45 protein-coding genes, 8 tRNA genes and 1 other annotated feature (2 of these 54 only partly in view) are annotated in these 57,671 nt (G+C 39.2%); of the genes, 2 read left to right on the top strand and 51 right to left on the bottom strand.

The features are described from left to right. The 5 genes from PYS62_RS05095 to PYS62_RS05115 form a co-directional block, all read right to left on the bottom strand. Nucleotides 1–855, bottom strand: the 5' portion of a protein-coding gene (locus tag PYS62_RS05095; RefSeq protein ID WP_066712523.1) for an aldose epimerase family protein. Its footprint begins 60 nt before the window's first position; the window shows 855 of its 915 coding nt (coding positions 1–855); the start codon lies at nt 853–855; its stop codon lies off the left edge, out of view. 30 nt (nt 856–885) lie between these two features. After that, complete coding sequence (locus tag PYS62_RS05100) at nt 886–2,205, bottom strand: DUF1002 domain-containing protein (protein ID WP_066712525.1); 1,320 nt, start codon at nt 2,203–2,205, stop codon at nt 886–888. 147 nt (nt 2,206–2,352) lie between these two features. Beyond that, nucleotides 2,353–4,143 (bottom strand): Na/Pi cotransporter family protein, encoded by a 1,791-nt coding sequence (locus tag PYS62_RS05105; protein WP_066712527.1) that lies wholly within the window; start codon nt 4,141–4,143, stop codon nt 2,353–2,355. A gap of 227 nt (nt 4,144–4,370) precedes the next feature. Next, a complete protein-coding gene (locus PYS62_RS05110) occupies nt 4,371–4,469 on the bottom strand; it encodes an LPXTG cell wall anchor domain-containing protein (RefSeq protein ID WP_156422933.1) in 99 nt (32 codons plus the stop codon). 283 nt (nt 4,470–4,752) lie between these two features. Continuing rightward, nucleotides 4,753–4,998 carry a helix-turn-helix transcriptional regulator gene (locus PYS62_RS05115; RefSeq protein WP_066712535.1) on the bottom strand — a complete coding sequence of 82 codons (246 nt, stop codon included), beginning with the start codon at nt 4,996–4,998 and terminating at the stop codon, nt 4,753–4,755. A gap of 342 nt (nt 4,999–5,340) precedes the next feature. Between PYS62_RS05115 and PYS62_RS05120 the strand changes: the two genes are divergently transcribed. Then, a complete protein-coding gene (locus PYS62_RS05120; RefSeq protein WP_315573927.1) occupies nt 5,341–7,113 on the top strand; it encodes an aminopeptidase P family protein in 1,773 nt (590 codons plus the stop codon). A 100-nt stretch (nt 7,114–7,213) separates the two neighbouring features. On the opposite strand, the gene PYS62_RS05125 is transcribed toward PYS62_RS05120, so the two are convergent. The 41 genes from PYS62_RS05125 to PYS62_RS05325 all read right to left on the bottom strand — a co-directional run bounded on the left by PYS62_RS05125 (nt 7,214) and on the right by PYS62_RS05325 (nt 48,164). Continuing rightward, on the bottom strand, nt 7,214–8,440 hold the full coding sequence (locus PYS62_RS05125) for a hypothetical protein (RefSeq protein WP_066712540.1): 1,227 nt from the start codon (nt 8,438–8,440) through the stop codon (nt 7,214–7,216). 527 nt (nt 8,441–8,967) lie between these two features. Beyond that, nucleotides 8,968–13,527 (bottom strand): InlB B-repeat-containing protein, encoded by a 4,560-nt coding sequence (locus PYS62_RS05130; RefSeq protein WP_315574167.1) that lies wholly within the window; start codon nt 13,525–13,527, stop codon nt 8,968–8,970. A 279-nt stretch (nt 13,528–13,806) separates the two neighbouring features. Next, nucleotides 13,807–15,759 carry a phospholipase D-like domain-containing protein gene (locus PYS62_RS05135; protein WP_066712546.1) on the bottom strand — a complete coding sequence of 651 codons (1,953 nt, stop codon included), beginning with the start codon at nt 15,757–15,759 and terminating at the stop codon, nt 13,807–13,809. A gap of 9 nt (nt 15,760–15,768) precedes the next feature. Beyond that, the gene (gene murJ / locus PYS62_RS05140; RefSeq protein ID WP_066712549.1) at nt 15,769–17,352 is read right to left on the bottom strand and encodes a murein biosynthesis integral membrane protein MurJ; all 1,584 of its coding nucleotides are present in this window, start codon (nt 17,350–17,352) and stop codon (nt 15,769–15,771) included. Nucleotides 17,353–17,408: 56 nt separating this feature from the next. Next, nucleotides 17,409–17,954 (bottom strand): CinA family protein, encoded by a 546-nt coding sequence (locus PYS62_RS05145; RefSeq protein WP_156422934.1) that lies wholly within the window; start codon nt 17,952–17,954, stop codon nt 17,409–17,411. Between the two features lie 2 nt (nt 17,955–17,956). Next, on the bottom strand, nt 17,957–18,544 hold the full coding sequence (locus tag PYS62_RS05150; protein ID WP_066712555.1) for a histidine phosphatase family protein: 588 nt from the start codon (nt 18,542–18,544) through the stop codon (nt 17,957–17,959). Next, on the bottom strand, nt 18,538–19,167 hold the full coding sequence (locus tag PYS62_RS05155) for a histidine phosphatase family protein (protein WP_066712558.1): 630 nt from the start codon (nt 19,165–19,167) through the stop codon (nt 18,538–18,540). The genes PYS62_RS05150 and PYS62_RS05155 overlap by 7 nt, the downstream gene beginning before the upstream one ends. Before the next feature lie 101 nt (nt 19,168–19,268). Further along, nucleotides 19,269–19,658 (bottom strand): large conductance mechanosensitive channel protein MscL, encoded by a 390-nt coding sequence (gene mscL, locus PYS62_RS05160; protein ID WP_066712560.1) that lies wholly within the window; start codon nt 19,656–19,658, stop codon nt 19,269–19,271. A gap of 160 nt (nt 19,659–19,818) precedes the next feature. After that, entirely contained in the window at nt 19,819–20,970 is a 1,152-nt protein-coding gene (gene fucO / locus PYS62_RS05165) for a lactaldehyde reductase (RefSeq protein WP_066712562.1), read from the bottom strand. A 209-nt stretch (nt 20,971–21,179) separates the two neighbouring features. After that, nucleotides 21,180–21,737 carry a TetR/AcrR family transcriptional regulator C-terminal domain-containing protein gene (locus PYS62_RS05170; RefSeq protein WP_066712565.1) on the bottom strand — a complete coding sequence of 186 codons (558 nt, stop codon included), beginning with the start codon at nt 21,735–21,737 and terminating at the stop codon, nt 21,180–21,182. A 176-nt stretch (nt 21,738–21,913) separates the two neighbouring features. Next, a complete protein-coding gene (locus tag PYS62_RS05175; RefSeq protein WP_066712567.1) occupies nt 21,914–24,733 on the bottom strand; it encodes a cation-translocating P-type ATPase in 2,820 nt (939 codons plus the stop codon). A 9-nt stretch (nt 24,734–24,742) separates the two neighbouring features. After that, entirely contained in the window at nt 24,743–26,020 is a 1,278-nt protein-coding gene (serS, locus tag PYS62_RS05180; RefSeq protein WP_066712570.1) for a serine--tRNA ligase, read from the bottom strand. A 55-nt stretch (nt 26,021–26,075) separates the two neighbouring features. Beyond that, nucleotides 26,076–26,606 carry a tRNA (cytidine(34)-2'-O)-methyltransferase gene (locus PYS62_RS05185; protein WP_315573909.1) on the bottom strand — a complete coding sequence of 177 codons (531 nt, stop codon included), beginning with the start codon at nt 26,604–26,606 and terminating at the stop codon, nt 26,076–26,078. Continuing rightward, nucleotides 26,607–27,704, bottom strand: coding sequence for a DNA-binding protein WhiA (whiA, locus tag PYS62_RS05190; protein WP_066712572.1), 1,098 nt, complete (start codon nt 27,702–27,704; stop codon nt 26,607–26,609). Continuing rightward, entirely contained in the window at nt 27,697–28,827 is a 1,131-nt protein-coding gene (murB, locus tag PYS62_RS05195) for a UDP-N-acetylmuramate dehydrogenase (RefSeq protein WP_066712575.1), read from the bottom strand. Before murB ends, whiA begins: the two co-directional genes overlap by 8 nt. 34 nt (nt 28,828–28,861) lie before the next feature. Next, nucleotides 28,862–29,800: an HPr(Ser) kinase/phosphatase gene (hprK, locus tag PYS62_RS05200; RefSeq protein ID WP_066712579.1), complete on the bottom strand. Its 939-nt coding sequence runs from the start codon at nt 29,798–29,800 to the stop codon at nt 28,862–28,864. Between the two features lie 28 nt (nt 29,801–29,828). Beyond that, nucleotides 29,829–31,028: a hypothetical protein gene (locus PYS62_RS05205; protein ID WP_066712581.1), complete on the bottom strand. Its 1,200-nt coding sequence runs from the start codon at nt 31,026–31,028 to the stop codon at nt 29,829–29,831. Nucleotides 31,029–31,045: 17 nt separating this feature from the next. After that, nucleotides 31,046–32,794 carry a glycoside hydrolase family 13 protein gene (locus PYS62_RS05210; protein WP_066712583.1) on the bottom strand — a complete coding sequence of 583 codons (1,749 nt, stop codon included), beginning with the start codon at nt 32,792–32,794 and terminating at the stop codon, nt 31,046–31,048. A gap of 125 nt (nt 32,795–32,919) precedes the next feature. After that, nucleotides 32,920–32,991, bottom strand: a tRNA-Cys gene (locus PYS62_RS05215). 19 nt (nt 32,992–33,010) lie between these two features. Then, a tRNA-Gly gene (locus PYS62_RS05220) sits at nt 33,011–33,082 on the bottom strand. Nucleotides 33,083–33,131: 49 nt separating this feature from the next. Then, nucleotides 33,132–33,203: transfer RNA gene (locus tag PYS62_RS05225), tRNA-Glu, on the bottom strand. Between the two features lie 6 nt (nt 33,204–33,209). Then, nucleotides 33,210–33,283: transfer RNA gene (locus tag PYS62_RS05230), tRNA-Met, on the bottom strand. A gap of 129 nt (nt 33,284–33,412) precedes the next feature. Beyond that, nucleotides 33,413–33,793: a 50S ribosomal protein L7/L12 gene (gene rplL, locus PYS62_RS05235; RefSeq protein ID WP_066712591.1), complete on the bottom strand. Its 381-nt coding sequence runs from the start codon at nt 33,791–33,793 to the stop codon at nt 33,413–33,415. Between the two features lie 41 nt (nt 33,794–33,834). Further along, on the bottom strand, nt 33,835–34,365 hold the full coding sequence (rplJ, locus tag PYS62_RS05240) for a 50S ribosomal protein L10 (protein ID WP_066712594.1): 531 nt from the start codon (nt 34,363–34,365) through the stop codon (nt 33,835–33,837). Nucleotides 34,366–34,376: 11 nt separating this feature from the next. Next, nucleotides 34,377–34,503 (bottom strand) — a sequence feature (ribosomal protein L10 leader region). Nucleotides 34,504–34,566: 63 nt separating this feature from the next. After that, on the bottom strand, nt 34,567–35,262 hold the full coding sequence (rplA, locus tag PYS62_RS05245) for a 50S ribosomal protein L1 (RefSeq protein ID WP_066712597.1): 696 nt from the start codon (nt 35,260–35,262) through the stop codon (nt 34,567–34,569). 4 nt (nt 35,263–35,266) lie between these two features. After that, nucleotides 35,267–35,707, bottom strand: a complete 441-nt coding sequence (gene rplK, locus PYS62_RS05250; protein WP_066712599.1) for a 50S ribosomal protein L11 — start codon at nt 35,705–35,707, stop codon at nt 35,267–35,269. Nucleotides 35,708–35,759: 52 nt separating this feature from the next. Beyond that, entirely contained in the window at nt 35,760–36,410 is a 651-nt protein-coding gene (nusG, locus tag PYS62_RS05255) for a transcription termination/antitermination protein NusG (RefSeq protein WP_082714252.1), read from the bottom strand. Between the two features lie 11 nt (nt 36,411–36,421). After that, nucleotides 36,422–36,775, bottom strand: coding sequence for a preprotein translocase subunit SecE (gene secE, locus PYS62_RS05260; RefSeq protein ID WP_066712601.1), 354 nt, complete (start codon nt 36,773–36,775; stop codon nt 36,422–36,424). Between the two features lie 23 nt (nt 36,776–36,798). After that, nucleotides 36,799–36,963, bottom strand: coding sequence for a 50S ribosomal protein L33 (gene rpmG, locus PYS62_RS05265; RefSeq protein WP_315573896.1), 165 nt, complete (start codon nt 36,961–36,963; stop codon nt 36,799–36,801). A gap of 126 nt (nt 36,964–37,089) precedes the next feature. Further along, nucleotides 37,090–37,180: transfer RNA gene (locus PYS62_RS05270), tRNA-Ser, on the bottom strand. 76 nt (nt 37,181–37,256) lie between these two features. Then, nucleotides 37,257–37,517, bottom strand: coding sequence for a hypothetical protein (locus PYS62_RS05275; protein ID WP_066712603.1), 261 nt, complete (start codon nt 37,515–37,517; stop codon nt 37,257–37,259). Between the two features lie 167 nt (nt 37,518–37,684). Continuing rightward, complete coding sequence (locus PYS62_RS05280) at nt 37,685–37,921, bottom strand: hypothetical protein (RefSeq protein ID WP_066712606.1); 237 nt, start codon at nt 37,919–37,921, stop codon at nt 37,685–37,687. Between the two features lie 45 nt (nt 37,922–37,966). After that, a complete protein-coding gene (gene murD, locus PYS62_RS05285; protein WP_066712608.1) occupies nt 37,967–39,571 on the bottom strand; it encodes a UDP-N-acetylmuramoyl-L-alanine--D-glutamate ligase in 1,605 nt (534 codons plus the stop codon). Between the two features lies 1 nt (nt 39,572). Further along, nucleotides 39,573–41,192, bottom strand: a complete 1,620-nt coding sequence (locus PYS62_RS05290) for a hypothetical protein (protein ID WP_066712610.1) — start codon at nt 41,190–41,192, stop codon at nt 39,573–39,575. A gap of 140 nt (nt 41,193–41,332) precedes the next feature. Next, nucleotides 41,333–41,414, bottom strand: a tRNA-Tyr gene (locus tag PYS62_RS05295). Between the two features lie 20 nt (nt 41,415–41,434). Next, nucleotides 41,435–41,508: transfer RNA gene (locus PYS62_RS05300), tRNA-Ile, on the bottom strand. Between the two features lie 210 nt (nt 41,509–41,718). Next, nucleotides 41,719–42,786 carry a type I glyceraldehyde-3-phosphate dehydrogenase gene (gene gap / locus PYS62_RS05305; protein ID WP_066712613.1) on the bottom strand — a complete coding sequence of 356 codons (1,068 nt, stop codon included), beginning with the start codon at nt 42,784–42,786 and terminating at the stop codon, nt 41,719–41,721. Nucleotides 42,787–42,889: 103 nt separating this feature from the next. Continuing rightward, nucleotides 42,890–44,239, bottom strand: a complete 1,350-nt coding sequence (locus PYS62_RS05310; protein ID WP_066712616.1) for an AI-2E family transporter — start codon at nt 44,237–44,239, stop codon at nt 42,890–42,892. A gap of 72 nt (nt 44,240–44,311) precedes the next feature. Then, nucleotides 44,312–45,784: a glycogen synthase GlgA gene (glgA, locus tag PYS62_RS05315; RefSeq protein ID WP_315574081.1), complete on the bottom strand. Its 1,473-nt coding sequence runs from the start codon at nt 45,782–45,784 to the stop codon at nt 44,312–44,314. After that, nucleotides 45,784–46,890 carry a glucose-1-phosphate adenylyltransferase subunit GlgD gene (glgD, locus tag PYS62_RS05320; protein ID WP_066712618.1) on the bottom strand — a complete coding sequence of 369 codons (1,107 nt, stop codon included), beginning with the start codon at nt 46,888–46,890 and terminating at the stop codon, nt 45,784–45,786. Before glgD ends, glgA begins: the two co-directional genes overlap by 1 nt. After that, entirely contained in the window at nt 46,887–48,164 is a 1,278-nt protein-coding gene (locus PYS62_RS05325) for a glucose-1-phosphate adenylyltransferase (protein WP_082714256.1), read from the bottom strand. Before PYS62_RS05325 ends, glgD begins: the two co-directional genes overlap by 4 nt. A gap of 212 nt (nt 48,165–48,376) precedes the next feature. Between PYS62_RS05325 and PYS62_RS05330 the strand changes: the two genes are divergently transcribed. Then, nucleotides 48,377–48,449 (top strand) — tRNA-Pro (locus PYS62_RS05330). 443 nt (nt 48,450–48,892) lie between these two features. On the opposite strand, the gene PYS62_RS05335 is transcribed toward PYS62_RS05330, so the two are convergent. From PYS62_RS05335 to PYS62_RS05355, 5 genes are all read right to left on the bottom strand, one after another. Further along, nucleotides 48,893–49,828 carry a nitroreductase family protein gene (locus PYS62_RS05335; RefSeq protein WP_066712620.1) on the bottom strand — a complete coding sequence of 312 codons (936 nt, stop codon included), beginning with the start codon at nt 49,826–49,828 and terminating at the stop codon, nt 48,893–48,895. Nucleotides 49,829–49,979: 151 nt separating this feature from the next. Beyond that, nucleotides 49,980–52,595, bottom strand: a complete 2,616-nt coding sequence (adhE, locus tag PYS62_RS05340) for a bifunctional acetaldehyde-CoA/alcohol dehydrogenase (protein ID WP_066712622.1) — start codon at nt 52,593–52,595, stop codon at nt 49,980–49,982. 183 nt (nt 52,596–52,778) lie between these two features. Further along, complete coding sequence (locus PYS62_RS05345; RefSeq protein ID WP_066712625.1) at nt 52,779–54,158, bottom strand: MATE family efflux transporter; 1,380 nt, start codon at nt 54,156–54,158, stop codon at nt 52,779–52,781. A gap of 160 nt (nt 54,159–54,318) precedes the next feature. Then, nucleotides 54,319–56,940, bottom strand: coding sequence for a pyruvate, phosphate dikinase (gene ppdK / locus PYS62_RS05350; RefSeq protein WP_066712628.1), 2,622 nt, complete (start codon nt 56,938–56,940; stop codon nt 54,319–54,321). 180 nt (nt 56,941–57,120) lie between these two features. Continuing rightward, nucleotides 57,121–57,671, bottom strand: the 3' end of a protein-coding gene (locus PYS62_RS05355; protein ID WP_066712631.1) for an L-threonylcarbamoyladenylate synthase. It continues 616 nt past the right edge of the window; only the last 551 of its 1,167 coding nucleotides appear in the window; its start codon lies off the right edge, out of view; it ends in the stop codon at nt 57,121–57,123.

Genomic DNA, 57,671 nt, shown 5'->3' on the forward strand with positions numbered 1-57,671 from the left:
GCGATCTTGCCACTTCTCCAAATCACAAACTTGGCCATCTAAGCCAACGGAACTGGACCATGGCTCTAGGCAGATAAAGTCGCTACCTGTAAGTGGCTGATAAGGTTGCCAAACGCCCAAAACTGGCAAATTAGAACTTAGGTGTAAGATAGCTTTTTTAGTCTTATTATGAACGAGCTCAATTTCTGTGCCATTTGTTTGGAAAAACCAACACTGATCTTCGAAATCTTTAACCTGCCATGCCCATAAGTTATCTTTTAATGCCATATTTAAGTTAGCTAAAAGCAATTGTAAACCACTTAAATAACTAAGCTGCAAGCGTTGAACTTGCTCTTTGTGTGGAAAAGCAAGCGCAAAATCATTAAGTTGACCTAAATTTTCAGGCAATTTAAAAGCCGGATGGAAACCAGCGGCACAATAAAGCGGCGTCTCTTCCAAATTATAAATTTTTAGAGCTTGTTTAAGTTTGCTACCAGCTAGGTAAAAATAAGCTTCTAGTTTGAACCTAAACGGATAAAGCTCAAAATCTGCTTTAGTTGATGTATATGTTAAACATAGGCAAGCTTCATTGGCGTGCTTATAACTTTTGGCTGCCTCATAAGTAAATTCACGCTCTCTGACAAAGCCATGTTTGGGCATCTTATATTGCTCATGCTTGTAAATATAGCTCTGTTCGTGTAAGCCACCTACAAACGGAAAAAGCAAGGGAGCTTGCCCTTGCCATACATGATCAGATTGATGTAGCCATTCTTGTTTCTTAGCTGGCTGCCAGCTTGTAAGTTCAGCACCCAAAGCCTTGACAGCTAATTTGGCATTATCAGTTTCCAGCGTATAAACTTTAGCATTCACTTGCATCAATTAAGCTCCCTTGTTTGCATTTACAGCTCAAGCTGATTTCTTAGAAAGTTCAGTAGCTAAGTTGTTGACCGTTACCATCACTTCTTGCCAAACATCGTTGATGAATTTGACAATTCTGTCCCAGAATCCAGCTGCGACAGCATCTTTGTAGAATTGATCGAATACAACTTGTAACTTGTTACCCAAAATCTCTAATTGCTCACGCACAACTTGTGAACTCAAAGCATTAGTGTTTTGGAAGCCCTCAAATACTTGTGTTAATTGTTCAATTTGTTCTGGCTTAACGATGTTGCCAATTTTGTACTTGTTTAAGTTTTCGTTGATCAACTTAGCAATTTCTGAGCTTGCCAATTTGCCACCAACTTTAGCTGCCTTACTCTGGATAGCTAACTTCGTATCCAAAACAGCTCTATCCAAGCTAGTTGGATTGTAATTTGGATTTGCAATATGGCTTTGGTTGATTGCATTGACAGTCTTTAATTCAGCTTGTGAAGCTTGCATTTGCTTAGGATCGAAATTTTCGCCTTTCAACTTAAATGCCTTGTAAACACCTGTCAAAGCTGACTCACCAGTAACTGGACGCATAGAAGCAACCATAATCTGACAATCATGCACACCAGCTGAAATTGCAGCATTGGTGTAAATTGCATCTGTGATTTGGGTAATGTTTTGTGGTGTCACGATTTTGACACGGACGCCATAACCTTTTTCCCGCTTCTGCACAGCTACAGATGAAATCATATCGCTGTCGGCTGCTGTTGAACCTAAGTATTGGTACAAATCGCTACTGTCGACGCTTGTTTCACCAAGAGCTTGGACATTGCCAAGGCCAAACATCTCTCTTGTTCTGCTAATTTCATCAATTGACAAAGCAGCTCCATAAACTACAACTGGTGTCTTCCAGACTTTCTCATATTTGTTAGCATCTTTTTCTTGCTCTTTAGCTAAAGCAGAATTATCAGCTTGGCTCTCTGTAGCCTTAGCTGTAGTTTCAGAAACAGTCTCACTACTAGCTGTTTTTGCTTCTTTAGTCTGCTCTTTTTTATCAGAGTTGTCTGAAGCTGTTCGCTTTTGACCTAAGACAGGTTGTGGGTCTTTTTTATCGCCAACATTTGCTTGGTCAAGAGTTTTTGCTTGTTCGCCTGCTTTTTGTTCGCCTGCTTTTTGTTCGTCTGCTTTTGGGGCTTCTACAGTCTTTTCTTCATTATTTGATGTCTTGTCTTCATTTCCTACTACTTTGGCTGGTTCGTTGGACTCAGCTGCATACAAATTAGCAACTGGTGTTAAGCAAAGTAAAGCTGCTAATGTTGTAGCTGACAAATTTCGCCATAATTTTTGTTTATGCATATAAACCTCGTTTCCGCACGTTCAAACGATTTAATATATTCACTAACGTGCTTTTCCTCAAAGGCATATTATAGCCGTTTGCAAGCTGAGTACTAAACTTTAGCTACGAGCTTTATAAAAATTCTACAATTTTTTCATATTTGCTGTTTAAGCTTCTGGCAAACTATAAATATTTTTCCACTTATGATAAAGCTCTTTAAACATATCGGGATTTTCTTCTTTTAACTCCAAAGCAAAGGCATGTACACCAAATTCATTCAAATTAGCTTCCAATGTCGACATGGCAATGGCTGAGCAATGGTCGGATGTTCGCTCCAAATCGCTCGTAATATCATTCATGATAAAGCCTAATTCAATCGTGCATAAGCCAGATTGCAGGCGTTTAACATGGCGAATTTTGATTTTGCGGTCAAGATAGTCAACGACTTCCTCTAACGGTTCAACTAATTTAGCCCGCTCAGGATCTTGTGTACTAAAAACGGTGAACGTGGAATCCATAATTTTCAAAACAGCCCGTTCCAAGACGTGTAATTCTGCATCGGCTTCTTTGGAAAATTTTAACTTTTTGCTATTCATCTCAGATGCAGCCTTGGCAATATGCAAGGCTCGGTCACCAATTTGCTCAAAATACGACAAGCACTGCATGACCATCGTCAAATGATTGTTGTCGGCATCTGACATTCTGTGAGTAGACAACTTGAGTGTATATTTAACTAAGGCATCTTCAATTTTGTCGGTCAAAGCCTCTAGCTTAATAACTGTTTCATATTCAGATTCGCTATAGTTATCGATCAAATAAATTGCTTTTTCAATGGCAAATTTGGCATATTGGCCCATAGCCAGGGTCGTTGTCAATGTCTGTTGTACCGCAAAAGCTGGTGTATTCAAGAAGCGATCGTCCAAGGCCTTAAGAATCTCTTTTTCATTCATAATGTCAGAATCGTTCGCCCTTTTATCTGGCAAAATCCGCTCAACAACCTTAAGTACCAAAGGCATAAAGGCATAATGTAGACAAGCATTCAAAATATTGAAACTTGTATGGAAAATCGCAATTCCAACTGGTGTAGCTAAGTCATTTAAGGTAGATGGTGTATAGAAATATGTAAGTATATAAAAGGCGCTGCCTAAAATAGCAACGCCATCTATCTTAAAAAATAAATTTGTCAACGCTACACGTTTACCATCAGTAGAAGCACTCAAAGAAGAAATCAAAGCCGTTACGCAAGTACCGATGTTACAACCTAGAATAACTGGGATTGCCAAATTGTAATCAAGTAAGCCTGTCACGGCAAAAGCTTGCAACATACCGACGGAAGCTGAGGAGCTTTGGATAATAACCGTAATTACAATACCAAAAATGATGGCTAATAATGGGTTATTCAATCCCAACATAAATTCAGCAAAAGCTGGCGAATCTTGCAATGGTTTTACAGCTGCTTTCATCACGTCCATACCGTACATGATTAAAACAAAGCCTAACATGATAGAGCCAATATTATAACGTTTGGTATTTTTAATAAAGACGACAAAGATGACGCCAACCACTGCCAATAACGGCAAATAGCTTAAAGGGTTCAAATACGTCAATAATGAAGTACCAGCTTCTTGCCCTTTGTTCAAAGAACTCAAAGATAAAAGCCAAGCGGTAATGGTTGTTCCGATATCAGCGCCCATACTGACGTATAATGCTTGAAGTAAACCCATCAACTGAGAGTTGACCAAACCAATTATCATAACGATAGTCGCCGCACTAGATTGAATGATCATAGTGACTGCTAAGCCCAATGTCAAAGCTTTCCAACGACTTGAAGTTAATTTTTCGAGTAAAACCTGTAGTTGATTACCAGCTAAACGAGTTAGGCCGCGGCCCATAACGTGCATACCATAGAGGAAGAAAGCAACGCCCCCAAGCAAATCCAACACTCTAAAAAAATCCATCTACTCACCTTATACAATTGTTCAGCATTTGTGTATCTAAAATCATGAGCAAATCATCTGCCATATTAATCTAAAGCATAACCAGCCCTTAAACTACATTCTAACACTGTTTAAAGCTAAATTGGCAAAAATAATTTCGCTTAAAATAAAAAGTCGATCTTGCCAAAATGCCAAGACCGACTAGTTAAGCTGACTAACAAATCAGTTATGTTAAGTTTTTAGGTAAGTTAATGTTGGCGCTTCTTAGTTACATATAGGCTTGCTAAAGCTAAGATAGTTAAGCCTAATTCACTAACTGAACTTACAAGTTCACCTGTCTTTGCCACTACACCAACCTTGAGCTAAACTTTAGTCGTAGGTACATATGGAATTGGCGATATTTCTGGTGTCGGCAGTGTCGAAGCTTCGGTGGGTGTTTTTGGCATCTTCAGCCAAACAAAGTCAAGATAAACTACCAAACGAAGCCATGGCACTGACAAGCAATGCCATACATCTACGTACTAACATAGCACACCCCTTCTTAAACGTATGCTTCGAACGTAGAGCTTATTCACTACTTGATTATGTTAACGCCATTAAAAAAGAAATACAGTCCGTACAATTTCTAAATTAATTAGCTTTCTTCTTCCTGCGTGACTTAGCTGGGCAAGTATACGACTCATCACCCGTCAAATCAAAAATCTCATATATGGAGCAAGCAAAAGTCTGTGCCAATGTATTAGCAGCTAAAAGAGTTGGCGCAATCTTGCCTGTTTCCAGTTTATTAATCGTAACGCGCGACAAGCCAACTAGTTCGCCTAACTTTTGCTGGGATAAATTTAAGGGCTTCCGCATTTCTGCAATTCGGTTACGCATACCACAATTCCTCTCAAAACAATCTCATTGAAATTTTAGGAAAAAGTTAAATCAAACGTCAATCATAATCAGGAAGCGGACACTTTTATTTTATGGTGATAATTCATCAGCAAATTAAAGCTATTATTAAGTTTACACAAGCAAAATTTATTTTAATTTTCATGAAATAAGCTGGTACTTTTTAGGTTTTTACCAACTGATTTTATGTAATTAGTGACGAGAACATCATTAATCGTAGCTAAAGCTAATTGCCCAGACCTAGCGAACCTAGTGTATAATTCATAGACATAACATTGCTGTCACCTAATATTTGATAGCAAAATTTATTTTTGTGAGGTAACTATGAATAAAGCTGAGAAATTACTTGCGTTACGCAAATTGATGCAAGAGCACAATTTAACTGCTTTCATCGAATTTGCTGGCGATGATCACCAAAGCGAATATTTCGCTGACTATTATCACAGCCTCGAATGGATTTCAGGTTTCAGTGGTGAAAATTCTATTGTCGTTGTCACAGCGAACGAAGCTCTTGTCTGGGCTGATGGTCGTTATTGGATCAGTTGCGCCAAAGAAATTAGTGGTAGCGAATTTAAGATGATGAAAATGGGTTGGCCAAACGTCCCTACAGCCAAAGAATATTTACTCAGCTTACCTGTCGGAAGCCGTATAGGTTTTAACGGTGCTATTTTACCAGCTCAAACTATCTTAGCTTATCAACCAGATTTTGCTGAACACAAATTTGAATTGGTTGATGTCGATCTAATCGGTCAATTGTGGCAAGATCGTCCAGCTCTTCCAAGTGATCAAGCTTGGTTCCATGAACTTAAATATACTGGCCTTTCAGCTAGTGAAAAATTAGCTGACTTTAGAAAACGTCTTTCAGCTAAATATGCTGACCATTCTGTCATTTCTTCCCTAGACGATATTTGCTGGCTCTTTAACATCCGTGCTAACGATATTCCATCCTGCCCTGTCTTGATCAGCTTCGCTTTGATCACACCAGATGCTGCTTATCTCTACTGCGATAGTAAGAAAATTAGCGCTGAACTTGAGAAAATCTTGAACGAACAAGGTATTACCCTCAAGCCTTATGAGCAAATTTACACAGATATTAAGCACTTACCAAAGACTGCTCGTGTTTACTTCGAAAGCAAGATGGTCAACTATCGCATTTATCAAATATTGAGCAAGAACTACAAAATAATCGATGGTATCAATATCTCAACTTACCAAAAAGCGGTTAAGAATGAAACAGAAATTGCTAACTTAAAGGGTATCTTCCTCCAAGATTCAGCTGCCATCTGTAAGTTCATGCATTGGTTGGATACACATATTGGCAAAGAAGAAATCAAAGAACTTGATTGTGCTGATAAGCTCCTTGAATTTAGACAGGAACAGCCAGGTTTCATCGAACCAAGTTTCGACACTATCCCTGCCTACCAATCAAATGCTGCTATGTTACACTATCATGCTACACCTGAAAATCAGGCAACTTTAGAGAATCATGGTTTCTTCCTGCACGATTCAGGCGGTCAATATTACGGCGGTACAACTGATATTACACGTACCCAGGCTGTTGGTCCTTTGACAGAGGAAGAAATTTTCGACTATACACAGGTTGTTAAAGGCTGCGTGGACACAATGAGTGCTCACTTCTTACGTGGCACAACTGGTATTAGCTTGGACGGTATCACCCGTTATCCAATGTGGCAGACAGGCACTGACTACAAGTCAGGTACAGGCCATGGTGTTGGCTATTGCTTGAACGTGCATGAAGGCCCACAATCTATCTCCACTAGGGGTTCAGGTGTTGCTATGCAGCTTGGTATGTTGACAACTGTTGAGCCGGGCGTATACAAGGCAGACAAGCACGGTATTCGTATTGAAAATGATGTCTTAACCGTTAAAGACAAGCAGAATGAGCATGGTGAATTCTATAAGTTTGAAATTGTTTCATTCGTGCCTTTTGAGTTAAGAGCTATTGACAAGCAATATTTGACCGAAGCTGAGATTAACTGGTTGAATAATTACCATCAAGCTTGCTACGAGAAAATCTCCCCATTCTTAAATGAAGAAGAGAAAAAATGGTTGCGTAACGCTACACGTGCAATCTAGTTATTGTCCAACTTATAACTTAACACAAGACAGCCACCTTTTTAGGTGGCTGTTTTTTTACAAATTCATACAAATGGTTGAGTGAAGTTGGCTCCTAATGCTAATGGCCTATCTTAAAAGTATAAAAGCTTAAACTTGCAGCTTTTTTTGTTTTATCTGCTCTCTCACAGTTATTTGTATAACGCACGCAGAAAGTATCATCACTTCTTTGTAATTCATGCAAAGATACGCCCTCTAAATCTGCATCTAAGATAAGTTGACATGTTTGCGTTGTTAAATCATAAAGATAAATACTATTAGTCTGTATTGCTAACAGCTTATTGCCAACAAGCTCATAGTCGCTAAAATAATTACGCTTTTTGCTTTCATTAGCATCTATACTTGCAGCTTTAATATTAAGCAATTTGCCATTCACATAATCTAGAGCGTATAGATGATCTTTGAAATCTCGACTCTCTGCATATACAAGATACTGCTCATTAAAAACTGGATTTATTATCGGACTTGGTAGAAGCACTTTAAGCTGCTTCGTTTTTTTAGTTTGCACATTTAGCTCACTTGCTTCAACAATTAAACCACTATTATTTGCAACTTTTAGCTTCGTTTGCGGCTTTGTTTGCCAAGTGAATTTTAATCCATCACTTGAAATTTGCTGAATATCTTTAGCTTCTTTTACTTCCTTAAATTTTGTATTGACAACATCATAGACAAAGGAGTGCTTATCTTTGCCAGAAAAATCCTCCACGCTAAGAATCAACTTCGCATTTCTCGCTTCTACTGAAAAACTATATTGGCTAAATTTCTGAAGTTCTTTTTCTAAAATTCGTTTTACTTCGTGCGTGCGTAAATCAAGCAAATTAAACTGCCAATTAGCTAATCTCCCATCATGGTTGAGATAATTATCTTTGTAGTCGACAAAGAACAAATAATCGCCCACTACCTGTAAATCGCTAATTTCTTTATAATCTGCATTACTAAAGCGAAAAATCTCTTTTTCTTCTTCGGTGCTTAAATTATAAGCTCGGATACTTGTCTGATATTCTTTGATAAATTTAGGCACTTTGCCACTATTTGTCTGGTCAATAAACAAATGCGCATAATCCAAAACGTAAAAAACACTATCTTTAGATAAAGCAAATCCAGCTACATTCGCCTTTTTAGGCATTTTTAGCTGCTTATTTTGCATTACAATATCTTGTTTAAGTTGCTTTGAGCTTGCAAACTCAGCACTTGTTAGATAATCAGCTTTGAGAAAGTCCAGTTTTGAACTAGCATTACAAGCTGTTAATAAACTCAAAATACAGATGATAGATAAGAGGCGCTTCATGCTTAATACCCCGTCTTTTATAAAGGACACTATAGCCCTTTAGATTGTTATATAGTGTCCCAGTATACTTCTACTTATATATTTTAATGTTATCTAGCCATAAATAAGGTATCGACCAAATCTTGCGCTTATTAGATCTGTATGCTTCATCAATACTAACAGTTCATAAATTCCTACAATAAATTTATTCAGAGTTTCCTCTATTGATTACGATAATACTACATTTTTCTATTTTGTCAACAAATATTAAGCTATTAGTGCTATTTTTTATAGCAGTTTAACGATAGCAAATACAATTATCCTAAAAAATGCTTAAATTACAAAACTCCTTACGAATTCTATTTCAATACTTCGTTGCACTTGACTTGACAATTCAAGGCTGAAAGGGTCATCTTATCTTTCCTTTTTTACACCAACTTTAGATTACACTATCCTTGTGTATGCCCCGTCAAAATTAAAAAAAGTGGCTCTAACTTAATAGAACCACCTTAAACTAAATTGCTATTTACTAATATAGCTATTAAAGCTTAGTTATTATCATCTTGCTTCAATTGTTTCTTCTTACAAAGCGCCGCTAAACCTGCAATCACTAAAACTAACAAGGCCGCAGTGTTAGTATTTGCTTTTGACTCACCTGTTTTAACGACCTGTCCACGCTTAGGCTGCAATGGAGCTGGCTCTGTACTAGGTTCATATGTTGGCTTAGGCTCTGGCTTTTGTTTTGGCTCTGGGATAACTACAGATGAACCAACAGCAACTGTGTATTGAATGGTCTTGTCATCACCCTTAGCCTGCGCAAAGTCTTTGCCAGCTTCTATTTGCTCGGCAACCCAACGATAATTAAATGTTTGCGTCTTGTTTCCAGCTGTAGCTGTACCAGTAAAAGTACCTACAACTTCGCCTTTTACCGTAAGATTACCTGTAGCTGTCAGACCCACTTTGATATTAGGTACTTTTAAGTCCAAGGTAAATGGAACTGATTGAACATCAGTATACAAAGCAGAGAATGTAGTGTAGCTTTTCTTCAACGTCATTTTGACGCTGATTTTTTTGCCTTCAACCTTAACATCACCATTTTTGATTTCAAATAAATTATTGTCAGTTAATGTGGCTGTAGCTGTTTCTGGCAATGTTAAACCTTCTGGCAGCGTTAAGGTTGCTGTAAATTCGCTCTTAATACCCTTAGTTGTGATGGTATCTGACTCGTTATTGTTATTATTATCAAACTCATCTTTCAAGGCTTTGATTTGATTCTTAATACTACTTACATCAAGTCGGCCAGTATATTCAAGCAATTCGCCATTTTTCACCTTATGTAACGCATCATGGCCTGTGTCTTCACCTATCAGAATATCGCCACCCAAAGTAAAGCAATTTGGCACTTGCAACGTTAACTGAATCGTCTTGTTATCATTTGCAGCTTGTTTGCAGTCTTTACCACTCTCAGTCTGCTCTGCTGTCCATTGATAATTAAAGACTTTTTCTTTAGTTCCAGCTGTAGCTGTACCAACAAAGGTACCAATAACTTCGCCTTTTACCGTGAGATTACCGGCAGCTGTATCTGCCACTTTAATATTTGGCACTTCTAAGTCTAAAGTATCGCTAACACTAGTTACATCCTTAAATAAATCAGAGAATGTAGTGTAGCTTTTCTTCAACGTCATTTTGACGCTGATTTTTTTGCCTTCAACCTTAACATCACCATTTTTGATTTCAAATAAATTATTGTCAGTTAACGTGGCTCTAGCTGTTTCTGGCAATGTTAAACCTTCTGGCAGCGTTAAGGTTGCTGTAAATTCGCTCTTAATATCCTTAGTTGTGATGGTATCTGAGCTGTTATTGTTATTCTTGTCAAACTCTTCTTTCAAGAGTTTAATTTTATCCTTAATTGAAGAAACATTTAATTTGCCTTCAAAGGTTAAATTATCACCTGCACTTACAGAATAAGGAGCAGAATGTACAGTGTCATATGCCTCGTTACCCTTCTTCACTAATAAGTCGCCACCCAAAGTAAGTTCTGTTGGCTTCGAAACAATAAAGGTGTATTGGATAGAATTATCTGTTGCAGCATCATCTTTACCATCTTTTGTTTGCTTACCTTTCCAAGTAAAGCTAAACCTCTTACGAGTATCTCCGAATTTAGCTACGGCTGAGAAATTACCAGTCACATCACCTGTTGCTGTTAATTTCTGCCCATCTTTCAACTTGTCAAAGTCTTTCAATTTCAAGCCATTAACAGTTAACGTAATGAGGCTAGGTGCAACTGTTGCTGCGCCTGTTGAGTTGACAGCAGCTTTTAGTTTTTGATAGTTTGTCATGCCAGCTTTTAATTTGAAAGTAACAATGACTTTTTGGCCCTTTACTTCTGTTTTACCAAGTTCAAAGCAATCGCCAAGGCCGTTTGCAACAACCTGCGGATTTTTAGGGATTTCAATTTCATTAGGTAAAGTCAATTTAGCTGTAAAAGTCGACTTTGCGCCAGTTAAAGTGATTTTAGCAAAGTCGTTCTCTTGTTTATTAAATATAAGTTCGATGCCAGACATTTGTTGTTTAATAGAAGCTACATTAACAGCACCTGTTAAGCTAAATTCTTTGTCTTTATAAACAGGCTGTGCCTTAGTTGTCTTAGCAGCATCAGCACCATACATGTCTGAATCGAGCGATATGTTTTCCACTGACTTGGTTTCAGTATTTGAATCAACTTTCCATGCCAAGTAATAAGTGGTGTCAGCTATAATTTTAGGATTTTTTCCTTTAAGTGTAAGACCAAAGAATGAACTTGTGTAGTCATCAAATCTTATACTGCCATGGCCTGCTTCTTCATTTTTATAGAAGTAATCTGTATTCGCTAAAACAAAGCCTGTCTTAGTTGCATTTGTATCTGGTTTTAGTTGATTGTGGTCTAATGTTCCGAGCAAATCAAACAAGTTGTCATTATACTTTGCCTTTTTATTTAATACAGCAACATCGCCATCATTAGCATCCTTCTCAAGGGTAAAAACATCTTTATTTTGTTTAAAGACAGAATCAGCACTGAATGTTCCGCCATTAGCTGAGAACTTAACTGTATATTCGCTATCTGTATATTTCGCATAAAGATCAATTTGTGTTTTGCCTTCTGCAAAGGTGACTTTGTCGCCTGCTTTATATTCAGCACCTGTTCCGTCTGGGTTGCTTGTCCAGCCTGTAAACTGTTTGCCTTCCACTTTGAAATCAGCTTGTGCTTTTACTATCTCATCAAAGGCCAAAACTTCTGCCTCTGTATCCTCTTTCTTTTTGGAAGCAATATAATTCTTACCTTGCCCGTTGTGGTAAATTACAGTTTTAGCTTCCCACTTAGCATAAGCTTCAGTATCTGTCGTCAATTTCTCGTCCCAGCTGAATTCCTTTTCTTCACCAGAAGCTGTTTTATAGAACCAGCCTAAAAAATTTACGCCATTTTTGTCGGTTGGATCTCCTACTTCTGTATTTCCAGCAACATCATCTAACTTATAGCCACGAATAGTTTTAAGTATTTTATCTGCAGTTGTTTTATCTGAGAAGCTTGCATCATTGTTATTTAATTTAAAGGTGACTTTGGCTGCTGGAGTCCAAACATATTTATTGCCATCATCAGAAGCATTTTTGACTGAATATTCATAAGCTTGTCCATTTTTATTGATTGGGTTAAGCTTTTCAACACTGTTATCATTTAATTTGAACCAAGTAAGTTTTTCGTTGCCGTTCTCTTCGCCATTCACTGGTATAGCTTTACCACTATGATAATTTGGAGAATAGAAAACTTTGTGCGAACCACCAGTAACGATATAATTCGTTCCAGTTTGACCAAGACCATTATCAGAGTCTGCTTTCATTGGCGTATTAACAACAGAGTCAGCACCAAAGACTATTTTGGTATTATCATTATCTTGTGCACCAAATAGTGAACCGCTATGTCCATCGCCTTCAATATAACCACCATTAAAAGTAGCTATTCCTTCATTAGCATTTAAGCCGCCATTACCGTTATTTTTGACAATAATCTTCGCACCATTTTCAACTAGAACTTTGTTGCCATAACCAAAGGTAATACCTTTAGCACGCCAATGAGTATTAAAATTTTTCACTTCAAAAATCGAATTGTTCGTAAAATGGAATGTACCATTAGTCCATGAATTTTCAAAATAAGCACCTGTCTGGTAATTCACACCTTTACCATCAATTGTGAACTTAGAATTGTCCATGTATAATGGGCCCTTAAAATATACAGGCAATCTACACAAATTAATTTCAGAATTAATTACTTTAAAGCCATTCCACTCATATAATTGCCATTTTTTGCCCTCATACTTTTGATTCATTGTCGCATTTTTAAATTCACTATCAGCACTGTTAAATTCAAAGTAGCCATTCTTGATATTCATCTTCAGTTTATCTTTACTTGTGCCAACAATATTGCCACTTGTTACAAAAGCAAAACCGTTTTCAGCAAATTCGAAAACATAATCACCATCATTGATTTCAGCGCCTTTTTTAACATTAATGGCTGTATTATAGCCTGACATAGTCAACTTTTTACCATCAGCTACAGTTAAGTGACTTCCTTCAGCAAGATCAATACCTGTGCCCGTACCTGTCATGGTCACATCATTCAAGAATTTCAATGTAACCTTTTTATTAACGCTAATATTGCTTTCACTCAAATTAACAACATTTAGTGTGCCAGCTTCGGCTAGTATTTCCAAAGCTTTATTAAAAGTTTTAACCGGCTTATCTGGTGAACCTGCGTTAATATCATCGCCATTTACACTATCCAAATAAATTTCATTAGCATTAACAGTTGCACGATCCTCGAAATTGCTAGGAGCTTCGGCAGGAACAGCATTATCAGCTGGTGTGTCTACCTTAACAGGCTCTCCTGCAGCATCAGGTGTGGGAGCTGCGTTGGAATTAGGTTCTGCAGCTGATGTAGATGATTCATTAGAAGTAGCTTCATCAACAGTATTAGCATCTGTGGCCTGAATAAACTTAGCAGGCAACAAGCCAAGCATCATCACCATTGCTAATAATAGGCATAAAAATTTACTTTTGAATACTTTTGTTTTCATTTTTTCTCTCCATTAAATTTTGCTAAAAAAACACAAAAAAAAGACAGCACCATACACCTAACCATAAAGTATATCGTGCCGCCAATTGTAAAATTCTAAGTAAAAACAGGCAGTATTAGTCTGTCTGTCTGTCTGTCTGTCTGTCTGTCTGTCTGTCTGTCTGTCTCAAGAATTGTCTATGTAATTTCATAGCTTGTCAACTTTCTTACTTTTCTTAAATGATTATATCTGATAAATTTGCCGTTACGGTAATTTTAAAGCTTGATTTTTTCAATTAATTTACAATAACGGTCCAAGTGGCCTTAAAGCAACGCCCAAAAGCTTATCTTTGAGTGGCAGATTCTGACAAAATGCCAAATTTATCTTACGACATTTCGGCCGTGTTGCCTGAAAATCCAGGAGAATATCTTTGGCCAGCTTACGGTCATAAACAAGCACCGCATTTTCAAAATTCAAATACATACTACGATAATCCAAATTAACCGTACCAACGATTGAGAGACAATCATCAATCAGCATCACTTTGGAATGAATGAAACCAGGCAAGTATTCATAGAGCATGATGCCAGCTTGTAGAAGTTGCGGATAAATCGATCTAGCCAAAATCTGCATAATGCGTTTATCGGCAATAGATGGTAAATAAATCTCAATCTTTACGCCTCTTGTAGTAGCTACTGTCAACGCCCTCAACAACTCATCACTCAAGATCAAATAAGGCGTCATAATCTTTATTTGTGCTTTTGCCACATATATAGACTGCAAAAACACGTTTTCAGAAATAGAGTTCATAACACTGGGCGCATCAGCATAAGGAATAAGCAAATTACGTAGATTATTCGGTGAAAAATCCTCAGGCATAGACTGCACTGTAACCAAATCATGCCCTACGCCGCCTTGTTCAATAGCCAATTCATGCTGCGACCAGGGCAAGTCGTTCTGCCGATCCAAATTTTTGGTCGAAAGCTTACTTAACGGCTTTTGACTATTAAGCTTATCATCAGTTAAATTCTCTGTCTCAGCTTTAGCTTTCCGTTTGACTTTGGCTTTGGCTAATTGCCAAGTCTGACGTAACTTATTCCGCGCCTGACTAGCCTTATTGGGCTTTTTCTTAAGCAACGTTACATCATAAGCTTGCACATTAAGTGGTAATTCTAAATCACGCTGACTCAAGTTAAAGGCCGCTGCTTCTGGATTCAACAAACTTGCTAAGTCCAAATCATCTTCTTTGTCAGGGTTATAACTAGCTGTGAAATTAGCTAAGAAGAAAGCCTGCATACGCATCGCAGCTTCACCCTCCACCCGAATTGCCGCATCTTTCCAATGGCCATAAGGTGCGGCTTGGTTGATGTATTCATCAGCAATATTTAAGCCGCCAGTAAAAGCTATCTCACCATCGACAATTAACAGCTTGCGATGATCACGATGGTTATGATCCATCGTAAGCTGGCCATTAATCGGCATGAAAACAGCTGTTTTAGCCCCAGCATTTCTTAATGTTTGCGCTAAATCGAAATTCAACAACAAATCACAAGCACCATCGTATAAGAAATAGACCTCAACACCAGCTTGCAATTTAGCCGACAAAATCTCCAAAAGCTCGTCAAGCATCTGACCATTTTTAATAATATAGAACTCAATACAGATATGCTTCTTAGCTTGTAAAAGCGCTGCTTTCATATCAGGCCAAGCATAATCGCCTAAACTATAATATTTGACCTTCTGATTCGGATAAATGCGGCTTCCACTGTGGCGAAAGATAAGCGCAGCAATATTATAAAAATTGGCTAAGCCCTGTGCTTGTAACAAAGATTTCCACTCTGCCATCAAGCGCCGGCCCCGCATAGTGAAATACTTAACGAAAATTTGCTCCTTACTAAAAGTGCGTGCTAACAAAGTGCGTTTTTGCATAAAGCTGCCATTAATAAACAGATAGAAAAGCCATGTGAATAAAGGCGCAAGCGCAGCTCCTAACAGCCAACAAAATTTGGAAGCTGTCGTAATGTGTTGCACCATAATAAACCAGGCAAAAGCAACAAAGGACACAAAACTAGCTATACTGACGAAATTAAAAATATTCGTCTGCACGGTGTAAAAGAGCAACACAAACAAAACAAATTGCATGCAAAGCAAGCTCAGGAACCAATAGATTCGCCTCGACTGCACCCTAGCTATAAAACTCTTACTTACTTTCTTGTTCTCTTTTCTAGTTTGTTCATAAAGCTTTTCACTCATGCCTAACTCCTAATGCCAAAGCTGTTTAATGTTCCTAAGCTCATTGACCCCAACCAAAAATGCAAACAAATAATAAGTTGCATAAGCCACAAGGCCACGCGCGCCTAGATAGGCTAAATTAACTAATTTATGCCTAAACATTAATGGAGCTAAATAATAATGATCTAAAACTAAATATACAGTTAATGCCATCAAAGCTACCCAGTTCTGCCACAAGAAGAAAGCAAATTTACGCAATTTTTCCTGCTTGAACTTGTGATGGTAAATGCCCTGTAAAATGCAAGCAATCAAAGCGCTTGCCAACAAGAAAGCCAACGACAAGCCAGCTACTTGCCCTGTTTGAGCGGCAAAGTAGCCTAGACCTAAAGTCAATAGCAACGAAATCAAAGCATTCAGAAGCGGCACCACTGTAATACTGTGGGCATAGAAAGCATAGTTATAAATATAGATAATTGATTGGCAAACAATTACTGGCGCATAGAAAGTCAAGATGCCAGCCGCCGACTTCAAAATCTCATAGTAATTGGCTAAATCGCCTGTTGCAAATTTAGGTAACTGATTCTTCCACCAGAAAATACCAACCACAATCTCTTGGCGTAAGCTGAAAAAGATCAATGCCGAAGGCAAGGCAAATAACAACACTAAGCGCAAGGCTTTATTCAACATTTCCCCTGCTTTTACTTGATTATTTTGGCCAATATAAGTGGCTAAAGATGGAAGCATAACTTGGCCGATAGCTACCGTGAACACGCCATAAGGCAACATCCAGACAGTTGTCGCATACCTAAGCGCTGTCGCACTACCAGCTGGCATAGCTTTGGTATAAGCTTGCAAAAAGATATTACTGAATTGCGCAATTGAAGCTGAAAGCATCGTTGGCAAAGCTAACAACAGTAAATGTCTGAAGCCAGGTCTATTAAATTGGCAATTAAATTTAATATTCGGTAACAGCTGTCTTGCTAATAAAAGCTGCCAAATAAAGTAAACAAAGGCACTCAAGCTTATGCCCACCGCTACATGTAACAAAGCCTGCTCATTGGCCCGTCCTAACACAATCAAGCTCACGCAAACCAACGAGTTATAAAGAGCTGGTCCTAAAGCCGTGCGCGTGAATAATTTGTGGGCGTTGAGAATGCCAATTGTCAGCGCTGCACCCATCATGAAGAAAGTTTGCGGGAACAAACGCCTTGCAACTTGCACGGTCAAGCTCAAATTAGTTGTCTTACTGATCAAAGCTAAAATTGGATAAGCGGCCACTTCTAAGATGAGCACAGCCAATAACATCAATAAGCTGAAAAAGCTAATAAAGGTGCTGACATCACGCCAAGTCTTACGCTCATCTTGCGTGCCTAAGGCTTTGGCCAAGGTTGGAATCAACGCTGCTTGAATAGAGCCACCAATCAGTAAATCATATATTAAATCCGGAATGAGGAAACCTTGGACATAGGCATCCGTTAATTCAGGTTTTTGTAATACCACGCCATAGAGCACCTCGCGCACCTGGCCCGTAACCTTGCTCAAAAGCAAACCGACAATAACGACTAAAGCCGCTTTTTTGAATGAATTTTTCTTTAATTGCTCACTACTTTGCATCACATTTACCTGAACTAAATATCTGTCTCAATCATAGCACTAAATAAGTCTGAACTTTAAGCGCATTTAGCTAAGATTGCCAAGAGCTCCTCCATTGCCCAAACACAAACGGCTAAACGCACTTTGTTACGCTCTGGCACGAACAATTCTTTATAAGTTCTGACATTAATCTCACCTGTATCTTTGTCACGTCTTGTAATAGCCATATAGACGGTGCCACATGGTTCTTTCTCAGACCAGTTTGCATTCTCAGGGCCGGCAAAGCCGCTCACTGCAATCGCTATATCAGCCGCTTGGACTTGCCTTAAACTGTTTGTCGCCATTTCGCGCACACAATTAGCAGACACAGCTCCGTCTTTAGCCAAAACTTCACTATCTACGTTTAGTAACTGTTGCTTCATCTCATCTAAATAACAAACATATGCGCCTAATAAATAGGCACTGGCCCCTGCAACATCGGCTAAATGGGAAGCTAGCATACCAGCTGTTAAAGATTCAGCCGTTACAATTTTTAATTCACGTTCCGTCAAAATAGAAGCTAACTTTTGACTATATTCTGCCAATTTAATAATCAGCATATCGACGTTAAGTTCACTTACCATAATTAACAATCACCTACTTCTCTGCTCGGTACAATGCTACGTTCATAGATAAAGTTACCATTTTCATAGCGATAAACTTGTATAGCACAGTTCAGAAACTCTGCATTTGTTCCTTCTTTGAATTGACAGGCTTGATAAAAAGCTAAATTGACGCAGCCATGGGCGACAATTAAGATGTTCTCAGCTTCAGTTTTAGCAATTTCTGCAATAGTTGTCAGTACCCGTTTTTCAAATTCAGCATAACTTTCGCCCCCAAACAAGGCATATGTGTCTTTTGGCAAGCGATAGAAAATTTTCGGATCTTGCAAACACTCTCCCTCACCCTCGAACACACCAAAATCCCATTCTTTTAGGCCAGTTAGATAAGTGTAAGGTTGGTCGATCATCGTCTCCAAAGTTTGCCGAGCTCTTAAAGCCCGTGAACAATAAATTTTATCGAACTTAATGCCTTGCTGCTTGAGATAAATTCCAGCTTGTTTAGCCTGTTTAAGCCCAAGTTCTGTTAATTTTGCATCACAAGAGCCTTGAATAATCTTTAACTTATTGAATTGAGTTTGGCCATGCCTAACTAAATATAGATGTTTTACCATTGTACATACTCACTTTCGTTAGGAACAGCATTTAGCTGTTCAGGTGCTAATGTGCAAAAATAAGATTGGTTATACGTTATCTTATCATCGGTAACTGTAAAAGCATGCAAAGAACAAGGCTCAAAATCAGCCTTTCGCAAATTACGCTTAGCTTCGTCTGTATGCTGCAAATAAAAGTTATATATTGCGTGTTGACCGCTAATTAGAAGCAATTTGTCGGCTTGAGCTTCTTTTTTTACGGCAAAGATAGCTTTCTCTAAGCGCTGATTAACTTCACTGGCTGTTTCACCGCCATAGCCATAACGCTTAAAAAAGTCCCCATAATCATCAGCTGGTAATTTGGGTAATAGAAAATTGCGTTGTGCTTCAAAGACGCCAAAATCCCAATCCATTAAATTGTTAATTTCGGCTTTGATTGTTAAGTTAGCTAACTCAGAAGTATAAATTGCCCGCTCCTGTGGTGAAATATAGGCTGTTTTCAAGTCTAAAGTCTGTAAAATATGTTTCAAGCTAGGAATAGGTGCTTCCGCCGTCTTAGCCAATTTAGCATCAGAACGGCCCTGAATTTTGCCCCGTTCGTCAAACTCTGTTTCAACTGGCACCAATAAATAAACTAAAGTCATGTTCTATCTCCACTCAATCAGTCTTCTGTCAATGATAGCAGAAAAAATGGACTTGCTGGGCATCTCTGCTAGCAAGTCCACTATCAACAGCCTAAATAGCTTTACTTCTTCAAGAGGTCACGAATTTCTGTGAGCAACTTAATGTCAGCTGGTGTTTCAGGTACAGCTGGTGCTTCTTCTTTTTGCTTATGTTTTGCCAAACTGATAATTTTAACAAAACTAAAGATGACAACTGCAATGATTAAGAAATTGAAGACGGCTTGGAAAAATGTTCCGATCAAGATCGGTGTGTTACCGATGTTGAATGAAAGGTTAGAAAAGTCGATACCGCCTAAAATAATACCGATGATTGGCATCATAACGCAATCAACTAAAGCCTTAACAATATTAGAGAAAGCAGAACCAATGATAACACCTACTGCCAAATCTATCACATTTCCGCGTGCGATAAACGCCTTAAATTCTTCTAGTAAACTCTTAAATTTTCCCATAGTTCCCCCTAAAAATTAAAACCTACTGTTAAATATTTTTTATACATTAATCATAGCATATTTTTAATATTTTTCTTGTTTTCGGTAACTAATTAGGGCGATAAAAGCTAAAAAAGGCAACCTTACGGCTGCCTTTTTTCAAATTTAACATGCTTAAATCTTATTTAACCATGAGCTTTCTAAACATAGCAATTACTTGCTCCTTAGTAGCTGAACGCGGGTTACCTGGATAGCAAGCATCGTTCAAGGCATCTGTTGCCAATTGCTCCAAGTCTTCCTCTTTGATCTTGTCCAAAGTTGTAGGTACGCCCAAATCAGCTTCCAATTTCTTAACAGCATTGATAGCAGCTTGACGATACTCAGCTTGAGTCATCTCATCAACACCCTCAACACCCAAAGCACGAGCAACTTCTCTCAAACGCTCGCCTGTATATTCGCTATTGAACTCCATAGCAATTGGCAAGAAGAGAGCGCAAGCAATACCGTGTGGTGTGTCATAGTGAGCTGACAATGTGTGTGCCATTGAGTGAGCAATACCCAAACCGACGTTGGAGAAGCCCATACCAGCGATATATTGGCCTAAAGCCATACCAGCCTTAGCTTCCATGTCGCCATCAGCAGCCTTGCGGAAATTGTTGGACAACAAACGAATAGCTTCGAGATGGAACATATCTGTCATTTCCCAAGCAGCCTTGGTTGTATAGCCTTCGATAGCATGTGTCATAGCATCCATACCTGTTGCAACAGCCAAGTTACGAGGCATTGAAGCCATCATCTCAGGATCAACTACAGCCACGATTGGCATATCATGTGGGTCAACGCAAACGAACTTACGTGCCTTTTGGACATCAGTAATAACATAGTTAATTGTAACTTCAGCAGCAGTACCAGCTGTAGTTGGAACAGCAATGATAGGTGCGCAAGGATTCTTAGTTGGTGACAAACCTTCCAAAGAGCGAACATCAGCAAACTCTGGGTTTGTGATAATGATAGCAATAGCCTTAGCTGTATCCATGGATGAACCACCACCGATAGCCAAGATGAAATCAGCTTGACTTGCTTTGAAAGCAGCTACACCGCTCTGTACGTTCTCAACTGTTGGGTTAGCTTTAATATCTGTGTAAACTTCATATGGGAATTTAGCAGCATCAAGTAAATCTGTTACTTTAGTAGCAACTTTGAATTTCACCAAATCATGATCAGTGCAAACGAAAGCCTTCTTAAAGCCATGTTGCTTAATCTCTGTCATAATTTCTTGAATGGCACCCGCGCCATGATAAGAAGTAGCATTAAGTGTAATTTTGTGAACCATAAAAACCCTCCTACAATGAGCTATCCCGTTAATTTAATAAGCTCATCTGATATGCCTGTATCATAACAAGCGTTACCGCAAAATATAAGTTACACTTTTGCCAATTCGTCACAAAATTGCAATTATCCTGAAATTTTCTCTAAAGCGCACATAATTCAATTGATAAATTGAGCAAGCTGTGCAGTTTATCAATTTAAATTTATAACAAACTAGACACCTAACAAATTACCAGTTTGGAAAAGCTTAACTAAAGTTTCTGGTAAAGCAGCTATCATTAAATCGGCTAAATCACTATCGCTCATCTTCATTCCAGCTAACAGCCACTTAACGGTCATATATACAGATGCATAACAATACATCTCCAACAAAAGCAAATCGTTATTACTTAAAACTTGCTCCCTAGTTAGAATCGAAGTGTAAAAGTCCAGAATCATTTGAAAATCGTGCTCTTTCAAACAATTTTGCTCATCGACGCGAAAGGCAGCTGCAAAGAAAATAGCTTCCTGACGGATAAAGGCAAATTTCCTAACTAAGCCCTCCTTAACAGTCTTCCCCTCACGCATAACTTGGAAGGAGGCTGTCAACAAACGATCAAAATACCAATTAACCAATTCATACTTATCAGCGAAATTACGATAAAAGGTTTGGCGGGAAACAGCACAAGTAGCCGCTATTTGCTTAACAGTAATATCATCAAAACTTGTACTGGCCATACATTCTTTCAACGCTGCAGCCAAACGATACTTAATATCTGTTGCCTTGTTCATGACAAACTCCCATCTTTAATATTCCGAATCTCAATACCTTAGGCTCGATAAACAACCAAATCTAGTATGATCATAACACAAGCAAAAGAGAAATACACCCAACATACATTAGGTATAAAAAAGCACCTGCGAGAAAATTATGTTTCCTGCAGGTGCTGTTTATTTGTTAAGGTAGTTTATTTGCTCTTAACTTTTTTACGTGTATCGTGATGATACAACAATTTGAAAATCTCGCCAGCTACAAATGGTATTGCACTTAAGACAATTACCACAACCCAGTCAACCAGAGTTAAAGCAACTGTATCAAATACTGGATCTAGGAATGGCACGTAAAGGACAACTAATAACAAGAACATAGATAAAAGAACCGAACGGTTCATGACCTTGTTACTAAAGAAGCCGATACTAAAGACAGAGAAGTGTTCTGAACGGCAGCTATAAGCTCTCAATAGCTCAGCACAAATCAAAGTCGTAAAGGCCATCGTGCGGGCACCAGCTGAAGGCATATGGCCTGGCAAGCCTAAAGGACTAAAGAAGTCAGCGACATCCTTAATACCATTACTGATAATGAAATCAGGATAAATGTATCTGCCGTATGTAAAGCCCAAGAAGACACAGATAAAGATAGCTGTAGCTTGTACCACAATTGACCAAGTCATCTCTTTATCAAGGATCTTAGCATTACGGGAACGCGGCGGAGCTAACATAATGTCGCGTTCGCCAAACTCTTGACCTAAAGCCAAAGCTGGGAATGAGTCAGTTACCAAGTTCAACCACAACAACTGAATTGGCTCCAATGGAATCATCTCTGGGCCCAAAATCATGATGCTCAAGAAAATGACCAAAATCTCACCGATGTTGCAGGAAAGGAGGAAGCCAACGAACTTACGAATATTTGCGTAAATGATACGGCCCTCTTCTACTGCATTAACAATCGTAGCAAAATTGTCGTCTGTCAAAATCATGCTAGCGGCACCCTTAGCAACCTCAGTACCAGTGATACCCATAGCCACACCAATATCAGCTTGTTTCAAAGCCGGTGCATCGTTAACACCATCACCAGTCATAGCACAGATAGCATCTTGCTTACGCAAAGCTTCGACAATTTTCACCTTATGTTCAGGTGAAACACGGGCATAAACAGCTGTCTGATTAACTCTTTGACTTAACTCATCATCGCTCATCTGACTAAGCTCTTGACCAGTCAAAACAGCATCATCAGCTTGCATCAAGCCCAAATCATGGGCAATAGCTACGGCTGTATCTTTGTAATCGCCAGTGATCATCTTGACCTTGATACCAGCCTGCTTACAAACAGCAATTGCTGCCTTAGCTTCAGGACGAGCAGGGTCAATCATACCTGTTAAGCCAACGAAAATCATGCCATTTTCAGCTGAAAAATCAGTTTCAGAACTTTCTTTGTAAGCATAAGCCAAGACACGCAAAGCTTGCTTAGCCAAGTTAGAGTTATTAGTTAAAATTTCAGCGCGTCTAGCTTCTGTCAACTCAACAAGACCTGATTTTGTCAATTCAAATTGGCAATGAGACAAAACAATATCTGGTGCGCCCTTTGTCAACGACAAGCATGAACCTGCAATGCCATTATAGAAAACTGACATCATCTTACGGTTGGAATCAAATGGCAAACTAGCTACATATTCATACTTAGCTTGTAAATCTGCTTTGCTATAAGCTAACTTACCACTCAGAGTCAACAAAGCACCCTCTGTTGGATCGCCAATGACTTTATATGTACCATCAGCTTCATCAAGTGCAGCTTCATTACACAATGTGGCTATTTCTAACAAGCGAGCAAAATTCTTGGACTTATTATCAGTTGTTACTACTTCACCACTTGCAGACTTAATTTCACCCACTGGATCATAACCTGTACCACTCACTGTGTACAATTCACTATCTGTATAAACATGGGTAACTGTCATCGCATTCTGAGTCAAAGTACCTGTCTTATCAGAACAAATGACATTGACTGAACCTAATGTTTCAACAGCTAGCAAACGTTTAACAATAGCATTATGCTTAGCCATTCTGTTCATACCCAAAGCAAGAACGATAGTAACAACAGCTGGCAAGCCTTCAGGAATAGCAGCTACAGCCAAGGAAACAGCCGTCATAAACAAGTTAAACGGCTCACCGCCTTGCAACAAGCCAACTAAGAAGGTAATAATCGTGATAACGATGCAAGCCACACCAAGGACTTTACCCAATTGGTTAATGCCAACTTGTAAAGGTGTCATCTGTTCTTCAATATTGGCCAAACGATCTGCAATGAAGCCAATCTCAGTATCTTCGCCGCTAGCGACAACCATAGCCTTAGCTTGACCATAAGTAACAGCAGTTGTTGAGAACAACATGTTCTTGCGATCACCTAATTGTAATTCGCCCTGTGCCTCAAATTCAGCATTCTTTTCAACTGGTACAGACTCACCTGTCAAAGCAGCTTCCTCAACTTTTAAGTTGGAACTTGTAAGCAATCTCAAATCAGCTGGTACAACGTCACCTGCTTCAAGTTGCACAATATCACCTGGCACTAGAAGCTCAGCATTGATCTGCTTTAACTTGCCGTCACGAATAACCTTAGCTTCACTAGTTGTCATTTTCTGTAAAGCTTCGACAGCTTTTTCGGCTCTACCCTCTTGCACAACGCCCAAAATTGCATTGACGATAACAATTGCAATGATGATCAAAGCTTCTAAAGCATCACCTGTGAAACCAGAAATAATAGCTGCAACAATCAGAATGATAACTGTAAAGTCTTCAAATTGAGCCAATATTTTGTGCCAGAATGGCTCTTTCTCAACTTCTTTTAATTTGTTATAGCCAACTTTCTCTAAACGCTGTTTAGCAACAGTTTCAGTTAAGCCTAATTTCTCATCAGTTTCTAAATCGGTGATCAGAGTCTCAACAGAGGCTTGATAAAATTGCCTTTTGTCAAGTTTCTGTTGTTCTGGCTTTTCTTTCGTTTGCTCTATCATAAATCTCCCTTATTGACCTAAAATTGTTTTACCATGCATGTATGGTTGCAATGATTCTGGCACACGAACTTTGCCATCTTTGGTCTGATATTGTTCCAAAATAGCTGGGAAGACACGGCTTGTAGCCAAGCCAGAGCCATTTAATGTATGTACAAATTCAATCTTGCCAGTTTGACTATCACGATAACGCATATTGCCACGACGAGCCTGATAATCTCTAGCATTGGATACTGAAGAAACTTCCTTGTAATCATTCATGGAAGGGATCCAAATCTCAATATCATAAGTCCTAGCCATGGAAGCGCTGCAATCTCCAGCTGCCAACTTACTCAAACGATAATGCAAGCCTAAACCTTCCAACAACCTGCAAGCTTTCTTAACTAACTCTTCGAAAGCTGCGTCTGAACCAGTCTTAGTTGTGTATTGGAACATTTCAATCTTGTTAAATTGATGACCACGAATCATGCCACGCTCTTCAGCACGATAGCTACCAGCTTCACGTCTATAACAAGGTGTGTAAGCAAAGAAACGCTTAGGTAATTCTTTCTCATCCAAAATTTCATCACGATACATATTGACCAAAGCTGTTTCAGCAGTTGGCAACATGAAGCTGTTATGCTCATTCTCGTGATCTAACCAGTAAACATCCTCGACAAATTTAGGGAATTGACCAGCTGTATAACCACTTGCATAGTTCAACATGTGTGGTGGCAAAATCATCTGATAACCATCTTTGAGGTGTTGGTCAACAAAGTAATTCAACAAAGCCCATTCCAACATCGCACCATCGCCTGTATATACCCAGAATCCAGAACCGGCCATCTTGGCACCGCGATTGTAGTCGATCAAGCCTAACTTCTCAGCAATATCAACATGATGCAAAGGCTTAAAATCAAATTGTGGCTTTTCGCCATAGACAGAAAGCACCTTATTGTTCTCTTTGCCGCCTGGCAGCAAGTCATCATCTGGCAAATTCGGTAAAGCTTGTAAAAATATTGCCTGTTTCTCATTAATTGTAGCTAATTCACTATCTAAGTCTTTAATTTGCTCAGCTACTTTTTTCATATCAGCTAAACGTGTGCTGATGTCCTTGCCCTCTTTTTTCAACATAGGAATTTCAGCTGAAACTTTGTTACGTAAAGCCTTCAACTCCTCAGTCTGTTGAATCAAACTTCTTCTCTTCTGATCAAGCTCTATAAACTCGCTAAAATCAACATTGCAACCTTTTTTTGCTAATTTTTCTCGAACTAAATCGCTATTCTTGCGAATCAACTGAATGTCTAACATATCTGCTCCTTTTCACGTCAGAATTACACCTCATTATAACAGAATTGCTTCTAAATTAGTCACCACGCCCCGTGACTTCGCCAACTTTCAACAAGCCTGGGAAGTTCTTTTGGCGCATAAATTCATAAGCTGCAATTGCTGCAGCATTGGACAAATTCAAGCAACGTGCTTCTGGCAACATGGGCATACGCAAACTTCTTTCAGGATGAGCTAAAAGTAGAGATTCTGGCAAGCCATGTGTCTCACGGCCAAACAAAAACAAGGTATGATCGGGATAATTAACTTCTGTATAGCAAATTTTTGCTTTGGAAGAAGTGTAATAAATACCACCATCTGGATAACGCTCCAAAAAATCATGAAACAAATCATCCAAATGATCCCATAACGTCAAATCCAAATCGAACCAATAGTCTAGGCCTGAACGTTTAATTCGCTTGTCATCGATTTTAAAGCCTAACTTACCTACCAAGTGCAATTTCGCACCCAAAGCGACACAAGTTCGCGCAATATTTCCAGTATTGCCTGGAATTTCTGGTTCCAATAAGGCAATTTCTAAACTACATGCCATATCTTTATTCACTTTCATTTAATTTGCATTATCACTTAAATCTTTAGCTAATTTCTGCAGCTTACGCATCCGATAATATAAACCATTGCGTGTAAATTGTTTAGCGGACAAATTAGTCAACTCCTGCAAAGAACATTCAGGATTTTCTAAGCGGAGATCAGCCACAGTTTGTAAGTCAGATGGTAATTTATCCCACAGTTTGGAGGCTTTAACTAACTTAATAGCTTCGACTTGACTGAAAGCAGTGTTAACAGTCTTACTCAAATTATAGTTATCACAATTAACTACACGATTAACCTCGCCACGCACCTGGCGCTCAACTCGCACATTTTCAAAATCAAGCAATTTTTGCTGCGCACCGATAAATAGCAAGAACTCACTGATCTTATCACCCGTTCTCAATACTAATTTATGTTTCGTCCTTGCCTTAGCTTGAACTATCTCAGCTTTAGCTGCACTCGGCCGTCTTGGCCGCTTAGCATTAGGATTGATGAATTTTAAATCGGTCAAAATCTCTTTCAGCAAATCATAAATACAAGGATGCTGACAAATAAATTCCAATTGGTACGTCAAACTAGGATCTGCCAAAGAGGCACTTGCCAAAAATAAGCCTTGCAAAATTGAGCGTTTCTCGTCTAATTCCAAGTTTTTGCTGTAAAACTTAAATTGACCTGTTTCGGTTTGAAAACTGAAATAACTCGTCAAAAAATCAAGAATTCTGCGTCTTTCCTTGCCACGCCGAATCAAAAATGTCACGCTGCTTTTATTAGTCTTAATCTCTGGCTTAATGTTAAATACCTGTTCAAGCAAAAGCGAAAGTACCGTTTGTAAGCCAGATTCTCTAACACAGATACGGATTGAAAAAGTCGTATACACAGCCTGAGCTAAAAGGATAATAAACAATACAAAATGATCCGCATAGCCAATATCATCGCCATGATGCTTAGAGCGACTGCCATAACTAAACTGACTTTGTATACGATTGTACAAATTTTGCTTTTCAAACTCACTGAAAGCTAAGGCTTGTTCAGTTAATCTAGCCTGCATAGCCTGACAAATTTCTTGTTTAGTCGCTTGCGAAAAACTAAAATTGGTAGCTTGCTCTGAATTAGACATGCTCTACCTCACAGTCTGCAAAATCAGCAGCTGTAAAATCACCAAAATAGCGCACTTCCGTCTCAAGTAACACATCATTTTGAGCTTTAATCACAGTTTGTACATGGTGAATTACCTTGCAGACATCCTTCGCTGTACACATACGACTGATATTCACAATAAAGCCTGCATGTATAGTTGAAACTTCTGCTCCGCCAATCCTGTAACCCTTCAAATTAGCGTCACTGATCAGCTTGCCAGCATAAAATGGCACTGGCCGCTTAAAAATCGAACCAGCACTTGGCAAATCCAAAGGTTGCATCGTACAACGCTTTTCTGTCAATTCAGCTATTTTGGCATCTATGTCTGCTTTATCGCCGCGTTTGAGTAAATAGCTAACGCCTAAAATCACAGCACCTTGCATTTCTTTGCGCATAAAATAACTAGAGCGATATGCCAATTCCATGTAACTTGGGCGAATTTCCACTATGTCACCAGTTTTAGCTAAATAGCGTACTCCGACAATACAATCACTCACAGAACCGCCGTAAGCTCCAGCATTCATGTAAGTAGTTCCACCTAAAGTGCCTGGAATACCACAAGCAAACTCTAAACCTGTATAGGACTTAGCAGCTAACTGTCTAACCAGCTCTTTCAAAGTTTGGCCAGCTTGTGCGTGTACTAAGCAATAATTCGCTAAATCTGTCTCAGAAAAATCAGCTTGCGCTTGTCTTTTTTGGCGTAAAGCTTCCTCGATATAAGGATAATCCCATGTATTGTAATCAGCTTGTAGAGCCACACGTGAAAATTTGGGGCCTAAATATAAAACCAAAGCTGAAACACCTGCATCAGCCACTAACAAATTGCAGCCTTGACCAATTATAGCCAATGGTAGCTCTAATTTATGTGCTTGCAAATAGCAAAACAAGTGCACCAATTCAGCTTCTGAAGTAATTTCTAAAAATAATTTGGCCAAACCGCCAACTGCAAAATTGCAATAATCATTCAGGCGTACATTTTTACGAATATTAGGGAATGTAAGCAAAAAGTCTGACCACTCTTTACTTTGCGTAGCTTGCATATACTTTGCTTGTCGTTCTTTTGTCGCCTCTAATGCCGCTATCTCTTGCGCAAATAACTCCATATCATTCTCCTAAAATCACAAACTAAAGCTTAGTTTAAATTAAAACCGTTTTATCTTCTGTGTTACCAAACAAACGTTCAAGCAATGCTTCAGCAGCATTGTAACCCATCTGCTTTTGTCTAAAGTTGATGGCTGCCACTTCGGCAATAATTGCCAAGTTACGACCTGGACGCACTGGAATAGTGATAGATGGCACTTTAATACCCAAAATATCTGTGTATTCCTCTTGTGTGCCCAAACGTTCATAGACTTTATTCTCGTCCCAAAGCTCCAAATTAATCACGAAGTTGATTGAATCTTGCATCTTAACAGATGAAACACCGTACAACTCCTTAACGTCCATGATACCTAAGCCGCGAATCTCAATGAGGTGCCTGATCATCTCGGGGGCCTGGCCAACTAAAGTTGTATCACTGACACGTCTAACTTCAACCAAATCATCTGCAATCAAACGATGTCCACGCTTAACAATTTCCATAGCCGTCTCAGACTTACCAACGCCACTTTCACCTAAAATCAAAATGCCTTCACCATAAATCTCAACCAAAACGCCATGCAAAGTTGTATGTGGTGCCAACTCTAAATTCAAGAATTTGATCAAAGCACTGATAAAATCACTTGTCGCTTGTGAAGTACGCAAAATCGGCACGCTGTAACGCTTAGAAGCCACCAACATCTCCGTGCCAACTTCCAAATCTCTTGAGACAATCAAGGCTGGAATACCTCTTGCAAACAAATTAGACAAACGTACTAAGCGTTCTTTGGGCTCACATTGCTCCAAATAAGCCATCTCCATATTGCCGATTAATTGTAGGCGATTAGCACCAAAATGGTCAAAAAAGCCCGTTAATTGTAAGCCTGGTCTAGTTACATCCGCTACCTGAATCACTACATCATCTAAATCAGTGTAGCTCGTGATAACTTCCAATTTAAATTCATCAATAATCCGTTTTAAGCTGACTGAAACTGCCATACCACTTTCCCAACCTTTGGTTAATTACCTATTTTTGCTTAAACTGCAAATTGTAATATGCCAAAGCTCGTAGCCACTCTTTTTGCCCATCTCTGAGCTTAAGTAGCTCCTCTTGGCTATACCTCTCGGCAATATAACGCTGTAAACGCTTCGCTAACTCTAAATCATTAGCTTCAAGCAAAAACTCAGTTAGATATATGTTACCACTATTCCTAGCTAAAACAGTATCAAATATCTGAACAAATAGTTGTCTAAACTTAACTATAAGCTCTGCATCAGGTTTGGCTTGCAAATTTTGTTGATAGAAAGTCTGCAAAGCTGCCTTTTTGGCTCCAAATAAAGCCTGATCAGCTGCAAAAAGTAAATTAAATTGCACCAACAATTTTGCATCAGTAGCTAAAATATTAGGTTGATTCACCTTATTAAGCTCCGTTAAGAAAGCTTGACCAAGTTCAATTAATATTGGTAAGTAAGCATTTGCAGAATGCTTGGTAAATGAAACAAGCAAACTGCTCATCTCATCACTCATTGCATCAATCTGTGGCAATAAGCGTAAAAGAACTGGCACTTGCTCAATGACAATTTGCCAAACCTGAGCCATGCTAGCTCTATTCACAAATGTGGGCCAGAACTTATCATCAGCCAAATAAGTTGAAGTTATATTATATAAACTTTGCAGCAGACGTAGACAATTGTAATTAGCCTGCGCTTCTAAAGTTATGAGCGGCAGATTGAGCAAATCTAAAGCTTCTATATCGTCATTTTTAACTTGCATAACTAAATCTGTAAGTTCCGCGACATTTGTTTCAGGTTTGAACGTAGCTGAGAGCTGGCTTAAATTGTGCTCTAATTTGATCGGTCTAGCATCACTTATCAAGTCATCAAATTCAGCTACCTTACTCACGTATTCTTCAATTGGCATCTGCCAAGTATTTGCCAGTAAACATTTAAGCAACAAAGGCTGCTTAATAACTAAATAGCTATATTGCCTAGGCCAAAAAGCAAAGTTGGCATACGCTAATAACGCAATCTGCTCCTTCTCATCTAAACGTTTTAAAAGCTCAGCTAGAACATAATTAAAATTGTAATTAGCCAATTTATTGGCTAAAACCTCAGGCGTAACAAAGCTTTCTAACAGTTCCTCTAAACAATTAGCTTCAGCTGTTTGTAAAATTAAGCAAGCCTGATACGCTGGTTTGAACGCTTGAGCATTCACACTAAGTTGCATTTTCTCGCCTCACATTCTCACTTTAGCAAAAAAGCAGCAAAGCCACGAGCACCTAATCGGGCTGTTGCTTTCACATAGGCTTTGGCCAACGTAGCCTCTTTATCAAGCAAATTCAAATTGTCAAATTTTGGATACTGCCGTAAATCAATTTCCGTTTCAGACAGATTAAATATGACAACTAACTTCTCCTCACCTAACTCACGCTTAAAGGCATATAAGTTATCTGTGACTAAAAGTGTTCGATAATTACCATAAATCACAACTTGTTCTTTACGTAAATCAGCTAATTGCTTGATAAAATCACATTCATCAAAATAAACATTCTGCCAAGGCATAGCCCTACGGAAATCAAGCTCTTCATAGCCAGAAACGCCTAACTCGTCGCCATAGAATACACATGGTACGCCTGGACTTGTGAAAATATAAGCCTCAGCCTGCCGCCATTTCCTTAAATCCAAGTCACAATAGGACAAAAAGCGTGGTGCATCGTGACTATCCAACAAATTCAGCTGGCCTAATTGGATACCAGTTGGATAACGCATTAACATTTGACTAATTCTAGCATCAAACTCAGTTGGATTAAATTTGCCCAAGGCAAAGAAATCACGGCAATGATTGCGGAAAGCATAATTCATAACCGAATCAAACATATCTCCCTGCAACCAACGCTCTGAACTCTCCCAAATTTCACCAATTAATACAGCGTCTTGTTTGACTGATCTTGCACGATTTTTGAAAGCTTGCCAGAAAGCCTTATCTACTTCATTGGCCACATCCAAGCGCCAGCCATCAACATCAAATTCTTCTAACCAATAAACACAAACACGCAGGAAATAATCCCTAACTTCAGGATTAGATGTATTTAATTTAGGCATCTTAGGCTCATAGGCAAAGCTTGCATAGCTTGGCTTTTCACCATTTTCAGGTCGTTTGACTGGGAATTTCAAATCATAATACCAATCTTTGTAACGCGAATTTTCGCCATTCTCCACCACATCATTAAAAGCAAAGAAATACCAGCTACTATGGTTAAACACGCCGTCGATGATGATATGCATATCTCTAGCATGCAAAGCTACAACTAGCTCCTTGAACTCTGCATCTGTGCCCAAATTTGGCGAAACATGAAAATAATCAAGTAAATCATAGCGATGATATTCGGCCGCTGTAAAAATCGGATTTAAATACAGGCAATTAAAGCCAAGCGATTTAATATAGTCAATATTTTCGATTATGCCACGTAAGTTGCCGCCCAAACGAGTATGTAAGACCTGACCTGTACGTTCATCAGCTAATTCTGTAGCCTGGACATGCAAATTAGCTTTGGAGCTTGCAAAGCTATCTGGGAAAATGTTATAGACAACAGCATGCTTGAACCACTCAGGCACTGTACTGACTTCCTCACGTCTTAAATATGGGAACTGATAAAGTTCACGCCTGTCAGTAGCTAACTCTTTATAGAAATTGCCATCATAAAAAATTAGCTGCTCATCACCAGAATCCAACAAAAAATAATAGCAAACACGTCTGTGCAATGAAGCAAAAGTAGCTTCAAAATAGCTAAAATAAAGGTCAGAATGAGCTAGCTCCATAGGTACAGCCGTAAACAAAAGCGGCTCACTTGGCTGCATACGATCAGCATAATACAACGTACATTTTTGCAAATTATTTAAAGCAGCACGCAAACGAATCGTTAAACTCGTTTCACTGTTCATAAAAGCATATTCAGATAAGGGCTTATGCAGAATGGCACAACGATTAATCATGTTCAAACCTCACTACTAATCAGGCACAAAATCTATTTACTGCTATTCTACCCCAAAGCTCGCTCATGGCTCAACTGAGAAAGAAAGGCACGAAAAAAAGGGGGAAACAATGTTTCCCCCTTCGAAGGCACCAATCAGATTTGAACTGATGCATAAAGGTTTTGCAGACCTCTGCCTTACCACTTGGCTATGGTGCCAAAAAAGCTCCGAAGTAGAAGCGGGATACGAGACTTGAACTCGCGACTTTCACCTTGGCAAGGTGACACTCTACCACTGAGTTAATCCCGCATCAATCGGAGCTTAATTAGTATAGCACTCATAAACTTTATTGTCAAGATGACCCGTAGCAGAATTGAACTGCTGTCTTCGCCGTGAAAGGGCAATGTCTTAACCTCTTGACCAACGGGCCAATAAATAGCGGTAGTAGGATTCGAACCAACGACACTCCGGGTATGAACCGAATGCTCTAGCCAACTGAGCTATACCGCCGTAACTTCGAATCACTAAAGTCTTAGCGACTGAAGCGCTTTGCTATTATAGCATGAGCATTTTTCTAATGTCAAGTACCTTTTTTAAAAGAGCCGTCACTTTAGTAACGGCTCAATCTTAAGTAGCAAATTACTTCAATTCGACTTCGCCGCCAGCTTCCTTAATCTTGTTAGCGATCTCGTCAGCTTCAGCCTTCTCAACATTCTCCTTCAATGTCTTAGGAGCGCCATCAACCAAGTCCTTAGAATCCTTCAATCCCAAACCTGTGATAGCTTGAACAGCCTTGATAACTTTGATCTTGGAAGCACCAGCTGATTTCAAAATAACTGTGTACTCGCTCTTCTCTTCTTCTTGACCACCAGCAGCACCACCAGCAGCAGGAGCAGCAACTGCAACTGCAGCAGCAGATACGCCGAATTCTTCTTCGATAGCCTTGACTAATTCATTTAATTCCAAGACTGTCATTGCTTTAACATCTTCTAAAATTTGAGTAATTTTCTCGTTTGCCATATTATCCTCCTTATATCATCAATCTCGATAAAACTCTGGCATTAAGCTTCAGGAGCGCTAGCAGTCTCTGGTGCAGCTTCTCCTTGTTTTTCACTAACAGCCTTCAAAGTCATAGCCAATTTTGTAATTGGGCTGACTAAGCTGTAAGCTAACTTAGTACGCAAGGTTGTCATATCAGGAATATTAGCTAATTCCTTGATCTTATCAACAGACAAAACTACACCGGCGTTAGCGCCACCCTTGAGTACTGGTAATTTAAATTTCTCGTTATACTGCTTCAACAAGCGAGCAGGAGCTACAGCATCTTCATTACTAATAGCAAAAGCTGTTGGGCCTTGCAACAAATCGCACAAGCCTTCCAAACCAGCTTCCTTAGCTGCGATCTTAGCTAAACGATTCTTGTAGATATGGTATGAAACCCCATTCTCACGTAAAGCCTTACGCATCTCAGTATCTTGTTCAACAGTCAAGCCACGATAATCAGCCAAAACGATTGTCTCAGCATTGCTGAACAATTCTTTAAGCTCATTAACAACAGCTTGTTTACTTTCAAAAGCCTTAGAACTTGGCATTCAGTCTCCTCCTTTACATAAAAAAATCTCTTACCAAAGCAAGAGAGCGAAGCAAATAATAAACATATAGTGCTCACCTCAGCAGGATATTAAGCGCTAGAGCGCACCGGCTATCTTTGGTACAACTACTGTAGTGTAACATAGCATATAAAAAGAAGCAAGGCCTAAAAGCCTTGCTTCAATAATTAAATCAACAAGTCGTTAAAGGCTTGAAACAACCTTAACGCCAGGACCCATTGTAGATGTGATAACACAACTCTTAACATATTGTCCCTTAGCTGCTGCTGGCTTAGCACGCCAAATAGCGTTCATCAAAGTCCTGAAGTTCTCCTCCAAAGCACTAACCTCAAATGATGTCTTACCAATTGGGCAGTGAATGATGTTAGCCTTGTCCAAACGGAACTCGATCTTACCAGCCTTAGACTCTTTAACAGCTTTAGCTACATCTGGTGTAACTGTGCCAGCCTTTGGGTTTGGCATCAAGCCCTTAGGACCTAAGACACGGCCTAATCGACCGACAACACCCATCATATCAGGGCTTGCAATAACAACATCAAATTCAAACCAGTTCTCTTTTTGAATCTTCTCAGCTAATTCCATACCGCCAGCATAATCAGCACCAGCAGCAATAGCAGCATCCTTGAGCTTCTCATTGCAGAAGACTAAGACGCGTACTTTCTTACCAGTACCATTAGGCAAAACTACGGCACCACGAACTTGTTGATCAGCGTGACGTGAGTCAACACCCAAACGAACATGTAATTCGACTGTCTCATCAAATTTACGCTGAGCAGCTTCACTCATCTCTTTGACAACAGAAACTGCTTCACTTGCAGGGTAAACTTTGAAACGGTCGTACTTTTTAACAGCCTCTAAATATTTCTTACCACGTTTCATGCGCTTACTCCTTATCCGGTTTACCATCAACAACAATACCCATGCTACGAGCTGTACCAGCAATCATGCTTGCACAAGCCTCGACGCTTGCTGCGTTGGTATCAACGATTTTGATCTTAGCTAAGTCTAAGCATTGCTGCCATGTCATTGTAGCAACTTTAGTCTTGTTAGGAACACCAGAACCGCTCTCGATCTTGCATTCTTTACGTAACAGAGAAGCTACTGGTGGTTTCTTCGTTACAAATGTAAATGTACGATCTGCGTATACGGTAATAACAACCGGAATAACCATGCCTGCTTCATTCTTTGTAGCAGCGTTAAAATCCTTAACGAACTGGGCAATATTCAAACCATGTTGACCCAGTGCTGGTCCGACCGGTGGCGCAGCAGTTGCTTTGCCAGCTTCAATCTGCAGCTTAATAAAAGCTGTAACTTTCTTGGCCATAGGCCACCTCCCAAATATTTATAAGCAAGCAATGCTTGCTTAGATTTTCTAATTATACAGCAAGTACTTGTGTAAATTCCAGTTCAACCGGAGTCTCACGACCGAACATAGAAACAACAACAATAACTTTCTTCTTCTCGTGGTTGATCTCTTGTACAGTACCGATAAAGCCTTCCAAAGGACCATGAATGACCTTGATTGGATCGCCAACTTTGTAATCCACAATTGGATCCCAGTCTGTTTCAACGCCAACGATTGCTAATTCTTCAGCTGTCAAAGGAATTGGGTCGCCATCTGGGCCAACAAAGCCTGTAACGCCACGTGTGTTACGAACGATATACCAAAGTTCATCGCTCATTACCATCTTAAGAAGCACATAACCAGGATAGACCTTGCGCTCATAAGTATGGCGCTTGCCGTCTTTAATCTCAACTTGCTCCTCAGTTGGCACTGAAACTTCTTGAATCAAGTTCTCCAAGCCACGATTCTGGATAACTTGTGTCAACGTTGCCTTAACTTTATTCTCATAGCCTGAATAAGTATGTACTACATACCATTTTGCTTCTGGCAAGGCATCTTTCGTCTCTTGATCAACTGGATTAGTTTCAGTATTTTCCGCAGCCTTATCAGTATCTTGTAAAGCAGCATCGGCAGCTAATTCAGAAGTTGCCTGTTTATCTGCATCATTCAAAGCTTGCTCCATGCCTCTCTCCATTACTTAGTTGTAGCTGCTACGCTTGCCGTAGTTGTTTCTGGCTTAACAGTTTCACTAACTTTAACTGTTGACTCTGTTGCTTTATCTTCTTGTTTAGTCTGTGCTACAACAGGCTGTTTCTTAACAGGTTCATTAAAGCCTGTGATGTCTAGTACAAGGCGCATAGCCGTGTCAACGACAAAGATCAAGAGGGCTGAAATAAAGCAGAGAACCAAGACTGTCACAACTGACTGTTGGAATGTCTTCTTAGTTGGCCAAACGACCAGCTTAAGCTCTGTATAAATACCGAGGAAAAATTTCTTTAGTTTATCTACTGCTGAAACCTTGCCCTGTTTTTCTGAATTCTTAGCCATTTTCACTCCTTATAATAACGAAACTACTTAGTTTCCTTATGTACTGTATGCTTTCTACAGAAACGGCAGTATTTTTTCAACTCTAAACGATCTTTTGTATTGGACTTATTCTTCTTAGTTGAATAGTTGCGTTGCTTGCAATCTTCACAAGCTAAAATAATCTTGTCTCTCACTGCTGCTTTAGCCATGGTCTTTCCTCCGAATTTAATCACAAAAAATAAAGCCCTTACAGGCGTTATTCAAATATAGCAGAAATTACAAGACGTGTCAAACAAAAAGCAGATAATTCATCAATTATCTGCCCCTAAAAATAACGGAGAGCAGGGGATTCGAACCCCCGTTACGCTATTGTACACGTAAACACGATTTCCAATCGTGCGCCTTCGACCGCTCGGCCAACTCTCCACGCAACCACAATAAATTAGCATAGCACAGCAAAAAAAGCAAGCGCACCCAGAAGGTGCGCTCACTATTTCACTATTTACTTAGTTTGAAAATTATCCTCGCCAAACAAATTCAAGCGGAACAAGTATGACTCATCATCAACGTTATCGCAGACAATCTTAGCTTCTGCTAATTTGCCGCCTTCAATCAAGCGGACCAAACCGATCATCTGGCTTAATTTGCTCTTCAAATTAAACTTATCGCCTTCATCATTAATCAAATAAACATTACCCTTGCAATTGTCCAATGCTTGCATGAACTTCTGCACATCGATGTCATTCATCAAAAATTCTCTCATATTTTCACCTCGTTAACCATCTAATAATCTGTCCGCCAGATACTCTAATTTTAACAAAGCTAGCGGTACTGTCAACAAAATTGCTGAAAAAAGGCCATTTTTTCAATAATTGGTAATTATTTATACACTAATAGCTTAATTAGCCAGCCACTTTGACTTTAGTTCACTTATCTCCCCTGCATGTAATAGCGCAACCATGCAACAATGATAAGCATAAATAACACAATACCTAGTAACAAATAAACTACATGATAACTATTGCCCGTCAAAAGGACCAACAAACAAAATAGCACTGTCGCTACTAGCATCAACATCATTAATAAGCCGAATGCCGTATGCATTAAAATTGTGCAAAGGCTAGCTAATTCAGCTGATAAACTGCTTTTTTTCTTGCGTCTTGGCATTATACCCTCATTTCCTTATGACTTTACTTCTATAGCTTACCATGCCTATATTCTCTCAGCTTGTTGTTTAATTTCATTAACAAAATCTAATCCACGTTCTGTAAAGTCTTTGTATGTATTATAACTAGCTGCTGCTGGCGAAAGCAAAATGCCTCTATCTGCTTCTGTAATTTCATAGGCTAATTTAACTGCTGCATGCATGTTCTCAACTTTAATAGCTTTCGTCTTTGCCCCTAGATTTTGCAGGCAATCAACAATCTTCCAGCCTGTATCTTTCAAAGCGATTACATTAACTTTTTTATCTTTTAGGAAGTCAATTAAGCTAGAATAATCTAAGCCTCGATCTAAGCCCCCTAAAATGATTGTTTGGCAATTTGGCAAAGCCTGCAATGCTTTTATCGCAGCCAAAGGAATTGTGCTAATTGAATCGTTGTACACTTGATGGGTTCTATAAGTACCTACATATTGTAAGCGATGCTCTAAGCCTATAAAATTCTTTAGGCATTGATTAATTCCTGCCACTTTTGTTTGGCTAAATTTAGCCCAAAGCTTTTTGAGCAAGCTTGTATTCAAGCTTGAATTGTTCGTCCGTTCATAATCGATACAGCTATGAGCAAAGGTAGCTATAACAGCCAAAATGCTATCAAGTTGTATATGCACAACCTCTAATTGCTTAGAAAAAGCTAACTTTAACTTCTCTGTCTTTGCGTTTGCTTGGTCTAATTGACCTAACAGTGTAAGTTCTTTATTAGTAAGATCATAGTAAAAGGCAAAGGCTGTAGCTGGTACTTTCATATCTTCATATAATTTTTGCAAATTTTGAAGATCAGTTAAATTACGGCATAAGAAAAATACACGTTGCTCTTTCTTAAGCTCAGCTAAAGCCAACTCTAGCAATATCGGCTCATAAGCTGGCAAAACCACAATCTGTCCTGGCTTAGCAAATTTGAGCAAGTTTAATTTTGCTTGGTAATATTCAGCCAAGCTATGGTAATGATCCAAATGTTCAGGATAAAAGTTCGTCAAAAGTGCAACTGAACTTGCATGGCAGGTAAATTCGAGTTGATGACAAGATAGTTCCAAGGCAGCTACTTTAGACTCTAAGCTAAAAATCTGTTCAAAGGCCGCGATGCCGATATTGCCTAGGAGCACTGAATCAAAGCCTGTAATTGCTAACAACTCTTTGATTAAAGTTGTCGTAGTTGATTTGCCTTTAGTTCCACTTACAGTCACTGTCTGCTCGCCATAAAGTTGCAAGAATAAGTCAACTTGGCAGCTTATTTCTGTTTTAGGGGCAGCTTTTAAGCTTGCTAATTCACGTGTATGTTCTGGCGCAGGCAAATATTCTAAACCCTTAAACGAAATACCAGGGCTCTTCAAAACCAAATCAAATTGTGCCATAGACTTTAAGTAGTCAGGACCACTAAAATCTTGCACACTTAAATTATAAGTTTGATTAGCTTTTAAAACGCAATTACGACACACTTCAACATTTTGATCTGCCACACCTAAGCTGTCTACGCCTAAAGCTGCATAATTTTCCAAAATAAACTTTAAGCTAGCTTTTCCCTCACGGCCCAAGCCCAAAACTAACACTTTTTTACCAGAAAAACGTGTCTTTAGTTTGCTTAAAACTTCTTCCTTGTTCATATTAGTCCCCCATAATTTCAGCATAATTTGTCTGTAAAATTTGCTTAAACTCAGCTGGAATCAACTTCGCTTCCTGCCACTCTAATGGATCTTCTCCAAGATAAATGTAAGAACCTGCTTGATATTTAATAAATGGACAACGTCCTTGCATAACCCAGTTCTTTGCCTCTTTGAGCAAGCAATCTTCCTCTGCTTTAGCTTGATTTAATAAAATTGCCATAACATAGCTAACTTCATTCACCGTGCCTACGCATTCAAACGGCTTGACCTCAGTTACACCTAATAAGCCAGCCAAATCTGGAAGCAATGCTTTATTTTTGAGCAGATTTGCATTAAATATCGCTTCTAAGCGCTCTTTAGTTATATAAGGGCTTAAAATCAAATACACAAACAAGCATTTTGCACACTCTCCACACCACATATTCTCTCCCTGCCTAGAACCTAAATTGCAGGAACGGAAAAATGTGTAATAAGCTGGAAACTTAGCAAATATTCTTGCAATAGCTAATTCATTGAAGACTCTTAAAAAGCTAAAATAATACGCACAATTGCCAAGATAAGTCTGGGCATAAGTTTGGAAACTAGCTTCAAATTGACTTGTCTTAGAATACTGATGATTAATCTCGCTACCCTTGACTGTTGCGGCATTGCTTGATGCTTCATTGGACAGGGCTATATAAGGTATATCAGTTAAATACGCAACTAAATAGCTATAAAAAGCAACTATGCCTGAAAATGGTGTATGCCCATTCAAAAAGCCTAATTTGTTCAAGTCAACTATTCTTCTATCCAAATTACGCTTAATAAAGAAGCAATCGGCTTTTTTAACATCGGCCAATTTCAGTGAATCTAAGCAAGCTTGACTTGGATTAATCGCAAAGCCATAACGCTTGTATGGGGCTTTTCTTAAAAGCTCTAAGCTGACAACTGAGTCTTTGCCACCGCCAACTGGAATTAAAACAGCTTGTTGCTCTTTCCTAGACTCTATCGGCAAAATACTTGCCTTAGATAAGCTATCTACAATCTGCCAGCTAACATCAATTTTTTCCTTAAAACTAGTTTTGGCCATGAGCTCATTCAAAGCTTGTACAGTTTCACCTGTAAAACTGGAGATTGTTGCAGTTAGCTTATTTTCTTTTCCTAAAAAAGTCAAAAGTTCAGCCTTGTGACAATTTATTTGGTTACGATATAGCATTTCACCTAAGCCGTTATAAAACCAATCTAGCCATACAGCCTTTGCTTCTGCCTTTAAGCTAGTAATGTCCATTTTGTAGTATTTTGGGCAAAAGCATTTCCAATAAGACAAGCTCTCCATACAGCCTATTTGAAATAATAATGCTTCTAATTTCTGCCTATCAGCTAGTTTGTCTCTAAGTGCCTTAGATGCAGGTAAACGCAAGCTAAAAGATGGTGCAAATTTAAATAAAGGCGCTATCTCAAAATCATAAACTACCTTTAGTTCAATTTCTGTCTCTAGCTCTTCCACCTTATAAGCAAAACGAGCATAACGAAAGATAAGTCCAGATTCTCTAAAAGCACTAAATTTAGCTTGAGCTGAACTTGCTAAAATGGCATCTAAATTAAAAGTTCTTAACTCAGCTTGTTCACTTGGCATTGTCATGACGTTTATCCTTTGTAATTCATTAAGTTATCATTATAGAATAAATCTAATATTGGTTAAAGTTCCCACTCAGCCATAGAAATTGCTCTTTGTATTAAATTTAGGGTAAAAAAAAGAGCTCCATGTTATGGAGCTCTTAATGGGGAAGGACGGATTCGAACCATCGAAGTCGTAGACAACAGATTTACAGTCTGCCCCCTTTGGCCACTCGGGAACTTCCCCACATATATAATTGTCTTGAATGGGCCCTCAGGGACTCGAACCCAGGACCGACCGGTTATGAGCCGGCTGCTCTAACCGACTGAGCTAAAGGCCCGCTGATTGCGACATCGAGAATAATAACAAATTGCTAGTCTAATGTCAAGGCTTTTAAGCTAGCTATGTAAATTAATTGTGAACGCAAGAAATTAGTCTACTCTGTTCGGCCATCAACCTGTTAAAAGCTTAATTGTGTCGAAGTAATAAAAAGGCCTACACGTTCTGTGTAGGCCTGAATCTATGCTAAATTATTAATTTACACTAACAATTACTCAGCATCCTTAGCTGCCATGTAACGGAGTAAATCAACGACACGATTTGAATAACCCCACTCATTGTCGTACCAGCTAACGACTTTGAAGAAGCGCTTCTCACCTGGCAAGTTGTTTTGCAATGTAGCCTTGCTGTCATAGATTGAAGAACGCTCATCATGAATAATATCTGTGGATACCAAATCATCCTTGGAGTAACCCAAGATACCCTTCATGTATGTCTCAGAAGCTCTCTTGAAAGCCGCATCGATTTCTTCAATGCTTGTCTCTTTCTCTGTACGGAATGTCAAGTCAACAACTGAACCTGTTGGAGTTGGCACACGGAAGCTCATACCTGTCAATTTGCCCTTTGTTGCTGGCAATACCTGACCGACAGCCTTAGCAGCACCAGTTGAACTTGGGATTGTGTTGACAGCAGCAGCACGACCACCGCGCCAGTCCTTCTTGGAAGGACCATCAACAGTCTTCTGTGTAGCTGTATAGGAGTGAATTGTGCTCATCAAACCAGTTTCGATACCGAAACCTTCCTTCAACAAGACGTGTACAACAGGAGCTAAGCAGTTTGTTGTGCAGGAAGCATTGGAAACAATGTTATCTTCCTTTGTGTATTCATTCTCGTTAACACCCATAACAATAGTCTTAACGCCGCCCTTACCTGGAGCTGAAATGATAACTTTCTTACAACCTGCTTTTAAGTGACCCTCAGCAGCTTCTTTCTTTGTGAACAAGCCTGTGGACTCGATAACATAATCAACCTTCAATTCGCCCCATGGCAAATCAGCTGGATCACGTTGAGCCATAATGCACTTTGTTTCGTGACCATCTACTACAAGAATATCATCGTGCTCTAAGTCAGCTGAAGACTTCTTGCTGGAGATTTCATGCTCAAATCTGCCTTGTGTTGAATCATACTTAATCTGATATGCAAAATATTCAGCATCTGTAGCCATATCTGTAACAGCAACGACTTCGATTTCTTTGCCTAACAAGCCCTTATCAGCGATTGCACGAAATACCAAACGTCCAATACGTCCGAAACCATTAATACCTACTCTTATTGCCATAACTACCTCCTGATAATAAGATCTTCACTACTATTATAACCATTGACTCAAAGTCTTGAGTAACTATCGTCAATTTTATATCAAATGCTAGTATATTTCAATGCTAAGCGTCTTTACTCTGTTCTTCTTTTTCGCCCTCAAATTGCTTCTGATTACTTTCATTATTCACATCTTTATCCTTCTGCATACGTGGAAGATTCGGCATAATAAGGCGCTTTGACCAGATGGATTTCTCTGGTTTATATTGTGTGACAGCATCAACATCTTTCTCAACTTTGAAAAATGCAACAACACTCTTTAGCTTATCTGGATTTATTGCCTTGTTACGTGCTTTTTTTTCGGAATCTTTCTCAATCACAACATATAAAACAGCTGCAATCGGCACGGAAACTAATAGCCCCGGCAAGCCGAAGAAATTTCCGCCTACCAAAACAGCTAAGAAAACCCATACTGCTGGCAGACCAACTTGCGAACCAATCACTAAAGGATAAATTAAATTGCCCTCGATCTGTTGAATAATCAACAGTAAAGGCAAAAACAGCAAGGCCTTATGATAATTCACTGTCAAAATCAAAACAAAGCCTAAGCCAGCTGAAATATAAGCACCAAAGATTGGAATTAGTGCAAAAGTACTTACAATTACAGCAACCAATACAGCATACGGCACTTTGAAAATACACATTGCAATAAAGACTAATGAGCCTAAAATACTAGCTTCAAGACAGGTTGCAGCAATATAGCGTGAAAACATTTTGCTCGCAAAAATCATTAATTTCAGAAACCTATCTACTTTTGCTTCGTTAAAATTAGCATAACAAAGTTTGGTCAATTCGCGTCCTAATTGTTCCTTGCCCAAGATAATATAAACAGCAAAAACTAGGCTGATAACAAATATGAATGTACTGCTTATGATGTCCAAAGCAACGTTAGACAGACGGCTAATAGCTAACTTCAAGAGATTAGCATAATTCAAACTGAACTGTTCGATTAATTCATCAATATTGATATTATTCGCTCTGGCAAATTCAACTAACTGTGGCCGCTTTTCACCTAATTCTTGAATCTTATAACTAAGGTTCCTTACAAAAAGCGGTATCTGCGAGCTCAAGCGTAAGAGTGTGGCATTAAGTTCTGGCAATAGTAAAGCGAAGAAGGCATACAACAGCATTCCTAAGAAGCACAAAGCTGCTAATAGAGATACAGGTCGTTTTAAGCGCAAACGCCAAGTATCATACTTGCCCCATTTATTAGCGAAAAAGTGACGTTCAATAAAGCTAGTTGGAATATTAATAATAAAAGCTAAGCAGGCACCTAAAATCAACGGTAACAGCTTGGCAGACACGCATAACAGCCAAGCTGGCACATAATTAAGATTCATACTTAGCCAATATATAAAGCCAACAACCAAAACACAAGCGACAAAATCGCCCATGCTAAAACTCTTCTTCTCCATCAGCCCGCCCTTTCCAGACATTAGCTGCAAGTGAAAAGTTGCACGCTACAAGTCAAGCTCGCTAAAGTAGGTTCATTGTAACATACTTTCATATAAGTCACGGTAAGCTAAACTTGCTTTTTGCCAACTGAAGTCAGCAATCATCGCCTGCTTAATTAAGCAATTTAAGTCCTGATTTTCATTATTTAGTGAAGCTCTATAAACTGCCAAGGCACGTCTGATAACATCTAAGAACTCATTAGCGTTGATGTTAGCAAACGTAAAGCCAGTACCTGTATGTGTATATTTATTGTAAGGCGTGATTGTATCGCACAAGCCACCTGTTTCACGTGCAATTGGCAAACTGCCATAGTGCATGGCAATCATCTGGCTAATTCCGCATGGTTCAAAAATTGACGGCATCAAAAAGAAATCTGAAGCTGCATACAGCTTATTAGACAGAGCCAAATCAAATTTCAAACAAGCTTTAAAGCGCTTAGGATATTTATCAGCAAAATAGCGCAACGACTCCTCATAATGAGCTTCGCCCGTGCCTAAAATGACAACTTGACAATCTTCCGTTTGTACAAGCTCTTCGGCTATATAATTCAACAAATCCAAGCCTTTTTGATCAGTTAACCGACTGACCATAGCCAACAATGGCACATCCCGATCTTGTTGTAAGCCAAACAATTTTTGCACTGCTAATTTGTTTTTTGCCTTGCCCTCTTTATATGTTGCGACATCATAATTCGGACAAATATTAGGATCAGTCGCTGGATCGAATTTGCTTTCATCTATACCATTAGTTATCCCCATCAATTTGTTGCTGTAATAATTGATTACCTGCTCTAAATGTTCGCCATAAAAATCATAGCGTATTTCATTAGCATAAGTTTTGGAAACAGTTGTTATCTTGTCAGCATAGACAATACCTGCTTTCAAGAAATTAGCCCAACCATCTTTGAGCACGCCATAATCATTGAGATAGCTATTATCTAGGCCAGTTAAATCGGCCATTTTCTCATAGCTGCAATAACCTTGGAAGCGCAAATTATGAATGGTAAGCAAGGTTTTAACGTCCTTGAAATATCCATACTTTTGATACTGAGCTTGCAACAAAACTGGGATCAACCCAGCTTGCCAATCGTTACAATGAATCAAATTCGGACAAAAGTTCATAGCTTGCCCCAACGCTTCTAGCACTGCGCGTTGGAAAAAGCAAAAGCGTTCAATATCAAATTCGTAATCTTTGTATATTTCATCGTAATTAAAATAATATTCATTATCGACAAAATAATATTCAACGCCTTCATAGTTATAGCGGAATAAACCAGCATACAAGCTACGCCAGCCCATTCTGAGCATAGACCAACGGATAAACTCTAATTCATCGCCATACTTTTGCTTGATGCACTTATAAAGCGGCATGATGACACGTGCATCAACGCCTAGCTTTTTAAGCTCTTTCGGCAAAGCTCCGACAACATCAGCTAAACCACCTGTTTTTACAAACGGAGTAGCTTCGGAAGCAACCAATAAAACTTTCATCTGTTTGTCGTTCATCACACTACAGCTCCTTTACCAATGACAACTGGATAGTCGTCGTGCCCAATCATTTTAATGCCTGAGCGAATTACACAATCCTTATCAAGGATAACATTTTCCAAATAACAATCATTGGCAATTTCAACATTTTGAAAAATCACACAGTTTTTCAATGTGGCCGACTTGGCAATTTTGACATGTCGAAAAATCAAAGAATTCGCAACTGTACCTGCAATCACGCAACCATCAGAAACAATTGAATTAGTCACTCTGGCCGTATCAGTGTAAAGCGTTGGTGCCTCATCCTTTACTTTGGTATAGAGAATATCTTCTGTATCCAGCAGCTTGCGGCTGATTTCCCGATCAAGTAAGGAAAGTGTAGCTTGGTAATAATCACGTACAGAATTAATTCTTAAACTCTCTCCCTTATATTCATAGCAACGAATATCAAGATTATGGCTCATATGCAACAAATACTGTGCTGTTAGCTCACCATTACCCTTACTGATCAATTCCTCGACCAATTTGAGCATAACCTCACGCTTGATAATCATGCAGCCTAAAAATAGCTTGTTGCTGACAAAGGAGCTTGGATCATTCCAGGCATTTAAAAGCTTGTCGTTTTCATCTGTTTCTAAAACAATGTATGGGCGGCTTGGGAAATTATCGTGCCGATCATACATCACTGTGACATCGGCGCCTGTTTCTTGATGGCAACGCAAGACATCTAATAAATTAGAATTAAATACAACACTAGAACCGCAAAGAATGACATCTCTAGTCAGATTATGCCTTAAGAAATTCTCAATTGAAGCTAAATTATCGCTCATACCTGGATGATAGGCAGACGTGACATAAGGAGTTAGCAAAAACACACCTTGATTACGGTGATCTAAGTCCCAGTTAGAACCAGTTCCAACATGGTCAATCAGTGACTTAAATTTGTTATTGGTCACAACGCCAACCTTACTCACACCGCTATTGACCAAATCAGATAGAGCAAAATCAATTATGCGATAACGTCCAGCAAAAGGTACAGCTGCTAAAGATCTTAACCTAGTTAAATCGCTCAGCTCAACGCCATTTCCATCGGCGAAAATCAAACCACATGCATCACTTTTCATAAATTGCCCTCCCATAAAATGGCAACTTCTTTTTCAACTACATTTTGCTCCGCACTTACATTTAGGCCAGCATTAACCATTACCTCGGCTGGTAACTTGCTACCGGCCTTTATAGTCACGCCATGGTTGATTACAGAAACTCCCTCTGTACATAACTTGTTACGATATGGCGAATCAGTTAAGCCGCTAATTGACCCGATAACTACGCCTTCGCCAATCACTGAATTAATTCCGGCAATAACGCGTTCCAATTTAGCACCAGCTTTGACATGGGTACCTGGCATCAAAACAGAATCAATCACTTCAGCGCCAGCTTCCACAATACAGGATGCTGATAGTAATGAATGTTCAACTTTACCATAAATTTGGCAACCATCTGTCATAGCTGAATTGTGCACGCGTGCTGTTTCAGCAATAAAGTGAGCTGGTTTGACTGGATTTCGGCTATAAATACGCCAACTATCATCACGCAAATTAATCGCTTCAGGATAATCTAGTATATCCATATTTGCTTCCCACAATGATGCAATTGTCCCCACATCTTTCCAATAGCCATCAAAGCGATAAGCCTGCAATTTGTAACCGCATGCTAAATAATTCGGAATAATGTTCTTGCCAAAATCATGCACACTGTTAGTATCAGCTTCATCATTGATCAGAGCCTGTCTAAGTTGATCCCAGTTGAAAATATAAATACCCATCGAAGCTAAATTACTCTTAGCATGAGCTGGTTTCTCTTCGAACTCAATAATTCGATCATCGCTATCTACATTCATGATGCCGAAGCGATAAGCTTCTTCCATCGGCACTTCAAATACCGCAATTGTGGCACTTGCGCCTGAGTCGACATGCTTCTTCAGCATATTGCTGTAATTCATCTTGTAAATATGATCGCCTGACAAAATCAAAACATATTTCGGCGAAAACATATCAATGAATTCACGGTTTTGGTAAATTGCATTAGCTGTATTCTTGTACCAATCACTACCACTTGAGCGTTGATATGGTGGCAAAATAAAAGCACCACCCAAGCTTCTGTCCAAATCCCACGGATGACCATTACCAATATAAGTATTCAGGCCAAGTGGCTGATACTGTGTTAGGATGCCAACTGTACTTATACCTGAATTAACACAATTACTTAAAGGAAAATCGATAATTCGATAACGTGAGCCATAAGGGACAGCTGGTTTAGCCATATTTTGCGTCAAAGTTCCTAGTCTAGAGCCTTGACCACCTGCTAAAATCATAGAAATAATTTCTTTTTTGGCCATGCTTACCTCCGAACAAAGAATTTTTCGGGCTGTTATCCACTGCCTGATAGGTTCATTTTAACAAGTAATCATGTTAGCATCAATAATATATCGTATTTATTTACGATTTTTTTGTGCAATTTGCTATATATTTGCCAACAAAAAATAAATTTTGAATTTTCAGCGAAAAAGCTTGCATTTAGTCAGATTATTAAGTATAATTGTTGAGCATTCGAGGTGTAGCTCAGGTGGTAGAGTGCCTGCTTTGGGAGCAGGATGTCGTAGGTTCAAGTCCTGTCACCTCGATACTGATTCAAACCGAAACAATTTAGTTTAAGTTGTTTCGGTTTTTTGTTGCAATCTAAAAAAACAGCTTCACAAGCTTATCTAACGTAATCTAATTTCCAACGTAATCATTGACTATGAATTGTATAGTTATTTTTACACCATCCTATCCTCTAATCAGCCATAAAAAATAGCTCGCTAGTTGCGAGCTGTTTTAATGAAATATAACTATACACAAAAGTAAACAGCCCTTAGGGAACATACAAATAGGGGGTAATACGTCCGTGTTCAGGGCTGTTTAGCAATAAATATTATAAAGAAAAGCTTACATTCATTTGCAATTTTTCTATTAATTAATTTATGCAAATCTTTAAATTATCATTTGTTCATTTGTCGTAAAATTTGCAAATCAGCAAAGTTGACTTAGTTATTTCCAGCAAGTCGATGTTAAGTTTTCTTAACATTTAGAGCAATCTAAAGCTGAGTTGATAGGTTAATTTTTCAATTTCTGAAAACACCTGCTTCTCACAGAATATCTGGTATGGCAAGTTTTTCAATTCAGCTAAGGTTGCCAAATTAGCTACTAAGGCGCCACAAGCTACTGACTCTGCAGCTTGATGCCAGTCTGACTTAAATGGCCAAGTCGTGCATGTAAATATATGCACAGTATTATCATTTGTCCAAAAGCGCCATGGTTGACTATTGTACTCTGATGGAGCTTGACAAGCTGTCTGTAAAAGTAGCTGCAAATTCAAATTAGGTGTTGGGCTGCCACTAATCAAGCACTTATTAACAGCTTTCTTAGGGCAAAGTTTAGCACTTTTGTCAGCATATCCTAATGCTAAGGCTAAAGGCAAACGTTTAGCTTCAGTGAAGCTATCACCTGTTTTTTCCGAAATTGTTTCACTTTTAGCTTGGAAACTCTCGCCATTTGGCTCGGTATTATCATCTGAAGCCTTAGCTTCCTCGCTCTTGGTAGTAGAAGATGGCTCAGAGGCTTTTTCAGTTGGCATAGTTTCGATATAACGTAATTTGCCTGTATGCTGAAAACAAGCTGCTAAATTATTGCAAGCTAACCAAAGGCTGGCAATTTGACCAATATAACCACAATTCAAGAAATTAGCACTATTTACTTCCCCATAGAAGAATAAATAGTATGGTGCATAGACACAAACTTTATTCAAATTAGAAAACATTTTTTCAGCTTCAGCATGTGTCAACAATTTAAAGGCTAAGTTTTTGGAAGCTATTTTGGCTTTGTTTGTATCTGTCTCATTCTCAAATAAGCTAGGAATAGCCTCAATGCCACGCATAAAATTAGTCAATTCATTCACCTGCATCGGTAATTCTTTAAAATGGCGCACAGAAACACGCTGATTGATTGCATCATTTAATGTCATATCATGACCTCGCTTCAAAGCTATTAAGTTAGTCTAAGTATAACCTAACTAAAATACCATATACGTTACCTAGCAATTAAAAAACTATAACCAATCAAAAAGCGCAGTAGTTTTGCCTACTGCGCTCAATTTATGGACAATAATGTTCAAATTAGAACCACTCTTTACCATCATAAGCGTCAATCATTATGCGCTCCATGTCTTCAACCATTGGTAGACGTGGGTTAGCTGGTGAACATTGATCTTCATAAGCCATCATAGCAAGCTCATGCACCTTGGACATAAAGAGTTCGCGATCGAGGCCCATTTCCTTGAAGGATGTTGGCATACCCAAAGACTTATTCAAGTCACGGCAAGCCTTAGCATACTTTCTTATACCATCTTCAACAGAAGTTGGCTTCAAGCCTAACAAGTTAGCAATCTCATAATATTTCTCATCAGCACGGAAATAGTTGTATTTTGGCCATGTTGACAATTTATTTGGACGTGAACCATTGTACATAATTACATATGGCAAGAGAACAGCATTTGTTCTACCATGAACTGTACCTAACTCACCACCAATTTTGTGTGACATTGAGTGAACGATACCCAAGAAAGCATTAGCGAATGACATACCTGCAATTGTAGCAGCATTATGCATTTTCTCTTTTGCTTCTTTATCTTTGGCACCCATAGCAACGGAACGAGGCAAGTATTCGAAAATCATTCTGATAGCTTGTAAAGCCAAACCATCAGTATAGTCACTAGACAACATGGATACGTAAGCTTCAGTAGCATGTGTCAAAGCATCCATACCTGTATCAGCTGCAATTACACTTGGCACACCATCCACTAAGGATGCATCGATGATCGCAATTGATGGTGTCAAAGCATAGTCAGTAACAGGGTACTTCTTACCAGCCTTTTTATCTGAAATAACGACAAACGGTGTAACTTCAGAACCTGTACCAGAAGTTGTTGGGATACAGACCATCTGTGCCTTCTCACCTAATTGTGGGAATTTAAAGGCACGTTTACGAATATCCATGAACTTCTGAACCATGTTACGGAAGTCAATTTCCGGGTGTTCATAGAACATCCACATAGCCTTAGCAGCATCCATTGGTGAACCACCGCCGATAGCAATAATTGTATCTGGCTTGAATGCGTTCATGATTTCAACGCCACGTTGAACAGTCGTAATATCTGGGTTAGGCTCAACTTCAGAGAATAATTGGTATACGCACTTGTTACGTCTTTGATCCAATTCGTTCAAAATTGTACCGACAAAGCCAAGTTCAATCATTGACTTATCGCAGACGATCATCGCACGTGAACAATTCTGTAAAACACGTAAGTATTGAATTGAATCACGCTCGAAGTAAATTTTTGGCGGTACCTTGAACCATTGCATATTGTTTCTTCTCCTTCCGATACGCTTAATATTGATCAAGTCAAAAGCGCTGATATTGTTAGAAACAGAGTTGTGGCCATAACTACCACAACCTAAAGTCAATGATGGGATGATTGAATTGTAAACATCACCAATACCACCGAAAGTAGAAGGAGAATTCCAAATTACACGAATCGCCTTGACCTGACGACCGAAATTATCAGCTAATTCCTTATCAGCTGTATGAATAGCGGCTGAGTGACCTAAGCCGTTAAACTCAACCATCTGTTCAGCTTTTTTCAAGCCATCTTCACGTGAATGAGCATGTAAAAGAGCCAAAACAGGTGATAATTTCTCACGTGTAAGTGGTTCTTCCACACCAACTTTGCTGCATTCAGCAACAACCATTGTGCATTCGTCTGGTACAGTAAAACCTGCTTGCTCGCAAATCCAACGTACTGACTTACCAACTACATCTGGATTTAATTTTGCATTGGCACATTCCTTGCTACCAGCCTTAACACCAAACATGAACTGTTCCAACATTGTCTTTTCTTTTTTGTTGACAACATACACATGATAAGTCTGCATCTCTTTGACAAATTCATCATAAATTTCATCATCAACGATTGCAGCCTGCTCAGATGCGCAAACCATACCATTATCAAATGTCTTGGACATTACAATATCATGTGCAGCTTGGCGAATATTAGCGCTCTTCTCAACATAAGCTGGAACATTACCAGCACCAACGCCCAAAGCTGGCTTACCGCAACTGTAAGCAGCACGCACCATGGCATTACCACCAGTTGCCAAAATCGTTGCAACATCAGGGTGATTCATCAAAGCCGTTGTAGCTTCCAAAGATGGTTTATCGATCCATTGGATACAATCTTTTGGCGCACCAGCTTCAATAGCTGCCTCATAAACAATACGTGCAGCTTCAACAGAACAATGTTGTGCACCTGGATGGAAACCAAAGATAATTGGGTTACGGGTCTTCAAGCAAATTAGAGATTTAAAAATTGCAGTTGAGGTTGGGTTAGTAACAGGAGTTACACCAGCTACAACGCCTACAGGATCTGCAATATAAACAAGTCCTTCAACTTTGTTTTCTTTGATAACGTCACAGGTCTTCCAGTGGCGCATCTTATTAACAACGTGCTCACATGCGAACAAGTTTTTAGTTGCCTTATCCTCAAAAACGCCGCGGCCAGTTTCTTTAACTGCTAATTCAGCCAAATAACCATGCTTATCCAAAGCAGCCACAGAAGCCTTACCGACAATGTAATCAACTTGATCTTGATTTAATTTTCTAAATTCTTCCAATGAGACCATGGCTTTTTTGACTAATTTGTCAACCATAGCCTGTGTTTCTGTAACTTCTGACATAGTGTCCTCCTAACTAACATATGCTTATTATAACTTTTTATCCATTCAAATAAAATACTATTTAGCTAGTTTTTAGTCAAAAAAATACATTTCGGACTTTTCGCAACAAAGTCGCCTTTTTCAATCGATAAATTGCGCAAGTTGCTAATATAATCTTTAATGATAAATTTTGCTAAAAGAATATTATAAGTCAGTAGTTTTGGCTATTTTACGGCGACAATACCAAATATAGGCCAAAATCAGCAAAGTACTTGTGACGACCCAACTCCATGGATAAACACCGAATAAAGTTGCCAATGTATGATTAATATTCAAAGCTATGAAAACATAGATACATCTGAAAATACAGATACCAAAAATATAAATAGCCATCGGCACTACAGCATTGCCTAAACCGCGCAAGGTACCTGACAAAATTTCCATCAAGGCCATAAGAAAAAAGTAAGGTATATAAGCCATGAATAACTCACTACCAGCTTCTAAAATACTCTCATCAACGGTAAATATTGCCATCAAATTAAAGCGATAATAAGCAGCTAGTTGGCACAAAATGAATCCAGAAATCAAGCCGAAAGCAAGCAAGCTATGTACACCACGCTTAATTCTTGAAAAACGTCTAGCTCCATAATTTTGGCCAACAAAGGTCGTGATACCGTTGCCTAACGCATTGAAATACAAGCAGAAAAAGCCATCAATTCTCGTCACAGCCGTTGAACCAGCTACCGCTGTTACACCAAAACCATTTAGCATAGTCTGAATGTAAACATTGGAATAATTAAGCACTGTTGCTTGCAAGGAGGCCGGCAAACCAATTTTGATAATTTTGATTAAAGACGGCAGATGAAGCTTTATTTTATTAATGTACAAGCGATGATCTGCTGTTACATGGGTAAGATAAAAAGTTAAAACTGAAGCTGAAACTATTTGGGCCAAAACTGTCGCTATCGCTGCTCCATCAATCCCCCAACTGAAAACAGCCACAAATAAAAGATCCAAACACAAATTGACAAATGAACAAAGTAACAAGAGTTGTAAAGGCCGACGGCTATCACCTAAAGCTTGCAAAATAGCAGCGCCGAAATTGTAAATAATGCCAGGCACCAAGCCGATAAATGTATAGATCAAATATTTCCAAGCACCGTCAAAAATAGCTTCTGGTGTATCCTGCATGATTAAAAGCAAGCGACTAGATAAAATGCCTACTATCATCAAGATGAAACCTGCCATAATGGCTAAAGCATAGGCTGTATGGATCATCAAGCTTAAAGCACAGTAATTCCCCTCGCCTTTTAACTGGGCAATATTAACAGCTACACCACTTGCTAAGCCAAACAATAGTCCCAACAGCAATGTCACCAAATAGCCAGTTGCACCTACAGCTGCAAAAGCTTGCTTACCAGCAAAACGACCAATTATAACTAAATCGATGGTTGAATAAAGTTGCTGCAACAAATTAGTTAATAATAAAGGCGCCACAAACAAAGCCAACTTTTGTAAAATTGGTCCCTCGGTTAAATCATTATTGCCATGCTGCCACAGCTTTTTGCCACGTAATTTAAGCATCAGTTCATTGTAAACTATCTAGCCATAAATTCGCAAGATTTAATAGCATAGTTTGCGCTAATTATATCCTTAGATTTCTCTCTGTAGGCAAAAAAACAGGCATACACGAAACGTGCATACCTGCTTCTTTTAAGTATTAGTAAATAATATCTTCCGACAATTACTTACGTTGGCTAATTGTAGCTTGAGCAGCAGCCAAACGTGCGATTGGCACACGATATGGTGAGCAAGATACATAGTTAAAGCCAAGGGTATTAACGAAGCTAATTGAAGCTGGATCACCACCATGCTCGCCGCAAACACCGAGCTTGATGTTCTTCTTGACGCCACGAGACTTCTCCGTAGCAATCTTCATCAATTGACCAACGCCCTTAACATCCAAGTGAGCTGTAGGATCAGATTCAAAGATACCTTCATTGTAGTAGCAATCCAAAATCTTACCAGCATCATCACGGCTCAAACCAAATGTCATCTGTGTCAAGTCGTTAGTACCAAAGCTGAAGAAGTCAGCTTCTGTAGCAATCTCATCAGCTGTCAATGCAGCACGTGGGATCTCAATCATAGTACCAACCTTGTATTCCAACTTACGGCCAGACTCTTTGATCAACTTATCAGCTGTCTTAACGATAACCTTCTTAACAAATTGCAATTCCTTAATATCGCAAACGAGAGGAATCATAATCTCAGCTACCATTGGATGCTCATCTGTAGATACCTTCAAAGCAGCATTGATAATAGCTGTTGTTTGCATCTCAGCAATTTCAGGATATGTAACAGCCAAGCGGCAACCACGGTGACCTAACATTGGGTTCAATTCATGTAAATCATGAATTGTTGTCTTCAAATCATCAACAGAAATATTGAGAGCATTTGCTAACTCAACAATATCTTCCTCAACTTGTGGCAAGAATTCATGCAGAGGTGGGTCGAGCAAACGAACTGTAACAGGCAAGCCCTTCATTGTTTCGAAGATAGCTTCAAAGTCGCCTTGTTGAATTGGCAAGATTTCAGCCAATGCCTTACGACGCTCTTCAACAGTCTTAGCAACGATCATCTTACGGAAAGCAAAGATACGATCTTCAGCAAAGAACATATGCTCTGTACGAACGAGGCCGATACCTTCAGCACCCAAATCTCTAGCAACCTTAGCATCCTTAGGTGTATCAGCGTTTGTGCGAATACCTAATTCACGGATCTCATCAGCCCATTGCATAATTGTTGCAAAGTTACCTGTCAAGGAAGCTGGTTTAGTTGCGATAGGGCCATCATAAACACAACCTGTAGCACCATCCAAGGAAATCCAATCGCCCTTATGGAATACTTTGTTACCAATTGTCATTGTTTCAGCTTCTTCATTGATTGAAACTTCAGCACAACCAGAAACGCAGCACTTACCCATACCACGAGCAACAACAGCAGCGTGTGATGTCATACCACCACGAACTGTCAAAATACCTTCAGAAACGTTCATACCAACGATATCTTCAGGAGATGTCTCTGTACGAACCAAAACAACCTTAGCACCAGATTGCTTAACTTCGAATGCCTCTTCAGCGGAGAATACGATACCACCTGAAGCTGCACCTGGAGATGCTGGCAAGCCTTTAGCAATTGGCTTAGCTGCCTTCAAAGCTTCTTGGTCAAAGTTAGGGTGTAACAATGTATCCAAGGAAGATGGATCAATTTGCATCAAAGCTCTCTCCTTAGTTACCAAGCCTTCTTTAACCATATCGTTAGCAACTTGCAAAGCAGCGAAAGCTGTACGCTTACCGTTACGAGTCTGCAACATGAACAACTTACCGCGTTCAATTGTGAACTCCATATCTTGCATATCGCCATAGTGCTTCTCTAATGTCTTAGCAATTTCTTCGAACTGAGCGTAAACCTCTGGCATTTGCTCTTTCATGTGTGTGATAGGGAATGGTGTACGAATACCTGCAACAACGTCTTCACCTTGTGCATTCATCAAGTACTCACCAAAGATACCTGCTTCACCAGTAGCTGGGTTACGAGTAAAGGCAACACCAGTACCTGATGTCTCGCCCATGTTACCATAAACCATCTCTTGGACGTTAACAGCTGTACCCCAACTGCTTGGAATATCGTGCATATGACGATAGTAAATAGCACGCTCATTGTTCCAAGACTCGAAAACAGCCTTAACAGCTGTCAACAATTGTTCCTTAGGATCTTGTGGGAAAGGCTTACCTAATTGTTGCTCGTAAACAACCTTCATCTTCTGAGCAACTTCCTTCAAGTCTTCAGCATTTAATTCCAAATCGCCCTTTACGCCACGAGCAGCCTTAACTTCATCCATAGCTGCATCAAAATGAGACTTGTCAATGTGCATAGCAACATCACCGAACATTGAAATGAAACGGCGATATGAGTCCCAAGCAAAACGAGGATTATCTGTCAATTTAGCAACTGCTTCAACTACCTCATCAGTCAAGCCTAAGTTCAAGATTGTATCCATCATACCAGGCATTGAACTACGAGCACCAGAACGAACAGAAACTAAGAGTGGATTTGTAACATCGCCCAACTTCTTACCTGTAATTTCTTCCATTGTTCTCAGAGTTTTGAAAATTTCAGTCTCAATCTCTGGAGCGATTGTCTCGCTATCATCATAGTAGCGGGTACATGCTTCTGTTGTGATTGTAAAGCCGCGTGGAACTGGCAAACCCAAACGAGTCATTTCTGCCAAACCAGCACCTTTACCACCGAGCAAATTACGCATTGAAGCGTCGCCCTCTTTGAAGAGGTAAACATACTTTGTCATCAATATTCCTCCATGTTTAACCTTTACGGTTATATTACATTATAATTTCAACAGCTATAAGATTAACACAAAATCCGTCAGCAATAAATAGCTTGGCTTAGTAGAGCTTGTTAATGCTGTCAAATTTTACAGATTCTTCAAGCCTTATTACCAATCTTTATACGGTCTGACTAGGCAAAATTATTTGCTTTCTGCTTTGGTCAAACGATTCATATAAGCTTGTGCCATTCCCTGTGCTTCTACTGCTTCTACCAAAATCAAATCGACATTCTCTAAATCAGCTTGGCGCAAAGCTTTGAATAGACCATTTGCAGCTTGGAACGCCATTTTATGCAAATTATCAAGTTCGCTTTCAGTTTCAGCTAATTTAGGCAAAAGCTCAGCATGACAAGCATAATCTTCGAAGAAAATCGGTTCTACTACCTTTTTCTTCAAATCTTCTGGCCAACTGTTATATAACTCGTGACTTACAAAAGTGGTTATCTTGGCCGACTTATTTTCGTTTAAACAAGCTTCGACAAACGATTCGGCTGCTTCTGTCATTTCTTGCTGATCACCATGCAAAATTTTGACTTTGGCCTCAGGCGCATAGTGGCGATATTTCATGCCAGGAGCTTTAGGTGCGTCTCCTGCTTTTAAATTTGGCAAATAGTAGTCATGTTGTTCTAGAACAAGCTTACCAAAACCACCTGCTACAAGTGCCGCATTTAGTTGCTCAGCGCTAATAGCAC

Origin of the sequence: Amygdalobacter nucleatus, from assembly GCF_029167365.1 — a bacterium.
Taxonomy (GTDB): Bacteria; Bacillota; Clostridia; order Saccharofermentanales; family Fastidiosipilaceae; genus Amygdalobacter; species Amygdalobacter nucleatus.

Bases quoted from the DNA above. Each gene is read 5' to 3' on its own strand.
- PYS62_RS05100 (WP_066712525.1), bottom strand. From the start codon at position 2,205: ATGCATAAACAAAAATTATGGCGAAATTTGTCAGCTACAACATTAGCA.
- PYS62_RS05105 (WP_066712527.1), bottom strand. From the start codon at position 4,143: ATGGATTTTTTTAGAGTGTTGGATTTGCTTGGGGGCGTTGCTTTCTTC.
- PYS62_RS05115 (WP_066712535.1), bottom strand. From the start codon at position 4,998: ATGCGTAACCGAATTGCAGAAATGCGGAAGCCCTTAAATTTATCCCAG.
- PYS62_RS05120 (WP_315573927.1), top strand. From the start codon at position 5,341: ATGAATAAAGCTGAGAAATTACTTGCGTTACGCAAATTGATGCAAGAG.
- PYS62_RS05125 (WP_066712540.1), bottom strand. From the start codon at position 8,440: ATGAAGCGCCTCTTATCTATCATCTGTATTTTGAGTTTATTAACAGCT.
- PYS62_RS05130 (WP_315574167.1), bottom strand. From the start codon at position 13,527: ATGAAAACAAAAGTATTCAAAAGTAAATTTTTATGCCTATTATTAGCA.
- PYS62_RS05135 (WP_066712546.1), bottom strand. From the start codon at position 15,759: ATGAGTGAAAAGCTTTATGAACAAACTAGAAAAGAGAACAAGAAAGTA.
- murJ (WP_066712549.1), bottom strand. From the start codon at position 17,352: ATGCAAAGTAGTGAGCAATTAAAGAAAAATTCATTCAAAAAAGCGGCT.
- PYS62_RS05145 (WP_156422934.1), bottom strand. From the start codon at position 17,954: ATGGTAAGTGAACTTAACGTCGATATGCTGATTATTAAATTGGCAGAA.
- PYS62_RS05150 (WP_066712555.1), bottom strand. From the start codon at position 18,544: ATGGTAAAACATCTATATTTAGTTAGGCATGGCCAAACTCAATTCAAT.
- PYS62_RS05155 (WP_066712558.1), bottom strand. From the start codon at position 19,167: ATGACTTTAGTTTATTTATTGGTGCCAGTTGAAACAGAGTTTGACGAA.
- mscL (WP_066712560.1), bottom strand. From the start codon at position 19,658: ATGGGAAAATTTAAGAGTTTACTAGAAGAATTTAAGGCGTTTATCGCA.
- fucO (WP_066712562.1), bottom strand. From the start codon at position 20,970: ATGGTTCACAAAATTACACTTAATGCTACTTCTTATCATGGCGCGGGT.
- PYS62_RS05170 (WP_066712565.1), bottom strand. From the start codon at position 21,737: ATGAACAAGGCAACAGATATTAAGTATCGTTTGGCTGCAGCGTTGAAA.
- PYS62_RS05175 (WP_066712567.1), bottom strand. From the start codon at position 24,733: ATGATAGAGCAAACGAAAGAAAAGCCAGAACAACAGAAACTTGACAAA.
- serS (WP_066712570.1), bottom strand. From the start codon at position 26,020: ATGTTAGACATTCAGTTGATTCGCAAGAATAGCGATTTAGTTCGAGAA.
- PYS62_RS05185 (WP_315573909.1), bottom strand. From the start codon at position 26,606: ATGAAAGTGAATAAAGATATGGCATGTAGTTTAGAAATTGCCTTATTG.
- whiA (WP_066712572.1), bottom strand. From the start codon at position 27,704: ATGTCTAATTCAGAGCAAGCTACCAATTTTAGTTTTTCGCAAGCGACT.
- murB (WP_066712575.1), bottom strand. From the start codon at position 28,827: ATGGAGTTATTTGCGCAAGAGATAGCGGCATTAGAGGCGACAAAAGAA.
- hprK (WP_066712579.1), bottom strand. From the start codon at position 29,800: ATGGCAGTTTCAGTCAGCTTAAAACGGATTATTGATGAATTTAAATTG.
- PYS62_RS05205 (WP_066712581.1), bottom strand. From the start codon at position 31,028: ATGCAACTTAGTGTGAATGCTCAAGCGTTCAAACCAGCGTATCAGGCT.
- PYS62_RS05210 (WP_066712583.1), bottom strand. From the start codon at position 32,794: ATGATTAATCGTTGTGCCATTCTGCATAAGCCCTTATCTGAATATGCT.
- rplL (WP_066712591.1), bottom strand. From the start codon at position 33,793: ATGGCAAACGAGAAAATTACTCAAATTTTAGAAGATGTTAAAGCAATG.
- rplJ (WP_066712594.1), bottom strand. From the start codon at position 34,365: ATGCCAAGTTCTAAGGCTTTTGAAAGTAAACAAGCTGTTGTTAATGAG.
- rplA (WP_066712597.1), bottom strand. From the start codon at position 35,262: ATGAAACGTGGTAAGAAATATTTAGAGGCTGTTAAAAAGTACGACCGT.
- rplK (WP_066712599.1), bottom strand. From the start codon at position 35,707: ATGGCCAAGAAAGTTACAGCTTTTATTAAGCTGCAGATTGAAGCTGGC.
- nusG (WP_082714252.1), bottom strand. From the start codon at position 36,410: ATGGAGCAAGCTTTGAATGATGCAGATAAACAGGCAACTTCTGAATTA.
- secE (WP_066712601.1), bottom strand. From the start codon at position 36,775: ATGGCTAAGAATTCAGAAAAACAGGGCAAGGTTTCAGCAGTAGATAAA.
- rpmG (WP_315573896.1), bottom strand. From the start codon at position 36,963: ATGGCTAAAGCAGCAGTGAGAGACAAGATTATTTTAGCTTGTGAAGAT.
- PYS62_RS05275 (WP_066712603.1), bottom strand. From the start codon at position 37,517: ATGAGAGAATTTTTGATGAATGACATCGATGTGCAGAAGTTCATGCAA.
- PYS62_RS05280 (WP_066712606.1), bottom strand. From the start codon at position 37,921: ATGCCAAGACGCAAGAAAAAAAGCAGTTTATCAGCTGAATTAGCTAGC.
- murD (WP_066712608.1), bottom strand. From the start codon at position 39,571: ATGAACAAGGAAGAAGTTTTAAGCAAACTAAAGACACGTTTTTCTGGT.
- PYS62_RS05290 (WP_066712610.1), bottom strand. From the start codon at position 41,192: ATGACAATGCCAAGTGAACAAGCTGAGTTAAGAACTTTTAATTTAGAT.
- gap (WP_066712613.1), bottom strand. From the start codon at position 42,786: ATGGCAATAAGAGTAGGTATTAATGGTTTCGGACGTATTGGACGTTTG.
- PYS62_RS05310 (WP_066712616.1), bottom strand. From the start codon at position 44,239: ATGGAGAAGAAGAGTTTTAGCATGGGCGATTTTGTCGCTTGTGTTTTG.
- glgA (WP_315574081.1), bottom strand. From the start codon at position 45,784: ATGAACGACAAACAGATGAAAGTTTTATTGGTTGCTTCCGAAGCTACT.
- glgD (WP_066712618.1), bottom strand. From the start codon at position 46,890: ATGAAAAGTGATGCATGTGGTTTGATTTTCGCCGATGGAAATGGCGTT.
- PYS62_RS05325 (WP_082714256.1), bottom strand. From the start codon at position 48,164: ATGGCCAAAAAAGAAATTATTTCTATGATTTTAGCAGGTGGTCAAGGC.
- PYS62_RS05335 (WP_066712620.1), bottom strand. From the start codon at position 49,828: ATGACATTAAATGATGCAATCAATCAGCGTGTTTCTGTGCGCCATTTT.
- adhE (WP_066712622.1), bottom strand. From the start codon at position 52,595: ATGTCAGAAGTTACAGAAACACAGGCTATGGTTGACAAATTAGTCAAA.
- PYS62_RS05345 (WP_066712625.1), bottom strand. From the start codon at position 54,158: ATGCTTAAATTACGTGGCAAAAAGCTGTGGCAGCATGGCAATAATGAT.
- ppdK (WP_066712628.1), bottom strand. From the start codon at position 56,940: ATGACAAAGTATGTTTACCTCTTCAAAGAGGGCGACGCTTCAATGCGT.